Here is a 57671-nt window from a genome sequence, read left to right as displayed (position 1 = left end):
TTTGACGAAAATACCATCGTCATGCACACCAACCGGGGCACCCTGGTGATCCGGGGGGAGAATCTGCACATTGAAAAGCTGAGTCTGGACGGGGGGGACCTGAAGGTGGAGGGGGACGTGGATTCCCTGACCTATGAGGACAGCAGGGACCGGCAGTCGGGCGGCCTCTTTGCCCGGCTCTTCCGCTGAGATGGAGATCTGGGTCTCGGAGCAGGCCCTCTACCTGGGCGGGGCCCTGGTGCTGGGGGCGGCCATTGGGCTGGTGTACGACCTGCTGCGCATTCTGCGGGTCCGCATCCCCCTGCCTCTGGTGGGGGGATGCCTGGACCTGCTGTTCTGGCTGGTGGTGACGGCGGCCATCTTCGTCTACTCCACGGTGGCGGGCCGGGGGGAGGTGCGGCTCTACCTGCTGGCGGCCATCGTGCTGGGGGGCATGGCCTATTTCCGGCTGCTCAGCCGGTGGGCCCTGTGGCTGGGCTACCGGGTGGCCGATCTTTTGGGGGTGGTGTGGCATGTGGTTACACTACCGGTTGTGGTGTTGGGAAAGCTGTGTAAAAAAATCGGAAAATCCGCAAAAAAACGCTTCCATTATGAGCCGAAGTGGTATAAAATAAATCCAATATCCGATGAAACGGAAGATACCCACCGGGCAGACGGGGAAGGAGACACCCATGAAACTCAAGAAAGCATCCCTTCTGACCAAGCTGGTCGTTCTGGCCCTGCTCATCGCCACCGCCACCGGTCTGCTGACCATGCGCAGCCAGCTGCAGGCCGCCCAGGCCGATCTGGCCGACGCCCAGAAGCAGGTGGAGGAGCAGAAGCAGGTCAACGCCGATCTGGCCGACGCCGTGGAAAACAGCGGCGATCCTGACCGGCAGGCCGATCTGGCCCGCGACAAACTGGGCCTGGTGGAGCCGGGTGAGTATGTGTTCCGGTTCACCGATTGAATTTTGAAAGAGAGGATTTTTCAGGCAAATGGAGTTTGGTGTTGGTACGATTGTGGAAGGAAAGGTCACAGGCATCACGAAGTTCGGCGCTTTCGTCTCACTGCCCGAGGGCAAGTCGGGGCTGGTGCATATCTCTGAGATCGCCTATTCCTATGTCAACGATGTAAAGGATCATCTGAAGGAAGGGCAGGAGGTCAAGGTCAAGGTCATCGGCATCGACGAGAACGGCCGTATCAACCTCTCCATCAAGAAGGCTATGGATCCGCCCCCCCGTCCCGCCGGTCACGGCGGTCAGGGTCGGCCCGGCGGTCGGCCCGGCGGCTTCAACGGCGGCTTCCGGGGCAAGCCCGCTCCCGCGGAGCCCACCACCTTTGAGGACCGCCTGAAGCAGTTCATGGCCTCCTCGGACAGCAAGCTCTCCGAGCTGCGCCAGGCCGAGCGCCGCAGCTCCCGTCGGGGCGGCCGGAAGTAATTCCATCCGTACATAACAAAAGACCTGCTGCACCTGCAGCAGGTCTTTTTTGTCATCCTCCCAGCACCTGCCACACCCCCAGGCCCACCAGGATAAGACCGGAGAGGGGGAGGGCGTATTTCCCCAGCAGCCGGCCGGCCACCCGGTCCCCCAGGGCCCGGCCCAGGGGGAGGGCCGCCAGGGTAAGTACGAAATTGGCCAGGGAGGCCAGGCCGGGGCCCACGCCGGAGGCTCCGGCAGCCACCCCTACCCCGGCATTGTTCACCGCCAGGGCAGCGGCCAAAGCCACCCAGCCCAGCAGGTTATTGCCCGCCTGGGGGGCCTCCTCCTGCCGGGCGCCCCCCAGGCTCCGCAGCCAGTCCAGCACGAACCACAGCCCGATACCCGCCAGCACCAGGCCCCCCAGAGCCCCGGCAAAGCTGCTGCCCAGAGAGACCGCCGCCCCCCGGCCCAGCACCAGGGACAGCCAGGTGATAAGGGTGGTCAGCCCGGCGATGACCAGGGTGTGGGCGGGGGAGGGGCGCACCCCCCGCACTGCCCAGCCCATGGCCAGAATGACCGTATCAAAATTACAGGCGGCGGAAAAGAGCAGGGCCGCCGCCAGCATGGAAAACCACTCCATGGGACACCTCCGTTCCGCCCATTCTATTCGGGATACGAATTGGCGGTGCCCGGGGTGGTTTTTTCAGGGCGGCTGTGCTATACTTTGCTGTACTGACGACAGAGAAGGAGAGTCCTATGGACAGTAAGGAAGTATTTTTGCAGATTTTTCGGGAAAACATTCACCGGGAGGGGTCCGACGCCCTGCTGGACTACCTGGAGCACAAGAGCGACTTTTTCACCGCCCCCGCCTCCGCCCGGTTCCACGGCTCCTACCCCGGCGGCCTGTGTGAGCACAGCGTCAACGTCTACCGCTGCCTGGAGGCCTATCTGGAGCGGGAGCGGGTACGGGAGCTGTACGGCCTGGACTATTCCCCTGAGAGCGTGGCTCTGGTGTCCCTCCTCCACGACGTGTGCAAGACGGGGTGCTACAAGGCGGGCACCCGCAATGTGAAGGGCCCTGACGGCAAGTGGCAGACCGTGCCCACCTTCTTCTACGAGGACAGCCTGCCCTACGGCCACGGGGAAAAGAGCGTGTACATCCTCTCCGGATTCCTGCGGCTTACCCGGGAGGAGGCCATGGCCATCCGCTGGCACATGGGCTTCTCCGGCGACGAGGACAAGCGGCTGGTGGGTCAGGCCTTCCAGCAGTATCCCCTGGCCTTTGCCCTCAGCGTGGCCGACATGGAGGCCACTTATTTTCTGGAGAAGGACGAGGCGTAATCATCGTGGCAAAACGAGAAAACGATCTGGGACGGGACCCGGTAGGCAAGCTGCTGCTCCGGCTGGCCCTGCCGTCGGTGACCGCTCAGCTGGTCAACGCTCTGTACAACATTGTGGACCGCATCTACATCGGCCGCATCGAGGGGGTGGGCGATCTGGCCCTCACCGGTCTGGGGGTCTGCTTCCCGGTACTGATGTTTGTCTCCGCCATCTCCGCCCTGGTGGGCATGGGGGGCGGCTCCCGTGCGGTGGTGCGCATGGGGGAGGGCAAGGAGGAGCAGGCCAACGCCATTCTGGGCAACTGTACCGCCCTGCTCATCGCCCTGTCGGTGCTGGTGACCGGCATTTTCCTGGCCATCAAGGAGCCTATGCTCCTCCTCTTCGGTGCCACGGAGAACACCATCGGCTTTGCCAGTGACTACCTGACCATCTACCTGGTGGGCACCATCTTTGTGGAGATCTCCCTGGGGCTCAACTTCTTCATTACCGCCCAGGGCTTCTCCACCATCTCCATGGCCACGGTGCTCATCGGCGCAGTGACCAACATCGTGCTGGACCCCATCTTCATCTTTGGCCTGCACATGGGCGTCAAGGGCGCCGCCCTGGCCACCATCACCGCCCAGGCGGTGTCGGCGGTGTGGGTCCTCCGGTTCCTTACCGGCAAGCGCACCAAGCTGCGCCTCCAGCGGCGCTACTTCCGCATCAATCCCAGGGTGCTGGCCCCGGTGGTGGCACTGGGCGTCTCCCCCTTCATCATGAACGCCACCGAGAGCCTGGTGAACGTGGCCTTCAACGCCTCCCTGAAGGCCTACGGCGGCGACCCCGCCGTGGGTGCCATGACCATCTGCTCCAGTGTGCTGCAGATCTTCTTCCTGCTGCTCCAGGGCATTGCTCAGGGCGCCCAGCCCATCATCGGCTTCAACTACGGCGCCGGGAAGCTGGACCGGGTACGCAAGGCCTACAAGCTGCTGTTCATCAGCGCCTTCTCCTTCAGTTGCACCGCCTGCCTGGCCCTGGAGCTCTTCCCCCATGCCTTCGTGCTCCTCTTCAACGACAAACCGGAGCTGGTAGATCTGGCGGTGTGGGCCCTGCGGATCTATGTGGCAGGCATGTTCATGCTGGGTGTCCAGACCTCCTGCCAGCAGACCTTCGTGGCTCTGGGTCAGGCCAAGATCTCCCTCTTCCTGGCCCTGCTGCGGAAGATCATCCTGCTGCTCCCCCTGATCCTCATCCTGCCCCGGCTGATCCCCGGCCATCAGGTGATGGCGGTCTTCCTGGCCGAGCCGGTGGCCGACGTGCTGGCCGCCCTCACCACCGGGCTCATGTTCCTGTGGCGCTTCCCCCGCATCCTGAAGCGCCGTCAGAAAGAGCTGGAGGGAAAACCCGCATAACCTACAAAAAGGACGTGCTGCAAAAAGCAGCACGTCCTTTTTCTCCTATGATTCGCCTTCTGCGGCCTGAAGCTGGCCCGCCTCCCGCATGGCCCGGCGCAGACGGCTGAGGGTCACCTGGGTCATGCCCAGGAAGGAAGCGATATGCTTGCCGCTGACCTGGTGGCACAGACCGGGATAGGACCGGAGAAACCACTGGTAGCGCTCCATGGCGGTGTACTGATACATGGCCGCCTTGACCTCCCAGTGGCACTTGAGTGCCTCCAGCAGAAAGGCGGTGTACAGACGGTAGAGCTGGGGATATTCCTCCAGCAGCTCCAGCACCGGCCCCATGGGCAGCTCCAGCACCTGGCTGTCCTCCAGGGCCTCGATGCTGATGGTGGCCGGTTCCCCCAGGGCAATGCAGGCGGTGGCCGGCGCCCCGGGCTTGAACGCGAAGCAATCACTGATGTCCCTGCCGCCGGCGTCCAGGAAGTACCCCCGCAGCAGGCCCTGAAGCAGAAAGGTCAGCTTGGAGGGCACTTCCCCCTCCCGGTACAGCAGGTGTCCCTTTTTCACGTGCCGCACCTCTCCCAATTCCGTGAGCCGCCGGATGAGCCGCTCATCCGACAGACCGAACAGGTCTTGGTAGAGCTTTTCCAAACTCATTTCCCATCCCCCCTCCCTGCGGAATATTGGTGGTTTATTTTATCATATTTTCCCTGGTTTCTACATTATCCCAGGTTAATTTCAGGAAAGTTCTCCTTCGAACTATTTTGCCTCAGGGGTTCCCACCACATATCCGGGCCCTTGGGCGCATATACATCCCCCGTGAGAATCAATGCGGGGAGTGTTGCTGTTTGAAAGGGAATATCGAGGAACGCGCCTGCCGGCTGGCGCTTTACATCATAGAGAACCGTGCCACGGTGCGTGCCGCCGCCCGGCAGTTCGGCATCAGCAAATCCACCGTACATATAGACAATACAAAATAGAACGGTTTATCTGGAGTATTTCATAGCGCATACAGTAAACCCCACAACGGCTGCAAATCAAAGCCGTTGTGGGGTTTTCTCCTTAAAACAACAGCCTTCTTGTTCTGTACCCTTGCTCTATTTACTTCGGATATACTCGACATTTACGGGCTTCTCCAAATATAGCTTGCGCAAAATTAAGGATGGGTTTGGCATTACCCACGCCGAAAAGTTTTTGCGCAAAGGAATGGGGCTGAAGCCACAATCTTCAAAGCGTTTCAAATAGACCTTCTGTTCGTCTTTATCCCATTTTGTTTTTGCAAGTGCCTTGTCAACAGAACCATATTTTACAATATTTTTGACAAGCGACTGCATTTCATAGCGTACATAATCTTGATAAGGGCCATGCCAGATGCGCTTCATCAGTTCCGGTTCTCTGATATAACAGGCCGGTGGGAAGTGATCCAAGAATGCATCGCAGAGTAAAATACCTGCGTTATCAATAAAGCAGTTGAGAAGCTCTACATTCACGTCCGTTTGCAGCTTATTTTCAAATTTATGAATCAAGTTTCGCTCCATACGCAGTTCGTAGCGCAAAATACCCTTTGGCAGCTTTTCATAGCTTAACTCCAGGCCCTCTTCGGTGATCTGATATGTCTTGTCATACATGACCAGTTCATAGCTGCCGCAGGCAAAGCGGATGTAGTGCTTGTTATATCGGCGCTCCCTCTCTTTGTCCTTATCGTGGAACAGTTTGCAGAGCAAGTGGGATTGCCCTGTGTGTCCATGCTGGGCAGCCAGTTGGCTCCAGAGGATATCATCGGCGTGCCCCAGATCGCAGACGGACGGAGCGTGTTCTGCCCGCCCAGGATGATCGCCAGGGATGAGCCCTACTGCCTGTTCCTGGACGAGCTCAACGCCTGCTCTCAGGAGGTGCAGAAGGCCTTCTACTCCCTGATCCTGGAGCGCCGGGTGGGGGAGTACCATCTCCCCGAGGGCTCCATCGTGGTGGGAGCGGGCAATCGGGCCCAGGACAACGCCATCACCCGGCCCATGTCCTCCGCCCTGCTCAACCGCATGTTCCATGTGGAGCTGCGGGCGGATGTCCGTCTCTGGCTGGAGTGGGCGGCCCAGAATGGCATCCACCCCTGGATCTACGACTACATCTGCGCCCGGCCGGATCAGCTCTGGAGCCCGGCGCCCAAGACGGAGGAGCCCTTCTCCACGCCCCGGAGCTGGCACATGCTCAGCGACGCCATCTACAGCTATGGGGAGCAGCTCACAGACCGGGAGCTGTCCATCCTGTCCAACGGCTGCCTAACGGCGGCCCACGCCGCCCAGTTCTGCGCCTACGTCCGTCAGGTGAGAGGCCAGTATTCGCTCAGTAAGATTCTCGGTGGGGAGCAGGGCTGGCCGGATAAGCCGGAGGAGCGGGATATCCTCTACTTCCTGGCCCAGAGCCTCCGGGCGCAGCTGTTGAAGGAACTGCCCCGTAACCGCGGGCAGTTGAGCGGGGAGGCCCGGCAGCTGGCTGCCCGGGCCAAGGAGCTGCTGCTGGAGCTGTCCAACATCAGCCTGGAGATCGCCCAGATGGCGGTGACGCCGGAGGGGGAGGAAACCCTGCCCGCATGGTTCCTGGCGGAGGTGGTGCGGGAGCTGCCCGCTTTGGCTAAGAGGCAGGGGTGAGCCATGGCTGAAAAGCAAAATAGGAAGCAGCCGGAACGCCCGGCATACGAGACCGCCTGGGAGAAGATACGGAGTGGGATGCTGAGAGATCTGGCCTGGAGTGTCTACCCGCAGCTTGGAAAACCGGGACAGATGGCGCGGGATGACTGGGCCTGTGTGACCAGCCAGGGGGAGCTTGTCCTGAACTCTGCCCGCTCGGGTACGGTGGGGGAGTGGGAGTACGTGCTCACCCACTGCCTGCTCCACCTGGGGATGGATCACTTCCGGCGGGAGCGGATGGATGACCCCGCCTGGCTGACAGCTTGTGATCTGCTTGTCACCGACTTCCTTCGGAGCAGCCACACCGGCACCCTTCCGCCGGAGTTCCAGCGGACGCCGCCCTTCCCGGCCAGGAGCGAAGAACAGGCATACAGCTACCTGAAAGAGCATCCGGAGCTGCTGGCAGAGTGCGGTTTCAGTACCACGACCCACGGCCGCCCGGACATGGTGTGGACAGGGGAGCTGCCCCATAGGACTTCCTTCCAGAAGCTCTTTGCCCAGTCTCTCCAGAATGCCATCCAGGACGCACTGAGAAGCTCCAGCCGGCTGGGAGAGGGGATGGGCCGTTGGAGGCCGGATTACCTCCAGGCCCGGGATTGGTTCCTGTCCAGCTACCCACTCCTGGGGGCTCTGGCGTCCTCCTTCACCATTGTGGATGATCGGGACACGGTACGTCGTATGGGGATCTCTGTGGCGGCGGTGAACTGTCAGCTCCGGGAGCTCTATCTTAACCCGGATTGCCGCCTGCATCTGGAGGGGTGGAAATTCATCCTGGCCCACGAGTTCCTCCACGCCGCGCTCCGCCACGATGTGCGTTGCCAGGATCGTGACCCCGTTCTGTGGAATGTGGCCTGTGATTTTGTGGTCAACGACTGGCTGCTGGAGATGAACGTGGGCGCTATGCCCGACTTCGCCCTTCACGATCCAGCCTTCCGGGGAATGTCAGTGGAGGGCGTCTATGATCAGGTCTGTCAGGATGTCCGCTTCTACACCGGGCGAGATCCCAAAGACCTGCTCTACGGGGACGAGGCGTGGTGGGACACCTTGGAGGGCAGCGAGGTGGACGAGTATTACCGCTCCGCCATCTATCAAGGCCTGGAGTACCACACCAGACAGGGACGCGGCTTCCTGCCCGCCGGTCTGGTTGAGGAGATCCGCGCCGTCAGCCGACCGCCCATCCCTTGGGATGTGGAGCTGGCTAGGTGGTTCGATGAGCAGTTCGCGCCTATGGAGAAGCACCGGAGTTATGCCCGCCTCAGCCGGAGGCAGAGCGCCACCCCGGACATTCCCCGCCCCGCCTGGAGAACGGAGCCAGATGTGGAGCATCAGCGGATCTTCGGCGTGGTGCTGGACACCTCCGGCTCCATGGACCGGCAGCTGCTGGCCGCCGCCCTGGGTTCCATCGCCAGCTACAGCCAGGCCAGGGATGTCCACCATGTGCGGGTGGTGTTCTGTGACGCCGCCCCGTATGACCAGGGGGTACTGCACCCGGAGGACATCGCCGGGGCGGTACAGGTGCGGGGCCGGGGCGGCACCAAACTCCAGCCGGGCATCGACCTACTGGAACATGACCCCGCCTTTCCCAAAGACGCGCCCCTGCTGATTATCACAGACGGGGCCTGTGACCGGCTCCAGCTCCACGGAAGGGAGCACGCCTATCTGATCCCCTGGGGCAATCGTTTGCCCTTTCCACCCAGAGGGCCGGTATTCAAGCTACGGTAGGTCAGTGCGCTATTTTAACAGGGCGCTGCCACAAGCAGGAAGAAGCTGTGATGGTACACAGGCCGGTAAAAGGAGGCTCTTGGATGCCGGAAGGTCTGACAGCACCTTCACCGGCCCGATCATCGAATCTCTTCTCCTGATCTTGCTGCGGCTGCTGTATCTGGACATCTGGGCCTATGACGGCCAGATCAAACAGTTTGACAAACTATTGATGGAACTGTACCGTACCAGGGAGGAGAAATGTGCCCGACAGCTCTTTCCACTGTTGAACAAACTGGCAGAGCTCCATATCTACTTCCGGCTGCTCCGCCTTGACTGGCGGGCGCGGCTCAAGGAAGCCCGGATGAAGAACTACGAGAATATCCTTGATCTGCTGCCCCACAAGGAGATCATCCACATCCCCAGCAGCATCCACACCATACAGAATCAGGTGCTGGGTTTGATCCAGAAGGCGCTGGACATGGACGGACGCAAGGACTCTTTGGAGAAAAAGCTGGAGGACTACTACGCCCGGGAGGAGCGGGACCCGCTGAAGGTGTTCCGCTTCCACCCCCAGCTCATGGATTTTGAGCGGGTGGAGGGCCATGGCTTTGTGGAGGTTCTGCACCCTAGGAGCATCTACGACCTCATTGACTTCAGCGTGCGGGAATGCGTCAAGCGGGAGATCAAAATGCGGGTGTGTAAGAACTGCGGCCATTGGTTCGCCCTCACTGGGCGGACGAACGCCGAGTACTGTGAGGTGACCCGGGACAGCAAAGGCCGCACCTGCAAGGAGATCGGCGCCATTGCCCCGTGGAACAAAAACAAGAGCTAGGACGAGATCTTCAAGATTTACCGCAGAGAGTACAAAAACGCTTTGCCTGGATCAAGGCAAAGCGGATCGACCCGGCTGTGTTCTACGAGTGGAGCGCTAAGGCTCGGAAGAAGAAGGACGCCTGTGAGCAAGGGGAACTGACCCTGGCGGAGTTCCAGGCGTGGCTGAAGCAGTCGTGAGAAGCAGGGAGCCGGGGCTGACCCAAACGGTCAGCCCCGGGCTCTATTGATTCTATGCGGCGCAATTTTAGAGAGACTTCGCTCTCCTTTCCGGTACTAAAAATAATTCATTGCCCTATGCAGATGGGTATGTTACTATAATGAAATCAAAAGCATCAGACAGTGTCTTTTCCGGAAATCATACACGAGGTGGGTGAAAGGGATGCTCAATATTGCGTCATTGAGGACAACGACCGGGATGCAAAAATACTGGAGCAATGCCTGACACGATATGCCACACAGAACCATCTCCAGTTCCAGGTCGCGCACTTTTCCAGCGCCCTCAAGTTCATCAACGCCTACAAGTCCAACTACGACCTGATCTTCATGGACATTGAGATGCCGCTGATGTCCGGCATGGAGGCGGCGAAGGCCCTCCGGCAGATTGACCGGGGTGTGACTGTGGTTGTCAACTCCTGGGGATACATCCTGGGGGCGCTCCTGTCCTATGTGCCGTTCTGCGTGGCCGTCTATATGCTTTTTGCCCGGAAGATCGGCGCCTTTGACTTCGACTATGAGAAGGGTGAGTTCCACATGCGGGCGGGCCTGCTCAGCGCGGTAATGGTGCGTCTGCGTGGGCATTACACGACTGGTGAAAAGCGGCGCAGATCGCCCTGAGAGTGCTGTTATTGCGAAGAGCTTGTACGCCATCATTTGCTGCCTGCTGTGCCTGACCATGCTGTTTGAGCTCAATCGGCGGGCCAAGCTGACCAAGGAGATGGAGATGGTGCGCATGCTGTGGAAGGAGGACAGCAAGCAGCTGGCCGAGCGGAAGGACACCATCGAGCTGATCAACATGAAGTGCCACGACATCCGGCACAAGCTGGAGGACTACCACCTGTCCCTGACCAACGACGAGGAGAAGGAGATCAAGTCCCTGATCCAGATTTACGACCAGACATACCGGACCGGCAACCAGACCCGGGATGTGCTGGACGGGAAGGCAAAGCAGATCCTGAAGAACTACGCCCTGGGACGGCTCATTGTAGCGGGGGACAACCGATACCTGTCCGGCGACCTGCTGGACTTTCTGGCTTTTCTGGTAGAGGACCGGATTCCGGACACCAAGCGGCAGAAGAACTACTATCTGGCGGCCATGCTGGACCGCTTCCCATCCGGCTCCTTCTACGCCCCTGGTGCCGCCTACGCGCACGGGGATGTGTGCACCCTCCTGCGCAACCCCCATATCGCCCGGAACGAGGAGCTCCAGCTCTCCTTCTTCGACGCCAAAGAGGAGCGCAGGCAGATGCGCCGCCACTACTTTGGACATCTCACCGATGTGGTGATGGTGAGTGCCGACATGCTGGCGGCGGAGCGGCTCGACCGGGCCTGCCCGGAAACGGTGCCGCCCCAGGTGCTCCGCACCCTGGTGGCCTACTACATCGCCAACCGGCCGGAGGACAGTGACTGGGTGGTGCTCCCTGTCATGAACTTCGACTGTTACTTTGGGGACACCAAGTTCGGCCGGAAATACCTGGCCATGCTCCCGGACGAGGTTATCCAGCGGAGCAGCAGCTTCGGCGTCAGCCGCTATCGAGTGCGAGAGGAATATTTGCCCAAATAAGTGACGGGGCTGGCCGTGCGGTCAGCCCCGTACTCTTTGTCAACAGTGTATCAAATGATAATTCAAGCAGGAATGCCTCGGTAGCTTTGCCGCTTCATTGTATCTCAGCAAATTTTTTTGGTATATTGAGGGCACAAGACTGCATAATGGGTGGTGGGCTTCATGCACATTGAGATGACGGAGCAGCAGATGCGTACGCGGGGCGGTTTGATGGATGAGCTGTTGGAAAAGGCCTTTGACGCCGCAGTAATCGTGGATCGGGATGGGCGCTTTGTGTACAACACAAAGGGCTCTCTGGCCCTGCGGGGTTTAGCCCTGGAGGAGATTGCAGGCAAATATTACTGGGAGATCAATCCGGGCGCAAAGTTCCACACCACTCTGGAGAGCGGGCGGGCACAGCTGGGCGTGATCGATGTGGTGGAGGGGCGCAAATGTCTGGTGAACATTTTCCCCATCTGCTGTGACTCTCAGGTAATTGGGGCGCTATCTACTGTCCTGTTCAAAAATCTGACGAACCTGAAACAGATTATTGCCAAGCTGCCAGAGACTCACGGCGCCGAGGTAGATAACTATAATACCGTCTCCCGGCTTGCCACCAGCTACACGTTTGCCGATTACATCGGGGAAAGCCAAGCGGCTAAGGATGTGATTCAGCAGTGCCGGCTGGCCGCCCAATCCATGCGCCCGGTGCTGCTCATCGGGGAGACGGGAACGGGTAAAGAAATCCTGGCTAATGCCATCCATGCGGAGGTGAACCGCCATGTCTGGACCCCCTGCATTAAAATCAACTGCTCTGCCATCCCTGATAATTTGCTGGAATCTGAGCTTTTCGGCCATGAAAAAGGGGCGTTCACAGGGGCTCAGGCCACGAAAATTGGCAAATTTGAGCTGGCCAGTAATGGATCCATACTACTGGACGAAATTGGAGAGATGGATCTGCGGCTACAAAGCAAGCTGCTTCGGGTGCTGGAGGAAAAGGAATTCGAGCGCATCGGCGGAACCAGGCTTGTACCTCTCAAGGCCAGGCTTATATCCTCCACCAACGCCGACTTACGGCAGCTTTGCCGTGAGGGCAAGTTCCGCTCAGATCTCTACTACCGCTTGGCGGCCTTTGAAATCCATGTACCACCCCTCCGAGACCGGGCCACAGACATACCTCTGTTGGTAGAGAATCTAAAGCAGCGTGAGCAACTGGAGTTTACACTGGGGGAGGATGCCCTAAGGGTTCTTATGCAGTACCGCTGGCCGGGGAATGTGCGGGAGCTGCGCAACATCCTCAGCCGCTTGGATATTAAGTACCGCGGCCAGCAGGTCAGTGCCAGTGCCGTGCAGCGGGAACTGGAGCAGTCCATCGACTATGAGCCTCCCGCTGCCCAAACGCCGCAGACGACAATGCCCGGGAAGCAGACAGATGCCTATGCCCGCATGGATGCCTTGCTGGAGCAGAACGGTCACAATGTGGCGAAAACCGCCAGGGAACTGGGGGTGAGCCGTGCTACCATATACAACCGGCTGAAAAAGCGAAAGAACTGTAAAGCGTAAACTTTACATGTATAAAAAGTGTAAAAAAATATACACGACGCCGATCCCTTTTTCGGGAGTCCAGGGTGACAGAAAATCCCTGGGCTCCCGCTTTTTTATAAAGTTATAGGCACAATGCATAATAGAGTGAGGCGCCGATTGTGTAAACAGCCAAACAAATGGGTCAAACCGCAGTTTGGCATACCCTTTGCGTTTATACGGGGCAGCAGACATGAAACACGATGCTTTCCACGTTGAATTTTTGGAGGTGCTGTATGAGCAAAGTCGGAAAATATAGCCGCGGCGTATCAATCATTGGCGTGGGCTGCACGCCGTTTACCAATACGCTGAAAAACCCGGAGACGATGGGGCTGACTGAGTCGGAGCTCTTTGGCTATGCGGCCATCGAGTCCATGGAGGATGCGGGGATCAACCCCGGCATGATCCAGGCCTATTTCCACGGCCAGGGGAATGCCGTCCAATCCTCTGACCACTCCTCAGCCAATGTACAGGTCAATGACTGGTTCGGCACCAGGGGGTTGGGCTCCTATGCCCATTCAGAGGCCTGCTGTACGGGTTACGCCGCCCTGGATCTGGCGGTGCAGGCGGTAGCTTCGGGAAAGTACGACTTTGTGCTGACGGGGGGCGTGGAGATGGGCCTGGACAACTTCGTCCCCGGTATGCCCGCCCACTTCCGCAAACCTTTTACCACCGCTGAGTTTGCCGCCCGCGTGAGCACTGTGTATGACCGGGCCTACACCAGGCACTTCGCCGCCGGCCCGTTTATGCAGTATGACGACTATATCGACCAGTACATCAAGGAGAACGGCCTCACACCGGAGCAGATTGACGAGGTGCTCAACGTGCTGGCGGTCACCTTCCGCCGCAACGCCGCAAACAACCCCTTGGGTTACCGCCGGGAAACCTTTGAGACACTGGCGGAAAAGGCGGGCTTCGATAATGTGCTGGACTACATGAAGTCCCCGGACTATAACCCCATGCTGTCCCAGTATTTGAGAAAGCAGAGCATGGAGGCCCGGGCCGACGGCGCCGCCGCCTGCGTGGTCTGTCCCACGGAGCTGGCCTATCAGTTCAAGCAGACCCCCATCGAGGTCATCGGTGTGGGCAACTGTGTGCTGGATGCCATCCACCCCCATATGGAGACCCGGGCCACTAAGATCGCTGTGGATCAGGCTTACGCCTTCGCTGGGATCACGGCGGAGGACGTTGATCTGCTCCTCTGCCAGGATTTCTTCCTCTCCTCGGCGCTGCTGGGCGCAGAGGTGAGCGGCTATATCCCCGAGGGCCAGGGGTGGAAATACATTCTGGATGGCCGGGTGGAGATTAACGGGGACAAGCCCCTGAATACCAACGGCGGACGCTGCCACTTTGGCCACGCCCATGCCGCCTCCGGCCTTGCGGATGTGTATGAGGCCGTCAAACAGATGCGGGGCCAGGCGGGGACGAACCAGATGAAGAAGATCCCAAAGACTACCATGCTGCGGGGCTTCGGCGGCGGTCAAAACATCTGTGTAGAGATTCTGAGAACAGCGGAGTGAGGGGTGTGCGCCATGAGAAAAATGGAATCGATTGTCAAGCGTTTCTATGATGAACTGGAGGCAGGCAGGATCATGGGCCGTAAATGCCCGAAGTGCGGCTCGGTGGAGTTTCCCCCCAGGATTGCCTGCACTGCCTGCGGCCACTTTGAAATGGAGTGGATCGAGATGAGCGGCAGAGGGCAGGTCACCTCATTCATCGAGCCGTCCGGGATGACCGGCGCCCAAAATGAGGTATTCAAGCCCTATGTGATGGGCAACGTGACCACCGAAGAGGGGGCGGAGCTGTGCGCAATCGTCCGGGGGATCACTCCGGAAATGGCCGATGAGGCCAGGAAGAGTCTGCCCCTCCCTGTGCAAGCATCCATTTTCCCCCGGGATGGCTTCAAGATTGTGGTTTACGACTTGGTAAAGGAGTAAATCAGAGGAAAAGGAGAACAGACCCATGGTTTATAAGACCTTTGACGAACTGATTGCCGCAGCCAAAAGCAAGTATGCCGCCGCCCGCATGGCGGTGGCAGCCGCCGGGGACTCCCACACGATTGAGGCCGTACTAAAGGCCCGGAAGGAGGGGATCTGCACCCCCGTCCTGGTGGGGGACAAGGCCGTCATTGACGAGGCGCTGAAGGAGTTTGGCGCCACTGTCCCCGAGGAGGATATTTACGACGTGCCCGATCTGGCGGAATCCGCCCGCAAGGCGGTCTCCCTGGTCCGGGAGGGAAAGGCCCACTTCCTGATGAAGGGGAAACTGGACACCTCTGTCCTCCTCAAGGCCGTGGTCAACAAGGAGAGCGGCCTGGGCGGCGGCGGCGTTATGAGCCACTTTACCGCCTTTGAGGTGCCCTCCTATCACAAGCTCATTGTCCCCGTGGACGGCGGCATGGTGACCTACCCCACCCTGGAGCAGAAGAAGGCCATCATCGAGAACACGGTGGGCGCCCTGCGGGCCATGGGCTACGACTGCCCCAAGGTGGGGGTGCTGGCCTGCGTGGAGAAGCTCAACCCCAAGATGCCCGAGACCGTGGAGGGCGACGCCCTCAAGCAGATGAACCAGCGGGGGGAGATCACCGGCTGCATCGTGGAGGGCCCAATCTCCTACGACTGTGCCATGAGTAAGGAGATTGCTGACTTCAAGGGCTTCCAGAGCCCCTGTGCCGGCGACTGTGACGTGCTGGTGGCCCCCAACATCCACGCCGGCAACATCATGGGCAAGATGCTCACCGTCACCTGCGGGGCCAAGATGGCCGGGTTTATCGTGGGTGCCAAGTGCCCCATCGTGATGACCAGCCGGGGATCCTCTCCCGAGGAAAAGTATCTGTCCATTGTGATCAGTGCCGTTGCCGCCCAAAAGTAAGAGGAGAATTGGATGGAAAGACTGCTTATTTTGAACCCTGGATCCACCTCCACCAAAATCGCCGTGTTTGATGGGGAGAATCCGATTTTTAACGAATCAATCGTTCACACGTTGGAGGAGCTGGCGCCCTTCGAGCACGTGGCCGACCAGTATAAGTTCCGCCGGGATCTGGTGCTGGAGTGCTTGAAAAAGCACAATATCCCCCTGGACTCCCTCACCGCTATCGTCTCCCGAGGCGGACTGCTGACACCCATTGAGGCTGGTGCCTATGAGGTCAATGACGACATGGTGTGGCAGTTGGAGCACAAACCTCAGAACGAGCACGCTTCCAATGTGGGTGCCATGATCGCCCGCTCCATCAGCCTCCAGCTGGGCATTCCCGCCTATATCTACGACGGTGTTACTGTGGACGAAATGTTGCCTATCAATAGGATCACCGGCCTGCCTGTCCACCGCCGCAAGGGAATGGGGCACAACTTGAACACTCGGGCTGCCGCTATGCGTTACGCGCGGGAGCAGGGTAAAGGTTATCGGGATATCACCGTCATTGTGGCCCATCTGGGAGGTGGTATTACAGTCAACCTACATCAAGATGGAAAAATTGTTGATTGTATCCCCGATGAGGAGGGGCCCTTTTCTCCCGAGCGGTCTGGTGGCCTGCCCATGTTCGACGTTATCGCTGACTGCTTTCAGGATGGGATGACCCAGAAAGCGATGATGAAGATTGTAAAAAGTCGGGGAGGCCTCATAGCCCACCTGGGCACTACAGACAGCCGCGATGTAGAGAAGATGATAGAGCGCGGCGATGAACATGCCAAGCTTGTTTATGATGCTATGATTCTCAACATCGCTAAAAATATCGGCAAGATTGCCCCCGATGTGTGCGGCAAGGTGGACGCCATTTTGCTTACGGGAGGTATTGCATATTCCAAGTATGTTACCAGCCGGATTGAACGATATGTCTCCTTTATTGCCCCTGTAGTGGTTTACGCGGGGGAGGATGAGATGAAATCCCTGGCCCTGGGCGGCCTGCGTGTTCTCCGGGGTGAGGAGCAGGCCAAAATATATGTAAGCCCGGACAAAACTTAACCAGTTTATTGGCGAAGCTTTCGCTTAATAAAAATCATTATTATTAGGAGGAATTACCCATGAGTGAAGTCAAGAAAATCGAGCATCCTTCCGTAAAGTATCTGCGCAAGGAGCATGCCAATTTTGAGATCGTCGGCAGACCTGCTCTGGTACTGAACCACATGCAGCGCGGCCTGGCCGGCGAGGGTATGTTCATCCCCAACTGGGGCCCCCACGCCGCCGACGGCATCAAGGCCTGCGGCATGGTGGACAACTGCCGTAAGCTGGTGGACGCTTTCCACGAGGCTGGCCTGCCCGTCATCTTCTGCAACGCCATCCCCAAGCCCCTGCCCTACATGCCCTCCTATGGCGACCTGCCCAAGGAGCAGAATGCGGCCTTCCCGGATGCCAAAATGTGGAACCCTGTCACCAACGAGTTCACCCGCAAGGGCTGCGAGGTCATGCCTGAGATGGGTTATGACGAGAAGCGGGATTACATTGTCTACAACTGGCACGTGCATCCCTTCACCTGCTCCGGCCTGGATCAGCTCCTGCGTGTGCTGGGCTGCAACACAGTGGTGTTCTGCGGCTTCGCCCAGAACTCCGTGGTCTACACCTCCTGCCTGGTGGCGCAGGACTACTGGCTGAACCCCATCGTCCCCGTGGATGCCTCCTACGTCTGCGTGCAGACCCAGAAAGAGGGCTGGCATGAGAACATCGACGAGGTGGTCACCGAGGCCGTGATCCGTGTGATGCTCCAGGACGTGGCCCGTGCAACCACCACTGACGCTCTGATTGAGAAGGTCAAGAACTTCCAGGATCCCGGAGAGCCGGATCACACCACCTACTACTACGGCGCTTCTGAGAAGGTAGTGCAGCACTAATCCCCGTGGGGGCGGTGCTAAACCGCCCCCATACATTACACCCTGTGATCTCAACAGGGAGGACTGGAGAGTTGGATATGCCTGGTGCTAAAAAAAGCTTTTTGTTCGGATATTCCCAGGTTGTGAACTGGTTCCTTGCGTGGGTGTTCCTTGGGTTTGTAAATTCGTCCGGCTTAAATATCTACCGCAATGCCATCTGTGATTACTATCAGATCAGCCCTGTACCTATTTTGAACGGTTCCACCATCGCTGGTATCATCGGAGCGTTCCTTTTCCTTGCAATCCCTGGAGTCACCCGTAAAATTGGCGCCAAATGGCTGCTGGTTATTTCGGCCATCATCTGCGGCCTGGCCTGGTTGTTGGGCCCTATGTTCAGCGATCCCATCCTGATTGCCGTTTGCGTGGGTATTGTCAATGTAACCTGTAATATGTTTTCCCTGAGCGGAACCATGATTCTGGTCTCCAAGTGGTTTCCCCGGAAGAAGGGCACTGTTATGGGTATCATTACCTCCGGTGGTTTGGGAGCGTCGTTGGTCTTGGTACCGCTATTTAATATTTTTAACAGCAGTTTTGACGTTAAGGCCGCTTCTCTTGTCACTGGTCTGCTATTAGTGGCATACGGCGTCTCCAGCATTTTCTGGCTGCGTGAGACGCCGCAGGAGGTAGGCCTGCTGCCAGACAACAAGCCTGTTGATGCAGAGCTGGAAAAGATCATGGCTACCCAGAAGGGCGGCTGGACCTCCCGAGAGATGCTGCGCTGCAAGAAGTGGTGGCTTGGCTCCCTGGGCTGGAGCGCGACGATGTTTGCCATAATTGGTTTCATCACAATTGCTGTCACTTATATGCTCTCCAGAGGCGTACCCGAGCCCATGGCTATGGCGGCCGTTTCCGCCTGCGGCGTCGTTCAATTCGTTGCCAGCAACATCTCCGGTGTGATTGATCAGAAGATCGGCCCGGTCAAGACAAGTCTGCTGGTCAACGGGTGCCAGATCATCGGATTTTTAATCATTTGCTTCTACGGTGGAGGCAGCAGTGCCATCGTGGTTCTGAGTTACCTGCTGGTTCTGGGCGTCTTTGGCGCCACCAACAACATGTTCAGCTCCCATATCCTGAGCTTGGCAGGGCCGAAGAACTATGTGACTGCCTTTGCCGGCTTCACCTTTATTCACAACTTTACCAAAGCATTTGCCTCCTATGCGTCCTCCTACTCTCTGAGCTCCACCGGCGGATACGAGCTGGCCTATCTGATTTTCCTGGCAGCAATGGTCGTTGGATTGATCTTGATTATTGCTGCAGGGGACAAGCTCGCACCCGAGGCATTGGCGTCCGCTGAAAAATCGGAAGGTTAAACTGCGGCGCCATACCCATTCGCTTCCTCTCTCTCATCATAAGTGGCCCAGTAGCCTGGCATGGGCTACTGGGCCACAGCATAGTTGGAGATTTCCTATCGGATATGACGACATATAAACGCGCTCGGAAAATAAAGAAGACGGTCGATGCCTTGCCACAGGCCGTCTTTTTGGATATCTTGCTACCGGTACAAGAAGTAAGGAGGTCCAGAACGCATGCATCGCATGAAACAAGCGGACAATCGACAAGTGAATCTGACCCAAGGACGTGTTACTTGGGGGCTGGTTCGTTTCTCCATCCCCGTCATCGTGGGCGGCCTGCTCCAGGCGCTGTATGGCATCGTGGATATGTCCGTCGCCGGACAGTACATCGGGGACAACGCTCTGTCCGGCATCACAAACGGTGGGATGATCATGACCCTGCTCACGTTCCTGGCCATGGGCCTCTCCTTTGGGAGCAACACGCTGATTGCCCAGTATTACGGGGCGGGCTGTACAGAGGAGCGGGTGCGGGCCAGCGAAACCACAGTGATCTTGAACCTTGCTGTCGGTTTGCTGCTCTCCCTGGTGCTGGCAGTTCTGGCAAACCCCATCATGCTCTTGCTCCGACCTCCCGCTTTTGCCGAGGCGGTGACCTATTTCCGCATCTGCGCCCTGGGCCTGGTCTTTATCTTTGGTTATAACGGCCTGACCTCCATTATCAAGGCCCTGGGCAACTCTCGGGTGCCTTTACTGTTTATCCTCATGGCAGCCATCACCAATGTGCTGCTGGATCTGCTCTTGGTGGTGGTTTTCCGTATGGGGGTGGAGGGTGTCGCCATCGCCACTGTTTGTGCCCAGGCAGCTTCCTGCCTGGGGGCGTTGGCCTACATTCTGGCCAACCACGACCTGTATGGTGTGAAGATGCATACCATGAAGTTCTCCGCCGAGGATGGACGTGCAATGGTCAAGATTGGTGTCCCATCAGCCCTGCAGTTTGTACTCAACGGTCTCTCTTTCCTGGTGCTAAACAAGCTAATGAACCAGTATGCGGCAGTGGAGATTTCCGCCGCCTATGGCGTCAGTACCAAGCTGAGGGATCTGGGAGTACTGTTTCTCTCCAGCACACAGGGCACCTGTTCGGCCATGGTGGCCCAGTGCCTGGGTTCTGGTCTGGTGGAGCGGGCCAAAAAGGTGGTATATAGCACAGTTGCCTTTGACCTGGCTATCACCGCCTTGGTGTTGTTGCTTTTTGAGACGCAGGCCCCGCTGTTTTGCTCCCTGTTTTCCGGTGAGCCGCAGACCATCCAGCTGGCTGCAGTCATGATCCGCATCGAACTGCTGGGCATGTGGGGGTACTGCTTCTTTACTCCAATACACGGCCTGGCCACCGGCTCCGGACATGCGGGCTTTGTTCTTCTCAACGGCTTTTTGTTCATCTGCCTGGTGCAGATTGTCAGCGGCTTTTTGCTCAACCACTTTGTCGGTTACCAGGGAGTAAATATTAGCTTTATCATTGGGCACGTCGCTCCTATTCCCCATTGCGTTTACTTCCTCTACTCAAAAAAATGGGCCAAAACCCGGTTAGCTGCTCCAACGCAGCTCTCTGAGAGCAGCTAAGCATGACGAATGCCCTAACAAAGGGGAAACCGGAAACATCCATCTGGAAACCTATATGAGCGATATGTTTCATCAGGCTGCAAATCAAATCTCGAGGAGGTAGATCCATGGAGATATCAAACCGATGGAGATTTCTATTTCGTTTTCTACTATATATTGCGGGCTTATTTTTGATCGCATTGGGATCTTGTATCTCGATTAACTCCAATTTGGGCATATCCCCCGTCAGCTCTCTCCCATATGTGATCAGTTTGATCGCCGGCCTCCCCCTGAGCGGCTGTGTCATTGCCATTTACAGCATCTATGTCCTGCTTCAGATCCTCATCCTGCGCAGACAGTTCCGGCTGATCAGTCTGACACAGATCCTGTTCTCGGTTGTGTTCGGATATTTCCTGGATCTGGCCGCGCTGGTCATCGGTGATTTCTCCATTCCCACCTACGCAGGTAAGCTGGTCATGCTGGCCATCAGTATGGTGTTGATCGCCTTGGGCGTACTCATCTACGTCAGCATGGAGCTGATGCCCATGCCCATGGAGGGGCTGGCTCTGGCTGTTGCCAGCAAGTCCGGCGTTCCCTTCCACAACACAAAAATCATGGTGGACTGTGTGGTGGTGGGCTCCGGCATTCTGCTCTCCTTCCTCTGCACCGGCCGTCTGGTGGGTATCCGGGAGGGCACCATCCTCACCGCCATCCTGGTGGGAAAAATTATCGCAGTGCTGCGTAGGCCTCTGGCCCCGCTGCTCCGCCGTATTGCATTCGGTTCGGAGATGGCTCCAGAAGAGACCTTGTAGCGGGAAAGACGTTTTGATAGAAATAACGGGTGTAGGACTGCGGAGAAAGGAGACCGCGTTATGTGTCAGACCTGGGTCAAACTTATTAGCGTTTACGGGCGCAAGGAAGGATTTTCAAGAGAGGAATTTTTCATATACCAGGCAGGGCCGCATATGAGGAAAGCGGGACAGGTTCCTGAATTCTGCGGGCGGATCAAGGACTCCTACCAGAGCGGAATTATACAGCCGGAAGAATGGCCTGTGCTTGCATCCATTAGTAATCTGCCGCGGACAGATCAAAAAGACTCTATTGTGATTCTTGTGACCACTCACAGGAAAATCGTGTCAGTTAAGAGAGATATTTATAATTCAGTATACTAGGTTTCTTGTATTTTTACAAGTCTCAACGGGGCATATTACCCATTATTTTCAAGAGATTGGTTTGCCCTCACCGGGTGGGCAAGCGCCGAGTAATATGAGGTGACTCGGAACCACAAAGACAGCACTTGCAAGGAGATGGGTGTTATCGCCCTCTGGAACAAAAACAAGAGTGAAAATGAGATCTTTAAGGTTTACCGCAGAGAGCACAAAAAATGCTATACCTGACAAAGCGGATCGCCCCGGCGGTGTTCTACGAGTAAGGCAATACTGACCATGAGGTGCGTTTTCAGCTATTGGTATTTGACCAGGAAGGCTGTCAGATCCCTGTGATAATCAACCGATAACGCAGCGGGATATCGAGGCGTCCAATGAGCAGCCACTGTGGCAGGCTTCATGGATCAGGCAATCTCTGTCAGATTGGAACTTTCAGTGATATGCTGCAAGGGCTGGAGATGAATTGATTGCCTTCTCATGTCCCGGATGGGCACTGCCCATCCGGGATTTTTCCCTGCCAGGGCCGCCGCCCCACGCAGTTGGGATTTCTCTGACGCTCATCCACAAAAATGTTGCAAAAAGCGGCAAGTGGAAGTAAACTAGTACTATACTCCAAAGTCGGAATCGTTCCGGGTCTTCGATGCAGGGCTTTTGGAAGGCATGACAAACGGCTGGAAACATACTGGTATCAGATCGGGCGCCCCGGCATCATCGTATGCCGTTTGGCAGTCCGTGATCCGCACACGCCCCTCCCTGCTGCGCAGCCCCGGGCGTTTTTATTTCAAGATTGTATTTACATAATTTGTATTTTGTAGCGGTTCCAACCATTGCAGTTCCTGCGGAGCCACCGGATTGGCATACAACTCCGCAGGCCCGGCAGCGCGGCCGGATCGACGAAGAAGTGAGGAAGCGCCTATGAGAGGGAAAAACTTGGGGACATCGGATAAAGCCCCCAGCCAGGATCTTCTTCTGGAGGATCTGCAGCGGCGTGCGTCCAGAGACGCGCTTTCAGGGCTTTTGAACCGGGCGACCATGGAGCAGTCCATCCAGGAGCGTCTGCAGGCAATGACACCGGAAGAGACCTGCGCGCTGTTCATTGTGGATTTGGACAACTTCAAGCAGATCAACGACACGCTGGGCCACCGGGCAGGCGACCAGGCCATCCGGCAGGCAGGGCGGATCCTCTCCGGCCTTTCCCGGGCAAGCGATATTGTAGGACGCCTGGGCGGGGACGAGTTTGCGGTATTCCTGTGCGGCCAGCTGACCGAGGAGCTGATCCGCACAAAGGCCGCCATGATCTGTGACAAGCTGCATCTGGTTCTGGGCGATCAGAAGATCGTCAATGTAACAGCCAGTGTAGGCGTCCACTTTGCGGGACATGGACAGGAATTTGACAGCCTGTATCAGTCAGCGGATCTGGCCCTCTATAAGGCAAAGAAGGCCGGCAAGCACCAATATTGTCTGAAAAGCCAAGGAAAATATCAGAAGGCGCAGGATGTCCGCCCTGTCAATGCCCTCACGCTCAGCGGCCTGCTGGAAAATATCGACAGCGGCGTGGCGCTGCTGGAGATGGGGGATGCCCCCCGTTTGATTTACGTCAGCCCCAGTTTTTGCCGGATCATCGGCGGCGAACCGGGCACTTATCCACTTCCCAAACCGCTGACGGATCTCATTCACCCGGACGACTATAACTCTCTGATCAAAGCCCTGCGGGAAGGACTGCGGCAGGGGGCGGTGGTAAAGCACACCCACCGCGTCTCAGCGGGGGATGGAAAAGGCTGGCTCTGGTGGCATGTCCGGGCCGCTCAGATCGATTATGACAGCGGCTCCCCGGTCATGCTGGTCACGACCACAGACATCTCCCAGTTCAAGGAAACCCAGCTGCGTCAGGAGGAACAGATCCAGCGGCTTCAGACGGCCTTTGAGCAGACGGCCACGCAGCTCTGGGAGGTGGATGTCTCCCGCAAGGTATTTCGGCGATACCAGCAGGACGGGAAGGAAGATCCCCTCGGCGACGGCTCCCGCCTTTTCCCGGATGATCTGATTGAGGGGGGCTGGATCCATCCCAATTCCGTGGCCCAGTTTCAGGTGTTTGCGCAGGAACTGCTGGGCGGATGCGTTCAGGGCTTCGGCAATTTTGCCGTCCGCCGCCGGAATACCGGCTGCTTCAGCTGGGTCTCGATCTCCTATCGGATGCTGTTCGATGATGTGGGCCGGGCTGTGCGGGCCGTGGGCGTGCTGGAGGACTTGCCCCAGGCCTTCACCGGGGCAGGGGGCTGGTGCCCGGATCAGCAGCAGCTTCCGGAATGCCTGATGGCGGATCTCATGATGCGGATGAGGGCCAACCTGGATCTGGATCAGATCGAGGCACTGTGGCTGGAGGGGGCCGATCTCAGCGGGCAGATGCAGGATACTCCCTGTTCCGAGGCCCTGCGGGCCGAAAAGCAGAACATCTTTTGTAAGGGAGAGCAGCAGGATTTCCTGGACAATTTTGACCGGGACAGGCTGCTGCAGCTCTACCATGCGGGACAGCGCTGGCTCTGTGCGGAATACCGGCGGGCCGACCGGGGCGGCAGTATCCGCTGGATCCGCCATATTCTCTACTTGGCTGAGGAGCCTGTGTCCCACCATGTCTACCTCTTCGTCTACCTGATCCGGCTGGATTCCGCCCGGCACTTCGACCAGGTGATCCGCAGCGGCGCCCGGCGGGATCCGGTCAGCCGGCTGTTCAGGCGGGATACCGTGCAGCAGATGGCGGAAATCCTGTTTTCCCACCGGAAAAACGGCAATCGCGCCGTGGCGGTTCTTCAGATCAGCGGCCTGGAAAAACAGCTTCCTGCCGCAGGTGCCGACCGGACACGCTACAGCATCGCCGCAGGCCTGTCCCTGGTGCTGGGCGGAAGCTGTCTCCTGGGACAGTACACCCCCAACCAGATAATCGCCGTATTCCCCGACGTGGTGGAAAAGGAGGCGCTGCGCCGCCGTCTGGAGGAGGCGGTCGCCGCGCTGCGCCGGATGCTGTCCCCCGACCCGGCCTACAACGGCCTCCGCTTTATCATCGGCATTGACCTGATGCCTGCGGCGACTGCGAATTACCCCTCCATGCTGGCACAGGCCGCCCGGGTATGCGCCTTCTGGTGGAGTGCCGCAACGGACACGGTTGCCTTTGCGCAGGAGCGGGAGGACTGGAACTGGACTCAGCTGCAGTCCGATACCGGCGAGGATCGGATCTCCGTCCACACCTCGGAGATGGACCGTCCGCTGTCGGAGCGGGAAAAGGATGTGGCTCTGGACTGCGTGTCTGCCATGCTGACGGCAAAAACGCTGGACGCCTCCCTCATGGGCGTGCTGCAGACCATCGGTGCCTATTACCGGGCCGACCGGGTCTACACCCTGATGCTGGTAGAGAACCGCCATGCGGTCATCATGACCTTCGAGTGGACGGGCGGCGGGAAGCGCAGCATCCAGCAGGTGGTCTCCGGCATGCAGCTGGAACGGTTCCCCCTGCTGAGGCAGTGCATGGATAAACGGGCGCCCCTCTTCCTCACGCGGACGCTCCCTGTTGAGCCCGGCACGGAGGGAGCGCGGGAGCGGCCCTGGCATTTTACCGTCTTTCCGCTGATCCGGGATACACAACAGGAGGTGCTGGGATTCCTGTGCATTGAAAATGCGCGAAAGCATCCGGCGGACGCGGCGCTGTTCAGTAAGCTGATCCCCTTCATGCTGCAGCAGCGGGAGCGGTTCAGCGGAGAGGAGCGGCCGTCCGCAGCCACTGAGCGGCTGATGGGGCTCCCGGATATGCGTGCCTATATGGAGACCCTCTATGTCCTTAACTCGGAGCACTACAGCTCCATGGGCGCGGTCTCCCTGGATATCCCGGGCCTCTCTGCCGTCAAAAGCCGGCACGGCTTTGAGTATGGGAGCCGGATGCTCTGGTATATTTCCAAAACACTAGCGGAGCTTTTCGGCCCGACGCTGCTGTTTCGCACACGGGAGGCGGAATTTGTCGTCTTCTACCCCAACACCACCCGCGAGGTATTTCTGGGCCGGTGCGGCCGTCTGCGGTCTATCCTTCAGCGCCGTTATCCCAAGCAGGTACGTATTGGACGCGCCTGGGCGGACGGTGTCTTTACCGGGCAGCGTCTGACCCTGGAGGCCAAAAAAGCCATGCGCGTGGAACACGCCGAGCTCACGGCTGAGATCCCGCCCCTGGCTGCTGAAGCGGAGAACCCCTCCACCGTGGACGAGGCAATGCACGATGGCCGCTTCACCGTCTACTTCCAACCCCAGTTCGACATCCGAACCGGCGCGCTTTCCGGTGCGGAGGCCCTGGTGCGCGGGATTGATGAGGACGGAACGCTCATTCCGCCCGCCCAGTTCATTGAATATCTGGAGGAGTCCGGCGTGATCCGGGTGCTGGATCTCTTCGTCCTGGAGCAGAGCCTTGCGCAGGCAGAGCAGTGGCGTGCCGCCGGCCTGGGCACTGTCCCGGTAGCTGTGAACCTCTCCCGGATGACATTGGTACACCCCTCTACGCTGGCGTCTGTGCTGGCGATCCAGAGCCGCTATCCGGCTCTTCCCGCGTCGGCGCTGGAACTGGAAATCACAGAACGGGGCGGCGGGATCGAAACATCCGAGTTCCGGGCGATCGTGGAGCGGTTCCACGCCTGCGGCCTGCGTCTGAGCCTGGACGATTTCGGGTCACAGTACGCCAATCTGCCGCTCTTCACCAATGTGAAGTTTGACACCATCAAGATCGACCGCAGCCTCATTGCAGACGTGGCAGAAAACCCCATCGGGCAGACTCTGGTTCAGGATATTGTTCAGATCTGCAGCACGCATCATATGAACTGTGTGGCAGAGGGTGTGGAGACCCAGGGGCAGCTGGATACCCTGCGGAAGATAGGCTGTCCCTATGCCCAGGGCTACTATTACGATCAGCCTCTGCCGGCAGGCGTATTTGAAGAAAGATATCTTCGCAACAGGGTACCCGCAGAACAGAAGGGCGAAAACGAGGAGGAGCGGAAATGAGCAACACCGGCAAGAATCTGGAAAAGCCAGCGGGCATGAATCCCACACCGGCGCCCCTGGTCATTGGCATCGGCGCATCCGCCGGCGGCCTGGAGGCGCTGCAGCAGTTCTTCAGCTGTATGCCGCCCAACAGCGGGCTGAGCTTTGTGGTGGTACAGCATCTGTCCCCGGACTATAAGAGCCTGATGGCCGACATCCTGAGCAAGCACACCGAGATGCCGGTCTATCAGGCAGAGAACAACATGGTTGTGGAACCGGACAACGTCTACCTGATCCCGCCCAAGAAGTTCATGACCATCAAGGGCGGCAAGCTGGAGCTGACGGACTACGCGCCGGTGACCCTGAACCACCCCATTGACATCTTCTTCTCCTCCCTGGCGGAGGACAAAAAGGAGCACTCCATCGCAGTGGTTCTCTCCGGCACCGGCACCGACGGCACCAACGGCGTCAAGTTCGTAAAGGAACACGGCGGACTTGTCATCGCCCAGGCCCCGGAGAGCGCCAAGTTCGACGGGATGCCCAAGAGCGTCATCAGTACGGGTCTGGCGGACTTTGTCCTCTCCCCGGAGGAGATCGCCGAGGAAATTTTGAATTTTTCCAACACACCAACCCTGTTGCGCCCGCTGCGGAGCGACAGCCTTCTGTCCGAAGAGGAATCCCCCTTCTCCGAGGAGGAGACCCTGTCTCACATCTACACCATTCTGAAAAACGCCAGCGGTATCGACTTTACATACTATAAGCGCTCTACCATCCTCCGGCGCATTGAGCGGCGGATGCTGGTCACCCACACGCCCAGTCTGACGGAGTTTGCCCATCTGCTGGGGGACAACGCTGAAGAGGTTCAGATTCTGGCCAAGGAGATTCTGATCGGGGTGACCAACTTCTTCCGGGAGCCGGCGTTTTTTGAAAAGCTCAAGTACAACGCCATCTACAAGATCGTGGAGCGGGCCAAGGAGGAAGAACCCATCCGCGTCTGGTCCGCCGGCTGCTCCACCGGAGAGGAGGCCTACTCCATCGCCATCCTGTTCCAGGAGGTCATGGAGGAGCTGAACGTCAAGCGGGATGTGAAGATCTTCGCCACGGATGTGGACAGCCGGGCCATCGAGCAGGCAGGCAAGGGGGGCTTTTCGGAAAATATTATCGACGATGTCACCCCCACCCGTCTGGCCAAGTATTTCCTGAAGGTGGGCGACCAGTACCAGATTTCCAAAGAGATCCGGCGGATGATCGTCTTTGCCACCCACAACATGTTCTCTGATCCCCCCTTTGGCAAGCTGGATCTGATCTGCTGCCGGAACGTGATGATCTATTTCCAGCCGGTGATGCGGCGGGGACTGTTCGCCATCTTCCACCAGGCGCTGAAAAACGGCGGCTTCCTGTTCCTGGGCAAGAGTGAGACCGCCGGAGAGTATGTGAATCTCTTTAAGCCTGTATGCAACGCGGAGAAGATCTATGTCCACAAGGCGGAGGGCAAAGTTGAGGATCTGACTCCGCCCGCCTTCAATATCCCCAACGTCCAGGCCATATCCCTGAAGAGCATCCGGGCAGGTATGTCCCAGAGCGAGGAGACCGCGATGGAGAGCCGCTATGTCCGGTTCCTGGAGCGCCATCTGCCTGCTTCGGTGGTTCTCAATGCGGAGAATACGGTTCTCCATTTCTTCGGCAATTACAGCGACTATCTGTCCCTGGCCCCCGGGCGTGCTTCCCTCAATTTCTTCCACATGCTCAGCGAGGATCTGTCCCTGGTGTCGGCTACCGCCATCAGCCGCTGCCGGAACGAACATACCGCTATCACCTATACCGATATCGTGGTCGACTGTCCCTCCGGGCGGAGGGTGATCAGCCTGACGGTGGAACCGGTTCCCGGCGAGACAGACGAGGATGACGGCCTGATTGCCGTTCTCTTCCAGGAGCACTCTGGCGCCGCGGTCGAAGGTAAGGTAGAAAAATTTGATCTGGATGCCACAGCAGCCCGGCGCATCACCGACCTGGAGCGGGAGTTCCAAGAGTCCCAGAACGATCTGCGGGCCACCATCCAGCGGCTGGAGACCGTGAATGGGGAACTGCAGGCCGCCAATGAGGAGCTGCTCACCGCCAACGAGGAACTTCAAAGTTCCACAGAGGAACTGCAGTCCGTCAACGAGGAGCTGTATACCGTCAATACGGAGCACCAGCTGAAGCTGGACGAACTGACCATGATGACCGATGACCTGTCCAACTTCCTGTCCTCCACCATGATCGGCATCCTCTTTGTGGACAGCAACCTGAATATCCGCAAGTTCACGGAGTATGTGGGCCGTGAGTTCAATCTCATGGAGCACGACATTGGGCGGCCCATCCAGATCTTCGCCCACAGCTTTCCCGACGAGGAGATTGAGCAGGACTGCCGCGCTGTCCTGAAGACCCTGACCTCCATCGACCGGGAGATCACTGCCATGAACGGGCGCTTCTACACGCTGCGCATCGCGCCCTACCGCACCACGGAAAACTCCATCCGGGGTCTGGTCATCACCATCATTGACAGCCTGGGCACTGCGCTTCAGCGCAGCGGAAAGGATGCGTAAATGCGCTTTGCCCTGACACGCAAAACCTGTCTGAGCTACGATTCATGGGCCTACTCATCAATGAAACAACCGAGGAGCTCTATCATGTCCGGGGCAGTGATAAGGAAGTAAATAACTATCACAAGGCGGCATAGCTCAGGGAGCCCTTTGTGTTGTATACAAAGCGCCCCTCCCAGTTCACGATCACCGCAGCGTCAAAAGCTTTTTCCAGCAGCTCATCCAGCACCCCGCCCCGTGTACGCATCTGCTGCTCCGTCATCTCAATGTGCATGAAGCCCACCACCCATTATGCAGTCTTGTGCCCTCAGTATACCAAAAAATTTGCTGAGATACAATGAAGCGGCAAAGCTACCGAGGCATTCCTGCTTGAATTATCATTTGATACACTGTTGACAAAGAGTACGGGGCTGACCGTACGGCCAGCCCCGTCACTTATTTGGGCAAATATTCCTCTCGCACTCGATAGCGGCTGACGCCGAAGCTGCTGCTCCGCTGGATGATCTCGTCCGGGAGCATGGCCAGGTATTTCCGGCCGAACTTGGTGTCCCCAAAGTAACAGTCGAAGTTCATGACAGGGAGCACCACCCAGTCACTGTCCTCCGGCCGGTTGGCGATGTAGTAGGCGACCAGGGTGCGGAGCACCTGGGGCGGCACCGTTTCCGGGCAGGCCCGGTCGAGCCGCTCCGCCAGCTCCGCCGGCAGGCCAGCCTCCGTCCGGCGCAGGGGCCCCAGCTCCAGGGCGTCGGCAATCACGTCGTCGAACCGCAGTACCCAGGCACCCTCCGTGGCGGGGGAGAACAGCAGTGTCTGGAACTGCCGGACCTTGTCCCGCCACACCCGGTCAAACTTTTTGTCCAGGTCTTCTGCCGCCTCCGCATAGTTCTTCCGCACCAGGTCGGGATGTTTCTTCGCAAAGCCCATGGCGCTGTGGAAGTGGCGGGCAAACCAGCCCAGCCCCGCCTCGTCCACCAGCTTAGGGAACTCCCCATGGAGCTCAGGGAATTCCGTATGGTACTGCCACTCCTTCCGGCTGTTTGGCTTCTCCGGAATGCTGCACCAGGCACAGAGGCCTCGGCGGGCCTTCTCCAGCCGGCTGCGAGGGTCGCCGGGGAGCTCCGCCCCATCCGGCGCGTGGAACAAAACCCCCCGGGCCAAGATAGTCAGAATCCGGGCCAGACCGCTGAAATCCCGCAGGGCCTCGAAGGTGAACCGCCCCAGCCAGGTTGTGTCCCTCTTGCCCACGGCCTGGTAACAGACTGGCCCCGTATAGTCCAAAAATTCCTGCCACTCATTCAGCATGGCGCACCTCCAGGATATTGGGCTCCAGGGCGTCCAGCAGCAGATCCCACAGCAGATTCCGCTTCCCCAGCGCCGCCACATAACGCACGGCAATGGCCGGCTTCACGATCTGATCCAGTTGCTTCCGGCACCGGGCGGACACCGCCTCCCGCCAGCCCTGGGAGCCGCTTTTTTGCAGATAGGCCCCCATCATATCGGCAAAGGCCGGGGAATCTTCGGGGCGGCTCAGCTGCTTGCGGGCCTGGGCCTCGTGCTCCTCGTTGATGTCGCAAAGGAGGTTCCCCAGCACCCGGCAGCCGCCGCAACGGAAGTCAGAGAACAGGTCAAACAGCGGCTGGAACTCCGGGAGCCAGGCAAGCAGGAACTGCTCCCGGGCCTCCTCACCCAAGAACTGCCACTTCTCCTGCCGCAGGGCCTCCAGTATTTCGGATACCCGTTCCGGTGGCAGCGCACTCAGCTGGGCGTACAGCTCGTCGGTATCCCAGCTGTCCTCCTGACCCCTGGAGAATAAAATCCGCTCCACGTCACTCCTCCTGCGCTTCTGCTTGATCTCTGCCCGGCAGGCCCGGATCCGGGACAGGCAGGACTCGTAGTCCTTCAACAGTGCGGCCACCCGGTTCAGAATGTCCCTGTCCAGCCCTGTCAGGATGGCCAGCACCTCCGTTTCCTCCCGGCAGCGCCGCCGCTCCTCGTCGTCGGAGTTCTCGTTGTAGGCGATGATGCTCCGATCCAGGGCCGCGTTGCAGATCTGTCCCACCCGGGAGGAAAAGGTGCTGCGCACCGTCTCAAACCGGGCCTCCCAGTCGTTGGCGTCCCGGATCAGCGGCTCCGCCGAGGGAATCATCAGCAGGGGGATGTTCTCGTAATTGGTCAGGGACCTGTGCTTCTGATATGGAATGGTGATACTTCCGGCTATGGCAGTCATTCAGAGGCAGACATGGCCCTCTGTAACGCCCTGGCCTTTTGGACAGGATGCAACGCCGGACAGATGGATAGGCTCTTTAGATCGTCCGGCCTTATGAGGGAGAAATGGGACAGGCGGCAGAGCGGCAGCACCTATGGGGCCTTGACCATTGCGGAGGCTATCCGCACTTGCAGCGCCTCCTATAAGCCGCATACATACCCCCTAAAATCACCCGAAAATGTCCTCAAAATGCCCTCAAAATGCCCGCCGGAGCAAGTCAGACCGCCGGATTTTTCGGACGCTGGCAACGCTGAGGCATTTACCCGGAAGTATCGGGACACCCTTCTCTTTTCCGATGCCCTGGGCTGGATGGTGTGGAACAGTCAACGCTGGGAACGCAGCGACCACAAAGCCCTCACCCTGGCAACCGAACTATCCGGGGGAATGCTGGCAGATGCACAGCGGGAGAACCGGGCCGCTCTTGTGGCTATGGCAGAGGCAAAGGCGGCAGAGGCGGAGGGTACAAGCAAGCCGGAGGACATGGAGCGGGCCACCAACCGGGCCGCAAGTGCAAAAGCATACCTCACCCATGCAAAGCAGACCCGCAGCGCCGGACGGCTAAAAAATATGCTGGAGCTGTCAAAACCCGCCTTTGTAGTCAAGGCTGATACCCTGGACGCAAACCCGGCAGACCTGAACACCCCCGCCGGTATCGTTGACCTGAATACCGGGGCACTACGGCCCCATGACCGGGCGGCACGATGCAGCCAGATCACCACCGCCTCCCCCGGAGAACAGGGGGCGCAGATGTGGACGGACTTCCTGGACACCATCACCCGGGGGGACGGCAGCTTGCGGGGATTCCTCCAGCTTGTGGCGGGTATGGCCCTCCACGGCAAAGTCTACCATGAAGGGCTGATTCTGGCCCACGGAGCGGGGCGGAACGGCAAAAGCACCTTCTTTAATGCCCTGGCCGCTGTCCTGGGCGACTATGCCGGGAGTATCGACATCGACACCTTTACCACCGACCGGCAGAACAGAGGCGCAGCCCTGGCGACCCTGCGAGGCAAGCGCCTTGTGATTGCCGGAGAGCTGGAGGAAGGGCGGCGGCTGTCCGTTGCCACGCTGAAAAGGGTATGCTCCACCGACCGGATCACCGCAGAGGAAAAATACCGGATGCCGGAAACCTTCACCCCTTCCCATACCTTGTGCCTGTTCACCAACCACTTGCCCCGTGTGGGCAGCACCGACCCCGGCACCTGGCGGCGGCTGATTGTGGTACCCTTCCGGGCCACCATCCCCACACAGGGGAGCCGGTCAAACTAAACTCTTGCAGGCAAAGATTGAAGCAAATCCCAACCTTGCAGACCTGGAGGCTGTGGCCGCAAGCGTGGCCGCAGATGGAGCCACCAGTGGAGAGGGGGCGGCGGTATGAAAAAACTGATTGTCGCTTTCTGCCTTGTGTTCGCTGTCATGCTGGCTGGATGTGCCGCAACCCCTGAAATACCCACCAGTAGCCCCGTAGAGGCCGCGCAAGCCACGCCGGAGGCTGTGACACTGTTCGACACCGCCACCTTGAAAATCGTCCTGGAGGGCGCAGAAACCACTATAACAGACAAGACCACCGGCACCGAATACGGCTACACCACCACCAGAAAACTCACCACCCAGCAGCCCACGCTGGAGCAGATGCAAGCCCGCTGCATTGCCCGGACTTCCGCCAACACTGACACCGTGAAAATCGAGCTGGCCGGGGCGCTGATCGTGGTGACCGACAAGGCCACGGGACAAGTCTACTATATCGACCCCTAACACACAGGAAACCCCCGACCCCTTCACCGGGCCGGGGGTATTCTTTGTTGTATCAGCTACACAATTTCAGGGGCAGCTCAATCCTTTGCTCAATCCTTTTTGAAAAATAAGAATTTCAGTAAGATTCTATTTTTCGCAAAAAGTTGTAAATATAAAACAAAAAGCACTCAAAACCAACGGTTTCAAGTGCTTAATGTTGGAGCTGCTATCCGGATTTGAACCGGAGACCTCATCCTTACCAATGGTAACTATGAGGTCTTTTTTCTTTCTTTTATCCAAAGAAAGTTCTTAAAACATACTACAAACGCTTATTTTCTTTTCGTATTCTTTCTTGCTTTTCATAGTGTGCTGTAGCTTTAGTAGTCAAATAGTAGTCAGCCCATACTCCTGCCTAGGGTTCCAGCCCTTAATGAAATTAAATGGGAATTGGGTACAGATATCTCTCCGAATAAGTTGACTTTATGGCGGTAGTTTTTCTCGATTACCCGTTTGCCCGTTGCAGGTAGAACTCACTCTCTGCAACTCTGGTCACAAAATCATATTCCAGCTTCGTGGCTTTAGAGGGCACGATGTTATACCGTTTACAAACAGATCGAAAGTAGGCAAGAAATTCACGATCTTCTCTGTTCAGCGGCGCAACCCAGCCGTGAACCGCACCATGCTCCTCCATATTCTGAAGATAAGAACGTCTCTGTTCCAGCATATTTGGATACGCCTCCTTACTGATATTCTGAAATAATACGCTCTGCCGCATCCTCCCATATGATCAGGCGGAACGGGTCATAAGAGCCCAGTGGCATCGCGCCAAACTCCCGTATATAGTATTCCCGCAGCTCAGAGGTTTTTGCCTTGAAAAACAGGACACCTCCAAAACCAGCCTCAACAGATACTGACGCCGCATAGGCAAAGAGAGCTTTAGCAATCCCAATATATTTTTTCTGCCCACCTTTGGTGTGCAGCAGATTCGCATTGCTATGGCCTGCGCTCTCCAGATAGATGATCTCAACGGCCAGTCCCTTTTCATCAAGCTCGTACGACATCAGGCCAAGCAGCTCCGCATTGTCCCTCCGGCGCAGAGCAACCTTGTTGGGCATTTCCCGGGCCGCACGCGAAGTCCACTGTGTCTGCCAATCCATAGTCTGTTTCAGGTCATCAGAGGTTGCTGGAGTAATTGTTGCCGAAATTTTTTCTGAAAGATCAGTATTCCAGACAAACAGGTTCTCTAACAACAGCTCCACCTCTTTTCATCTGCAGTTTATCACAATTTCATGTGGTTAGCAAGTAAAGATCCTTTCAAGCTGTCCATGATCATACACTTAATAATACACATAGCCTCTCTCACCCATTTTCTTTTTCTTTCCCCTCTGATCCCCTCTCTTAAGGCAGTTATCCACATTTTTATAAAATTGAGTGAACCAGCGTAAACTCAAACCAAATACACATATCTTATGGCAGTTTATAAAAAGTGTAGCAGCCAGATATTCCTCTGTTTATCTTGAGAACTGGGTGATACAGTTTTTATAAACTGACGTGGAATATTAAATAGACATAGCCACGCGCGGTATAACCGGAATATCTTGGAATATTCCGGTTATACCGCGCGTGGCTGTTTATCATTCCATTGAGGTATGTTTGCAGTCCAAACCTCATTATCTTTTGATCACCCACCAACAGATCTATAGAACCATTCTGAAAGGAAGTGTTTTCTATGGATCTCAAACAGTCAGTCAAAGAAGCGGCAAATACACTGGGGATCAAGGGCAAGTTGAAGAAAGACCAAGCCAGGGCTATCAACGATGGGTTGGATGGTCATGATCTTCTTGTAATCGCACCCACATCCTTCGGCAAGTCCGCTATCTTCCAGGTGATTGCCCTTATCAAGAGGGGATTGACCATCGTTGTGGTTCCCACATTATCTCTGCTCCATGACCAGGTAGAGCAGCTGCAACAGTCCGATATTTCCGTGGGGTTTTGTTCGTCTGATGTTCTATCGTGGGATGAATCCGACATGCAAAGTGCCCTTGATCAATACGGCTATCTCCTGCTCTATACCACACCGGAATCTCTATGGAAGCTGGAATTGTCGGACATCCCTGTTTCTCTGCTGGTGGTGGATGAGTGCCACTGTGTGACCTCCTGGGGCTATGGATTCCGCAAGGCATATCTGGAAATCGGCGATTTTGTGGATTCCTTATCCCGCCGCCCACAGTTGATTGCACTGACCGCCACTGCTCCCATGGCAGATCGTGAACAGATTAAGCAGCTCCTGCATATGAAACACGTAAAGGAGCACGTGGTCAGCCTCTATCGCCCCAAGCTCACCTTCTCCTCCTATTCCTTTGTCTCGGAGGAGGCACGTCAGAAGAAACTGAAGCACCTGCTCAAGCGGCACATGAAATCCGGTGATGGTTCCTGCATCATCTACTGCAATACCAAAAAGCACGCCGATACCGTTTATGATCTGATCAAGACGTGGTATCCCGACCAAGTTGCCATCTGCCGCTCCAACCTGCCCAATAAAGAGCGTAAACGTAATGAGAAGGCGTTCATGCGTGGAGAGCGCCGCATTATGGTAGCAACCTCGGCTTTCGGCATGGGCATCAATAAATCGGATGTACGCCTAATTATCCACTACAATCTCCCGCTATCCCTCATCGACTACTACCAGCAGGCAGGACGAGCAGGCAGGGATGGAGGCAAGGCCCGTTGTATTCTGCTTTACAACAAGTCCGACTATGATCTGAACCGCTATGTGATTGAACAAAATCAGGAGTTCAGGGCATTGGACTACTTTATTTCTTCAAGCTTGGACTGAGCTTCAGTGAAGCGATCTGCGAAATTTTGAGTTCGGCTAGTTCCTCGCTATGTCAAAGGCTTTCCTCCTCCGAGGATCCTCAAGTAAAGATGATCCTAGGCAATCCTGATCATTTAAAGGCCGATGTGCTGTCCGCCATTGATCGTGGGCTGCGGAACAAACTCATGCTCTTCGCAAGCGACCCACATATCAGTCATTCCTTCCGCGGAACACGGGAGGGAGCCAAATGCTTTACTTGGGATGATCTGGAAGGTACCAATATCTTCTTGCGTATACCGGCAGATAAAGTGGAGCAGTGGGGCGGGGCAATTAATCTGATGCTAACTCAGCTTCTCCACTATCTGGAACGGCGCCCTGAAGCATACAGCCCTATGGCAGAGCAAGTGCCGCAAGCGTTGCTTCTTTTAGATGAATTTGCACGCTTTGGAAAGCTGAATATGCTCCCGGCAGCAATGGCAACCCTGCGGAGCAAAAAAGTAAATATTTGTATTTTCATTCAGAGCATCGCCCAAATTGATGCCATCTATGGTGTCTCAGAGAGGCGGATCATACTTGACAATTGCCAGTATCAGGCTATTTTGCGGGCCAATGATCCGGAAACACAAGAATTTATTTGTAAGCTAATTGGAACCCGTATCCAACAGCATTACGGCATCAGCTATCAGCTAGATGATTCTATGAAAAATATTATCGGGTACGGTGTGCAGGTCAATGAAGTAAGAGACTGGATGGTCTGTCCACACGAACTTGCCACCCTGGAAGAGGTTCTGCTGCTGACTCCACACGGCTTCCTGCGAGTGCAGAAATATCCCAAAAATGAGAGTATCCGTCCAAAGCAACTTCCAAACAAGCTGTCAGGCAGCTCTATATGTAGCAACGAAGGAGCAAAGATTCTTATGACTGAAGAGCGCACAAAGAACGCCAGCGAGCGAGCTCAAGCTGCGGAACATCAGCGTCGAACTGCCCAAAAACAGGCCAACGATAATAAGCGCAGACAGGAGGATCGCCTTAAGTATATCCTTGGCGGCTTGGTCTTGAAATACTTCCCGGAACTGAGCGAAATCGTTCCAGGGCGAACACAGGCCGAAACGAAGGAGCAATTCCAACATATAGAAGTCCTCTTGTCCTACCTTTCAAACAGGCGTGATCTAGTTCAGCAGCTTCAAGCTGATGCCAGCAGCAGTGCTACATCTATCTCCCAGGGCATCGATGTGTAAGTGGACAGGCAGAAAAAATCAAGAGGAAGGATTGGTATCCATGGCTAACTACCACCTTGAGGTGCAAGTCATTAGCCGCGGCAAGGGCCGCTCTGTTACTCGTCTGGCAAACTATATCAGCGGTAAACGACTGCACGACCCCTATCAGGGTACAACCTACTACAAGCAGCGACAGGATGTACTATATTACAATATCTTCCAGCCCACAAATGCACCGCCTGCATTCCACGACCTCCAGTCTCTCTGTAATGCCATTGAAGGGGCAGAGCGCCGCTATGATGCCAGAACCGCAAGGGAGTTCAAGGGTTCACTCCCAAATGAACTCCCCCAGCAGGAGTTGATTCAGATCACCAGTGAATTCATAGAGGCAAACTTCTTAGATCAGGGGCTGTGTGCAATCGCTGCAATACACGAAGGACGCAACAATCAGGATCCTTCAAGGAATAATCCCCACGTTCATATCATCGTTCCCACCCGTACTGTAGAGCCCAGTGGGTTCAGCAAAAAGAAGGATCGTGAACGCGACAAGAGGAAACACATCTCCATTTGGAGGGCACATTGGGCCCTCGTGCAGAACCGAGCTTATGAGCGCAATGACTTGAGTATCCGGGTCAGCCACGAAAGTCTTCTGGTACAGGGCTGTTATGGCCGCGAGCCAGTCAACCACCTCTCGTTAGTAGATTGGCAAAAGGAACAGCGAGGAGAAGTCACACCTGCCGGAGTACGCAGGCGCGCTTTGGCGGCCAGGAACCAAGAGTATGCGCGACAGCTTCAGATGGAGCAAGAGCTTGCCCCTATGTTAAGACGATGAATCTGCTATGTACTCAGCATAGCAGATGTTTGATAAAAAAGATAGGATATTTTTTACAACCGCTTACATATAATAGGCCACAAGGAGGTGAGCTACTGTTGTGAAAAAGCGCAAGCTTACTTATCGGTTTCATGACCCAAATCCAGCGGTAGCCACCGCTGGCTACATATTAAATATCCTGATAGAGGCCAATCAAAATAAGGTGCAGCAGGCTATACAGGCTGCTGCAGATATGGCGAATGCTACCGGAAAAGGGGAGAATAAGGGGTGTCCTGCATAAGTGGGACACCCCTTATTCTATTGAAATCTTAAACTACACATGATAATATACAGACATAATCGAACTGTTTTATCGTGACTGAGAGGTTTTGCTATGAACATCGCTGCTTACTGCCGCGTTTCTACCGACAAGGAAGATCAACTCAACAGCCTGGAAGCGCAGAAAGAGTTCTTTTCCGAATATACCAAACGCACTGGAGATAATCTTGTGCGCCTCTATGCCGACGAGGGTATTTCCGGGACAAAAATAAAGAACCGCAAGGAGTTCCTGCGGATGATGGCGGATGCAGAGCATGGGCTTTTTGAGATGGTGGTAGTCAAAGACATTTCACGCTTTGCTAGAAATACCGTTGACCTCTTACAAAATGTTCGTAAATTAAAGGCACTAGGAATTGAAACGCAGTTCCTGACCGCCAACATGACCAGCATGGGCAACAGCGAATTTGTGCTGACCATCTTCGGGGCTCTGGCCCAGGAGGAGAGCGCCAACACCTCCAAGCGCGTGAAATTCGGCAAGAAGATGAACGCGGAAAAAGGCCGCGTCCCCAACATTGTCTACGGGTACGATAAGACCATTGGTGACTACTTCAATCTTGCTATCAATGAGAAAGAGGCTGCGGTGATCCGCCAAATTTACCAGTGGTACCTCAAAGATGGCTACGGTGCAGCTAAAATCTCTATCCTGCTCAACGAGCGGGGGTTGCGTACCAAGAGAAATTGCCAATGGAGCCAGGCTGGCGTCTGCCGTATCCTGACCAATGAACTCTATACGGGGAAGATCATCAACGGCAAACAGGAGGTCACTGACTTTTTGACCGGCCAACGGGCAGACAAGGATGTCTCGGAATGGATGGTCGTAGAACGTCCGGAACTGTGTATTATTGACCCCGAGTCCTTTGAACAGGCGCAACGTATGATGGAGGAGCGAGGACGTCAGTTCAAAGTGGAAAAAATGAGACAAAGTAATAAGTATCTGTTCTCCACTCTGATTCGATGTAAAGAATGCGGTTGGTCCTTCCGGCGGACTGTCCGCACTTACAAGAATACCTACGTCCGCTGGGTCTGCTCCGGCCACAACGGCAAAGGGGCGGACAACTGCCCCAACGCTGTGACGGTAGACGAGGAGGAACTCATTGAGGTTTTGCAGGAATACTTCGCCGGGCTGCTGAAAGCAAAGAAGAATGTCATCCGCTATGTGGTAGGGGAATTCCAGCGGGTCTACAGGGCAAAGGATGAAAACCTGAACTATGAAAAGGAACTGACTTCCCAGCTTGCCAAGCTGCAAAAGACCCGGCAGAAATATATGGATATGTACGCCGATGACCTTATTAGCCGGGAGGAACTCAACGACAAGATCGGTGGAATGCGCAAAGAGATCGAGCGGCTGGAAAACGAGCTGAAAATGGTGTCTTACCACCTCACCAAGGGGGAGCAGCTGGAAACCATCCTGCACCAGACCTTCCAGGAGATCGAGGACATTGCCGATGTACGGCAGATGACCAATGCCCAGCTGAAGCGGATCATTCAGAAGATCGAGGTGGACAAGGACGGGAATGTGGATATCTATCTGCGCCTGTTCGGTGATTTGGGCTTGGATGGAACCGTTCTAATTCGTCACGACGAAACATAAGGACCTGTCCGAGCGTCTGCCCGCCTTCAACCGGCCCCTCTACCTCCAGGTAAAGGGGGTGCTGGAGGAAAACAAGGCGGAGCGCCATATCCGGGGGGGCATCGCCACCCGGCGTAAGTATAAGGGGGTATGAAGAGGAGCTGTGCGGTCATGGCCGCACAGCTCCTTTTTAGGACGAGATACTTTGGAAAATATACTCTCTTGTTTTGGCGCAGTTTTCGTCAAACAGCTCCCTATACTGGTCATAGCTTTCGTATCGGCCTCGCTGAGGAATGGGGAGGGGGACCAGAGCCAGCTGATCGGGCAAGCGCTCACAGAGGGAATATGCACGGATTTCCCCGCTCTCCTCACGCAGCGGGAAGATCACGCCCCCTCTGGACGCGCCGAAGATATGCAGATAGCTGATGACCTGGTACAGGTCGTCCCTTACCCGGTTCCAATCGGGGGTTTCGAGGTAAAGCTCCTCCCAGCCTACCTTGTACTTGGCGTCCAGCACTACCGTCTCCGGACCCTTTTTCAGCAAAAAGTCCGGCCTGGCAGTATATTCCCACTTTCCCAGTCCATTTTTCAGCAGTTTGACTTTATGCTGAGCGGTGGCGGTCCATCCCTCATTTGAACACAGCACCGCCTTTTGCAGGAAGAGCTCCCACATCCAGTCCATGGGGAAGACCAGCCCCGCCATCTGATGGGTGTCCTTTTGAAAGGCCTCCAGCCCCATCCGGCGCACAATGAGCAGGGCGGTCTGCCGTAGGGGCTCATACTGGCTGTACACCGTGTGGGTCACCCGCCGGGAGGCCTGCTGCAAAACGGTCTGGACCGATGGCTGCCCAAAGGCCGAAATGGAGTAGCGCAGCTGCTGCAGCGCAATGCGCAGGTCCCCGTGGATAGCCGCCTGCTCCTCCACCACCCGGCGCACCATTTCGCCCCTGTGCAGCAGACAGTCCCAGGCCAGCAGGATGATCCGGTTCACCGGGTTGTCCAGGGTATACTCACGGGCGTCATAGGCGCATTTCCCGTTGTTGAGCATCCCGTTAAGCCGGATGTGCCGGGCAATGTCCAGCCGCCCCTTGGGGGAGGCGTCATTGTAGTGGAAGGTGCGGTACTGGCGGTACAGTCCCCGGACAAAGGCCGCCTTCAGCTGCTCGATAAAGAGCAGCGCCAGCAGCAGATCCCAGTTCATACCGGCGTCCGCGCCTGTCTTCTGGTCCGGAAATGCCTTCAGCGGGATATCCAGGGCCCTGGACAACACATAGGTGAGAAAAAAGCCTCCGCCGTCCTGGTCAAACCGGGAGCCGATCTGGATCTCCCGGCCCTGATAGGACAGAAAACCCACATATTTTTTGGTGTAGTAACCACCGTTGAAGGAGCCAAAGAGCACAGGCCGCTTTTCCTCCTCCGCCGCCCAGGGGGAGAGCACGGAAATCCGTCCGTCGTCCAGCTCCGCCTGGAGCTGCCGGCACAGATCGCGCACCTCCGGCTCGGAGACAGGGGAGTAGTCAAACAAGCGCACCGGTCCCGCGCCTGCGGTACCGCCGCTCATGCCTCTCCGCCCCCAGCCGGCTGGCCGTTGGCCTGGCCCTTGGAGGACGGCGGAAACCAGGCAGCCTTCAGATGCTCCAGGTGATTCTTCAGCTGCCCGTCACCCCGCAGATACTCCTTCAGCAGGGACTCCACCCGGTAGGTCCACACCCATTGCAGCACCTCGTCCAGGGACCCCTTGGCCGACTCCGGCAGGTCGCTGAACTGGCCCTGGCTGATGTCGTAGCCGCTGTTGAGATAAGTAACTTCCCTCTTCATGGCGTCGTTAAATGCTATGATCCACCCGGACAGATCCTCGATATAGTCTCTGTCCTCAAAAAACTTTTTGGTCCGGAATACGGTGGTAAGCAGGGTTTCATCCACCCGTACTTCCTCCCATACAAAGCGGCGGCGCAGGGCGAAGTCCATGCTCTCCACTGAGCGGTCAATGTCGTTCATGGTGCCGATGATGACCACATTGGGGGGGATAAAAAAGCCATCTTCGAAGACGTCTTTCCCCTCAATACCGTAGGTAGGCAGGTTGTGGTACTGAGTGTAGATGGTCGTACCACGCTTGTCTTTCTCCATGCAGAACATCAGCTCGCCGAACACCTTGGACAGGTCGGCCCGGTTGATCTCGTCGATGAGGAAGAAGTAGAGGGGCCAGTCCTCCTGATCCATTTCATCGTTGTTCTCCGCCACCATGCGGCAGAAGGCCTTGAAGGTACCGTCCATTTTTTCAAACCGCATACTGTTGTTCCTGCCGTCGTCCTTGCCGTCGTCCTTGTCCGAGATCGGGCGCAGGCCCTCCACAAAGTCGGTATAGTCGTAGGAGGGGTGGAACTGCACCATTTTGATGCGCTCTTTGAGGGCGGCGGCAATCTCCTCCTCCAGGCTGTCTGCCTCCATACCTAGAGCAATAAATCGATCCTCTACCTGCTCTCGCACAAACTGCCGGGCCACCCGGTTGGACATATAGGTCTTGCCTGTGCCCGGCGCACCGGTAAGAATGATCTGGTACTGGCCGTTCTGAATCAGGTCAATGAGACGCTCTTCCGTATTGGTTGTGCTACCGGTGGTCGTATTCATCTCATCCTCTCCCTTATCATCAAGCCCAATTAACTGAGCTATTTTTTGGATATATTCCATTTGTTTTTGATCCTGTGTGCGAGGTAATATCTCATACAGCTGCTTTAGCGTCATCTCGCCAGAGACATCATGTGCCTTCAGATAAGAAGTCGCTATATTTTTGCTGCCAAACAGTTTTTTAAGAGATTGGTTGTAGTTTCCGCTTTCTTTGGCCCATCTTGCCCCAGCATAATTTTCTTGTGCCGACTCATCGGCGTAGCAGCAGCAATAAACAATGATATCAATGGACGACTTCCTTCCGCTGGGATCGTCTTTCTTTGAGGGATCATGATGGATTCCATTCGCATAGGCAAACTGCTGGGCATTTTGTGCGTCTGACAAGTAAAGATCGATATCCTTTACCTTCACCTGACTGATCTGCCTTGGGCAGTTCTCCATTCCAGGAAATTTCAGTGGTTCAAATACAGTGTTTATTGTACTCACCTCATTATCTCCTTTATAACAAACCCCCGGCGGGCCGTGTCCGCCGGGGGTTCGTTGTCTGTTCTTTGATTACTTGGCGTAATCCACCACTTTGGTCTCCCGGATCATGTTCACCTTGATCTGGCCGGGGTACTCCAGCTCTTCCTCGATCTTCTTGGCGATGTCCCGGGCCAGCAGCACCATCTGGTCCTCGCTGACCTTGTCGGGGGCCACCATGATGCGGACCTCCCGGCCCGCCTGGATGGCGTAGGACTTCTCCACACCGGGGAAGGAGGAGGTGACCTCCTCCAGCTTCTCCAGACGCTTGATGTAGTTCTCCAGGTTCTCCCGCCGGGCGCCGGGCCGGGCGGCAGAGACGGCGTCGGCCGCCTGCACCAGGCAGGCCACCACCGTCTTGGGCTCCACATCGTTGTGGTGGGCCTCGATGGCGTGGATCACATTCTCGCTCTCCCGGTACTTCCGGGCCAGCTCCACGCCGATCTGGACGTGGGAGCCCTCCACCTCGTGGTCAATGGCCTTGCCCAGGTCGTGGAGCAGGCCGGCCCGCTTGGCCTCGGTGATGTCGGCGCCGATCTCGGCGGCCAGCAGGCCCGCCAGGTGGGACACCTCGATGGAGTGGTTGAGCACGTTCTGGCCGTAGCTGGTGCGGTAGCGCATCCGGCCCAGCAGCTTGATAAGCTCGGGGTGCAGGCCGTGGACGTTGGTCTCGAAGACGGCGCGCTCGCCCTCGGCCTTGATGGTGGCGTCCACCTCCCGCTTGGCCTTCTCCACCATCTCCTCGATGCGGGTGGGGTGGATACGGCCGTCCTGGATCAGCTTCTCCAGGGCCAGCCGGGCGATCTCCCGGCGGACGGGGTCGAAGCAGGAGACGGTGATCACCTCGGGGGTGTCGTCGATGTTGAGATCCACGCCGGTCAGGGTCTCCAGGGTGCGGATGTTGCGGCCCTCGCGGCCGATGATGCGGCCCTTCATCTCGTCGTTGGGCAGGGGTACCACAGAGACGGTGGCTTCCGCCACATGGTCCGCGGCGCAGCGCTGAATGGCCAGGGACAGGATCTCCTTGGCCCGCTGGTCGGCTTCTTCCTTGAACTGGGCCTCGATCTCCCGCACCTTCATGGCAGACTCGTGGGTCACTTCGTCAGCCAGCTGGCTGATCAGGTAGTCCTTGGCCTCCTCGGCGGTAAAGCCGGAGATGCGCTCCAGCACCTCCATCTGGGTCTTTTTGACGGTGGCCACCTCTTCCCGGGCCGCTTCCAGCTCGGTCAGCTTGCGCTGCAGGGTGTCCTCCTTCTTCTCAATGTTCTCGGTCTTGCGGTCCAGGTTCTCTTCCTTCTGCTGGAGCCGCCGCTCCTGCTTCTGCAGGTCGGCCCGGCGCTCCTTGACCTCACGCTCGTACTCGTTGCGGGCCTGGAGGATCTCCTCCTTGGCCTCCACCAGGGCCTCGCGCTTCTTGCTCTCAGCGCTCTTGATGGATTCGTTGATGATGCGCTTGGCCTCCTCCTCCGCGCTGGAGATCTCCTTTTCGGCTACCTTCCGGCGGTACTGGATGCCAAGGGCAAAAAACAGCACAGCCGCAACCACGAAGGCGATGACGGCTGCTAATATCACTTGCCACATGAGTCGGGTCTACACCTCCATCTGTTTGGATTTTTTCGTTCAATCGTTTTGTTCAAATTTCCATATGGGCAGAGGGGCCGGATTTGTCCGACCCGCACAAAAATTTGAAGAGCGTACCCCTTGCCCTTCAAAATATGCACCGAAACTATTTTAAGGCTGCAAGCCCCTTCTGTCAAGGAAATTCGTCTCCGGAAGAATCCTTCCCCGCCATATTTCCCGGGAAAAAGGGCGGACGCGCCGCAAAATGCAGCGCGTCCTTCAAAATGGCCGGAGGTGGCCGCCGGGGGCGGGGGGCTCCTCCCGCTGAAACTCCGTCATGGTGCCCCAGTACCGCTTGGGCATGTGGGTCATGCGGCATTTGGGGTTATAGCGGCCCTCGATGGATATGGTATCGTAAAACCGTCGCCACAGCTCCCGGTAGTCCAGCTCGCCCTGTGCCGGCCTGCCCAGGGAAAACTCCTCCAGGGGGACGATGGCCCACTGGCCCTTCTGGCAGAAGAGGGCCTCGTGATGGGTGCGGTCGTAGAGGATCAGGGTCTCCCCGGGGTAGCGGGCGGCAAAGTGGGGCCGCAGCAGGGGGAGCACCCGGTTTTTGGGCGCAATCTCCCCGGCCAGGGCCCCGCCCTGGTCGGAAAAGCGGGTAAAGCCTTTCAAAAGGTGGGCCTCCCGGGTCAGATGCTGGACCGCCTTGCCCAGCACGGCCACCCGGGGATCGGTCAAATCCCGCACCACCGCCGGCCCCCGCTCATACCCCAGCTTGAGAAAGTCCCACAGGCAGAGCTCCCGCTGGGGCAGGCAGGTGAGAAAGCCGTAGGTCACCAGCCGCTTGCCCTGGGAGCCCAGCTTTTTGTCCAGAGATCGGTACACCCGGCGGGCCTTCTGCTGGTCGGTATCCACCGTCCGCTGGGGCCACAGGGCGGCCTGGTCCTCCTCCGGGCCAAGGAAGCAGGCGGGCTCCTCCTTGTTGGCGTAGGCGGTAAAGACGCAGGTGAGAAAACCGGCAAAGCTGCCGTCATAGGAATAGGAAAACCTGGGCCAGTCCATGGGGACCTCCTTTCCAGGGGACTCAACCTTCAAAATAACGATAACTGCTCCGGCTCATAGCCCGCCAGGGCGGGCTTCTCCAGGGCCACCAGGTGGCGGAGCACCCCGTCTGGGCTCACCCGCAGGCCCTCCAGCATCTTGCCCCCGCAGGTGATGAAATACTGGGCCCGTTTCAGCACCACCCCCAACGTCTTCAAGCCGGAGAAGGTGAGGGGCCCCACCCGCCGGGCGGTGAGGATGCGCCGGGCGGACACCACCCCGATGCCGGGCACCCGCAGCAGGGTCTCGTAGTCGGCCCGGTTCACCTCCACCGGAAACTGCTCCATGTGCCCCAGGGCCCAGGCGCACTTGGGGTCCACCCGGGTATCGAAATTGGGGGAGGAATCGTCCAGCAGCTCCTCCGCCCGGAAGTGGTAGAACCGCAGCAGCCAGTCGGCCTGGTACAGCCGGTGCTCCCGCAGCAGAGGGGGCTGAAAGTCCCGCCGGGCAGGGAGGAGGGGGCTGTCGGCCACCGGCATATAGGCGGAGAAAAACACCCGCTTCAGCTTGTATTGGTCATATAACGCCTGAGTCAGGGTCAAAATGTGCTTGTCGCTCTCGGGGGTGGCCCCGATGATCATCTGGGTGGACTGGCCCGCGGGGGCAAACCGGGGGGCGTGCCTGTACTTCACCAGCTCCCCCTTGGAGTGGGTGATGCCGTCCCGGATCTGGGCCATGGGGGAGAGGATGGCCTTTTTCTCCTTATCGGGGCATAATTTATGCAGGCTCCCCTCGCTGGGCAGCTCGATATTGACGGACAGACGGTCGGCCAGCAGCCCCAGCCGCCGGGTGAGGGCGGGATCGGCCCCCGGGATGGCCTTGGCATGGATATAGCCGTGAAAGCCGTACTCCTGCCGCAGGAGAGTGAGGGCGGCTATCATCTCCTCGGTGGTGCGGTCGGGGCTCACCCATACCGCCGAAGAGAGAAACAGACCCTCAATATAGTTGCGCCGGTAAAAGCCCATGGTGAGCTCGGCCAGCTCCCGGGGGGTGAAGGCCGTCCTGGGCAGGTCGTTGGACCGGCGGTTGACGCAGTAGGCGCAGTCGTAGATACAGCGGTTGGTGTAGAGCACCTTCAGCAGGGAGATGCACCGGCCGTCGGCGGAGAAGGAGTGGCAGCACCCGGCGGCCATGGTGCTCCCCATACCCTTGCCGCCCCGCCGGTCCACACCGCTGGAGGTGCAGGCGGCGTCATACTTGGCCCCGTCGGCCAGAATGGTCAGCTTGTCCATCAGCTCCACCGTGCTCCCCCCTTTGGCCCCATTATAACTCGAACAAACGTACCAGTCAAGAGGGGGCTTCTGGAACTTCCGTTCCCCCCAACCGGCCTGCAATCTACATTGCTTTTTCCTATTACAAGGTGTATAATTGAATAGATTAACCTTTAATAGGACAAAACCATTCATGTTTATCCGCTGTTAAGGAGGATCATTTATGAACTATACCTTTGCACAGTATCAGGAGAGCGCCGACTACATCCGCAGCAAGATCGGCGCCTTTGCCCCCAAGGTGGCCATGATCCTGGGCTCCGGCCTGGGCTACATGGGTGATATTGTGGAGAACGCCATCGCCGTGCCCTACGGGGAGATCCCCCACTTCAAGGCCTCCACCGCCCCCGGCCACAAGGGCCGGCTGGTGTTCGGCACCCTGGAGGGCCAGAGCGTGGCCGTCATGCAGGGCCGGATGCACCACTATGAGGGCTACTCCTATGAGGAGGTGGCCTACGCCGTCCGGGTGCTGCGGCTGCTGGGCTGCGACACCCTCATCGTCACCAACGCCGCCGGCTGCGTCAACATGAACTGGAAGGCCGGTGACCTGATGCTCATCACCGACCACATCAAGCTCTTCATGGAGTCCCCCCTGCGGGGCGAGAACCTGCCCGAGTTCGGCGTCCGCTTCCCCGACGCCTCCCATCTGTACACCCCCGCCCTCCAGGAACTGGCCCGCAAGACCGCCAAGGAGCTGCGCATCCCCCTGAAGGAGGGTGTGTATATGTACTTCCCCGGCCCCCAGTACGAGACTCCCGCCGAGGTGCGCTTCGCCCGCATCGCCGGGGCGGACGCGGTGGGCATGTCCACCGCCCCCGAGGTCATCACCGCCGGCCACTGCGGCATGCAGGTGCTGGGCTTCACCCTGCTGAGCAACATGGCCGCCGGTATTTTGAACCAGCCCCTCTCCGAGCAGGAGGTGCTGGATGCCGCCGAGGCCTGCAAGGACAAGTTCTCCAGACTGGTGCTGGCCTGCCTGAAGCAGATCGGGTAAGAGAAACGGGCCATCCAAACCTTCTTACAACAATTAAAGGAGACAAGAGATATGTCCATTCTCATTCACAACTGCACCGCCGTGCTGATGGACGAGGCAGGCACCGTGATGCCGGGCGCCTATGTGGTGGTGGAGGGGACCAAGATCCGCTCGGTGGGCACCGAGCGGCCCTGGGGCCCCTTTGACCAGGAGATCGACGGCCACGGCAACGTGCTGATGCCCGGCTTTGTCAACGCCCACACCCATGTGCCCATGACCGCCATGCGGGGCTACGGCGACGGCAACAACCTCCAGGACTGGCTGAACAACTACATCTTCCCGGTGGAGGCCCGCTGGGACGACCGGGCCGTCCGGGCCTGCACCGCCCTGGGCCTGGCGGAGATGATCTCCTCCGGCGTTACCTCCATTGCCGACATGTATATGCACACCGACATCATCGCCCAGGAGGTGGCCTCCGCCGGCATCAGCGCCAACCTGTGCTGCGGCGGCGTGCTCTTTGGAGACACCTTCGATCCCGCCACCCACGGCGACTGCGTGGCCCAGCGGGAGCTCACCGAGAAGTGGCACAACTACAACGACGGCCAGATCCGCATCGACGCCTCCATCCACGGGGAGTACACCTCCCGGAAGGAGCTGTGGCAGTGGATGGCCGACTATGCCCGGGAGCACAATCTGGGCATGCACGTCCACATCTCCGAGACAAAGGCGGAGCATGAGGCCTGCATCGCCCGCCACGGCAAGACCCCCATCCAGACCCTCAACGACTACGGCGTGTGGGATGGCCGGGCCATTGCCGCCCACTGCGTGTGGACCACCCCGGAGGACTGGGCCATTATGGCCGAGAAGGGGATCTCCGCCATCCACAACCCCATCTCCAACCTGAAGCTGGGCAGCGGCATCGCCCCCATCCCCGCCATGAAGAAGGCGGGGGTCAACGTGTGCCTGGGCACCGACGGCGTGTCCTCCAACAACTGCACCGACCTGTTCAGCGATCTGAAGTTTGCCGCCATTCTCCATAACGGCGCCAACTGCGACCCCCTGGCCCTGCTGCCTCTGGACGCTCTGAAAATGGCCACCCGGGACGGCGGCATCGCCCTGGGCCGTCAGACCGGCGTGATCCAGGGTGGCTATGATGCCGACCTGATCCTGGTGGACTTCTCCCATCTCAACCTCACCCCCTGCCACAGCGTGATCTCCAACCTGGCCTACGCCGCCCACGGCTCCGACGTGGTGATGAATATGGCCCGGGGCAAGGTCATATACAAGGATGGGGAGTTTTTCACCATCGACCTGGAACGGGTACGCCGGGAAGTCGCGGACTACGCCCTGCCCCTGCTGTTCCAGAAAAACTAAGGGGGACTACCGTTGTCAAACCAGCAGAAAAAAAATACCTTTTATGGGGCCGCGGCTTTTTTGGCCATGACCACCATCATCGTCAAGGTCATCGGCGCCATCTACAAGATCCCGCTGACCGCCCTGCTGTCCGACGAGGCCTACGGCGACTTCAACGGGGCCTATAACATCTATACCTTCTTCCTTACTATCTCCACGGCGGGTCTGCCTGTGGCCCTGTCCAAGACGGTGAGCGAATGCAACACTCTGGGCCGCCAGAACCAGAAGGCCCGGGTCTTCCGGGTTGCCTTCTTTGCCTTTTTGTTTATGGGCGTGCTCAGCTTTGTGTGCATGTCGTTGTTCTCTCCCATCGTGGCCAAGTATGTGCTGCAGAATGAGAAGGCCGTCTTCGCCGTGCTGGCCCTGTCCCCGGCGGTGCTGTGTACCTGCCTGTGCTCCGCCTTCCGGGGCTACGCCCAGGGCCACATGAACATGGTGCCCACCGGCATTTCCCAGGTCATCGAGGCCCTGTGCAAGCTCTTCCTGGGCCTGGTTCTGGCCTTCCTCATCCTCAATTCCGCCATTCCCGACGAGGACCTGAAAAACCGTCTGTCCGCCTCCGGCGCTCTGCTGGGCGTGTCCATCGGCTCCATTCTGTCGGTGATCTTCCTGGCCATCAACCACATCCGCACCAACAAGCGGGATTACAAGCCCACCTCCGACAGGCCCGATCGGTCGGGGGAGATCCTGTCCCGGCTGCTCAAGCTGGCCATCCCCATCACCCTCAGCTCCTGCACCCTGTCCATCGTCAATATTATTGACACCAACCTGGTGCAGAGCCAGCTGCAGAGTGTGTTCACCGCCATTCAGGACGGGCTCACCGGCATCAACAACAGCGTGCTGGACATCTTCCCCAAGGCAGTGGAAATCTTCCAGGACAACCTGGCTGCTTTCCAGGCGGAGGTGCTGGTCAATCCTGACACCAAGCTCAACCCCATTCTGGACTCCGCCCGGGGACTGTACGGCATCTACGGCAAGACCATGAGCATCTACAACCTGCCCTTTAACCTCATGGTTCCCCTGACCGCCTGCATCGTGCCCGGCGTGTCCGCCTGCATCGCCCGGCGGGACGGTCTGGGCGCCCAGCGCACCACCGAGTCCGCCATGCGGGTATCCGCCCTCATCGCCCTGCCCTGCGGCTTCGGCCTGTTCGCCCTGGGCACCCCCATCATCCAGCTGCTCACCGTGGGCAACGTGGATGAGAGCATCGCCGGACCCCTGCTGTCCATCCTGGGCATCGCCTCCCTCTTTGTGTGCATCCAGGTGGTGGCTTCCGCCATCCTCCAGGCCAACGGTATTATCAACCTGCCCATCATCACCATGGTCATCGGCGGCATAGCCAAGGTCATCGTCAGCTATACCCTGGTGGGCAACCCCAAGTTTATGATCTACGGCGCCCCCATCGGCACCCTGACCTGCTTTGTGGTAGTGTCGGTACTCAACCTGCTCATCATCAAGCGGATGGTGCCCCATCCTCCCCGGCTCACCGTGGTGTTCTTCAAGCCCCTCATTGCCTCCCTCATCATGGCGGCGGCAGCCTGGGGCTGCCAGGGTCTGCTGGCCAAGGTCTTCCATGGCTCCTTCCTGATGAACGCCGTGGCTACCGCCGGCGGCATCCTGGCCGGCGTGGTGGTCTACGTCATCCTCATCGTGGCTCTGCGGGTGCTGTCCAGGGAGGACCTGGAGATGATGCCCAAGGGTGACAAAATTGCGAAACTCTTGCGCGTTCGCTGAGTTTTTTGGAAAAAGAGGTTGCAGGAGGCCTTGAAATATGGTAGATTTTCAATATAAGGATTCCTATGACGTCCGGGACCTGGAGGAGATCGTACGCATCCTCCGCGCCCCCGGCGGCTGCCCCTGGGACGCGGAGCAGACCCATGAGTCTATCCGCCGCAACTTCCTGGAGGAGGCCTATGAGGCCGTGGAGGCCATCGACGAGCGCAGCCCCGACCACCTGAAGGAGGAGCTGGGGGACGTGCTGCTGCAGGTGCTCTTCCACGCCCGCATGGAGCAGGAGGCCGGCCGGTTCGATCTGGACGACGTGGCCGACGGCGTATGCAAAAAGCTCATCTACCGCCACCCCCATGTGTTTGGGGACGTGAGCGTATCGGGCACCGGTGAGGTGCTCACCAACTGGGAGGAGCTCAAGCGCAAGGAAAAGGGCCAGGCCACCAACACCGACGCCCTGGACGCCGTGGCCCGCTCTCTGCCCGCCCTGTGGCGGGCAGAGAAGGTGCAGAAGAAGGCCAAAAAGGCGGGCTTCGACTGGCCGGATATCTCCGGCGCACTGGACAAGCTGTCCGAGGAGCTGGGCGAGCTGAAGGACGCCGTGGCCCAGGGTACCAACGTGGAGGAGGAGCTGGGGGACCTGCTCTTCTCCGCCGTCAATGTCTCCCGCTTCCTGAAGGTGGACCCGGAGGTGGCGCTGGGCAAGGCCACCGACAAGTTCATCGACCGGTTCCGCAAGGTGGAGGCCCAGGCCGCCGCCCAGAATCAGTCCATGGAGGGCATGACTCTGGAAGAACTGGACAAGCTATGGGAGCACGCCAAGGAAACTTAAAGGCGGTACGCCTTAAGTAATAACAAGTACTACAGAGCAAACAGGAGGAAAGCAGCAACATGAACAAGGCTGAACTGATCAACGCGGCCGCCGAGAAGGCCGGCCTGTCCAAGAAGGATACCGAGACCGCTCTCAACGCCGCCATCGAAGTCATTTCCCAGTGCCTGGCCGAGGGCGACAAGGTCCAGCTGGTAGGCTTTGGCGCCTTTGAGGTGAAGTGCCGTGCCGAGCGCACCGGCCGTAACCCCAAGACCAAGGAGAGCATCAAGATCCCCGCCTCCAAGGTGCCCGTGTTCAAGCCCGGCAAGGCCCTGAAGGACGCTGTGGCTCAGTAATTGACCCATAAAAAATGCCCGTCCGGAAGGACGGGCATTTTTGTAATATTTCCTTTAGATATAACAAGGAGGATTCATTATGCGCCTGGATAAATGGCTGAAAGTCTCCCGGCTCATCAAGCGCCGGACGGTAGCCAACGAGGCCTGCGACAACCAGCGGGTGACCGCCAACGGCCGGCCGGTGAAGGCCAGCTACGACGTGAAGGTGGGTGACGTGCTGGAGCTGCGCTTCGGCGAGCGCACCGTAAAGGTGGAGGTACTGTCGGTGGCCGAGCACGTGGGCAAGGCCGACGCCCCCGCCCTGTACAAGGAGCTGCTCAGCTGAGGGGCTCCTCCAGCAGCCCCGCCAGCAACAGGGCGTAATCCGCCAGTCCCGCCAGGGGCGCCCGCTCGTCCACCGAGTGGGCGTCCAGAATATCCGGCCCCGTGGAGGCCATCACCAGCCCCGGGGCCTTGGCCCGGAACACCGAGGGCTCCAGCCCCACATGGACCATATTGATCTCCAGCCCCCGCCCGGTCTGGGCCCGGTATACCCGGTCCAGCGCCAGGGCCAGGGGGTTGTTTTTGTCCCCCGGCCAGCCGGGGTAGCCGGTGACGGTGAGGGCGAAGCCCGCCCCCTCCGCCAGGGTCCGGTTGTCTGCCGCCATGGCCCCCTCGTCCTCCTCCCGGGCGGCCCGGAGGAAGAGGCGGACGGCAAAGCAGTCCCCCTCACGACGGGCCACGCCCAGGTTGGCCGAGGCCCCCACCACACCGGGGAACTGGGGGTCCATGGCATACACCCCGTGGCGGAGGGCGGTGAGCAGGTCCAGCACCTCCCGGCGGAAGTGAGCCGTCCATACCGTCTCCGGGCGATCGGCAGGGGACAGGTCCAGCTTCAGGTTGGGGTCGGTGGTCCGGTAGGGGAGAAGGGCCTGCTCCAGCTCACTCAGGTCGGGCTTCCGGCCCATCACCACCGCCTCCGCCGCCGCGGGAATGGCGTTGAAGGCGGAGCCGCCGGAAAAATCGGCCACCGCCAGGGTGGGCTGGTTTTTCAGCCAGGCGGCCAGTACCTTTATGGGGTTGATCCGTCCCAGGTGGATGTCATCCCCCGAGTGGCCGCCGGTGCCGCCGGTGAGGGAGATGTTCCAGGCCTCAACCTCCGGAGCGGGGCAGGTATCCAGGGGACGGGTCCAGCACTCCCGCCGTCCTCCGGCGGAGCCCACGATGGCCCGGCCCAGGTGGAAGCCGTCGGTATTCAGCAGCCAGGCCGCCCCCGCCAGCCAGGCCGGGTCCACCACCTTGGCCCCCTCCAGGCCCATTTCCTCCCCCACGGTGAAGATCAGCCGCAGGGGGCCGTGGCTCACCCCTCTCTCCAGCACCCACAGGGCGGCGGCGTTGCCCAGGTTGTTGTCCGCCCCCAGGGAGGAGCGGCGGTCGGTACACAGAAATCCGTCCTGTTCCAGCACGGTCACCGGGTCGATGAGAGGATCAAAGCCGCTGCCGGGGGCCACGGCACACACCATGTCCATATGGCCCTGGAGGATGAGCAGGGGCTCCCCCTCCCGGCCGGGGGTGGCGGGGCAGTCCGCCATCACATTGCCCGCCTCATCCCGGACAGGGGAGAGGCCCAGGCCTCGAAGGAACTCCATATAGTCCTCTCCCACCTGCTCCTCGTGATAGGAGGGGTGGGGATGGCGGGACAGGGTGCGGAAGGTAGTAACCACCCCGGCGGTAATGTCCGCCCGGGAACCAAGACGTTCTGATACTGTCATATGCGTTCTCCCTTTTGATCTGGCGTTTTTTTCATTGTACCACATTCCCGGAACCCGGGCATCTTTTCCTTGACAAAATTTCCTGTGCCGGTATAATAGTGCATTAAGGTGTCAAGACACCTGTTATGACTTTAATAACAGAGGAAACGGTTATGGGACAGTTATCGACATTTCTCAAGCGGAAAAACATTGTGATATCCGCCAAGCGGTACGGGGTGGACGCCCTGGGGGCCATGGCTCAGGGTCTGTTCTGCTCCCTGCTCATCGGCACCATTCTGGACACCCTGGGGGACCAGCTGGGGCTGGCCTTCCTGGTGGAGGTGGGGGGCTACTGCTCCGCCATGAGCGGGGCGGCCATGGCGGTGGCCATCGGCTTCGCCCTCCAGGCGCCCCCCCTGGTGCTCTTCTCCCTGGCTACGGTGGGCTACGCCGCCAATGCTCTGGGCTCCACCACCCTCAGCGGTACCAGCGGCGCCGGCGGGCCTTTGGCGGTGCTCTTCATCGCCGTCATCGCCGCTGAGCTGGGCAAGGCGGTGTCCAAGGAGACCAAAATTGACATCCTGGTCACCCCCCTGGTGACCATTCTGGCGGGTGTGGGGCTGTCCGCCCTGTGGGCACCCGCCATCGGCACGGCGGCCTCCGCTGTGGGGGACTTTGTGAAGTGGGCCACCGTCCTCCAGCCCTTCTGGATGGGCATGCTGGTGTCGGTGGTCATCGGCATTGCCCTCACCCTGCCCATCTCGTCGGCGGCCATCTGCGCCGCCATCGGCCTCACCGGTCTGGCGGGGGGAGCCGCCGTGGCGGGCTGCTGCGCCAACATGGTGGGCTTCGCCGTGCTCTCCTTCCGGGAAAACAAGTGGGGCGGGCTGGTGAGCCAGGGTCTGGGCACCTCCATGCTCCAGATGGGCAACATCGTGAAGAACCCCAGGATCTGGCTGCCTGCCATCCTCACCTCCGCCATTACCGGGCCCATGGCCACCTGCCTGTTCGGCCTGCAAATGAACGACCCCGCCTCCGGCGTGGCCTCGGGCATGGGCACCTGCGGCATGGTGGGCCCCATCGGGGTGTACACCGGCTGGGTCAACGACGTGGCCACCGGAGCCAAAGCCGCCATTACCGCCTTTGACTGGGTGGGGCTGGTGCTCATCTGCTTTGTGCTCCCGGCGGTGCTCACCTGGCTGTTCGGCCTGTTCTTCCGGAAAATCGGATGGATCAAAGAGGGAGATTTGACGCTGGATTGACCGGCAACCATATATAGCAACCCGGCGCGGCCAATGGCCGCGCCGGGTTTTTTGACAGATTGAGCCCTTCTGTGTTGTTATAAGGGTGAAAGGAGGGAGGGCCATGGAGGAACAGCGGGCCAGGGAGCTGGTGGACCGCTACGCCGACGCCATCATCCGCCTGGGCTACACCTGGCTGGGAGACCTGGACGACGCCAAGGACATCTGCCAGGAGGTGCTGCTCAAGCTGCTGACCGACGGGCGCACCTTAAGCGGCTGGACCATGACCCTCACCGACTGCATGGCCGACGACTACACCATCTACCTGGGGGTCACCCTCACCGCCCCGGAGGGGACGGTGCTGGACTGGGCGGACGGGTATCACTTTGAGGAATGGGGTTCTCCCACCTTCCCGGACCTGGATATGGGCGGCTCGGGAGGCTATGAGCAGCTGGAGGATCACGACCCTACGGACAACCAGCTGAGTTTTATCTTTACTGCTTATTATATCTCAGAAGGGCAATCCTTCAATGGCAGCACCATGGAGATCACCTTGGGGAAGCTCTACCACAATACCGTTTGGAATGAGACGGAGAAGGAGTGGGAGCGATCCTATGACTGTGGCGCGACCTGGACCTTCCGCACCACACTGAACTACCCGGACCACACCATTCGGCTGGAGCCCGATCTGCCTGTCCACACCCTGGACGTGGACGCCACCATGACAGAAGTAGTTGTGTCTCCCCTCAGTGTGTATGTGTGCATTGAGGGGGAGGCCCTTAAGGGCCACCACAGCTGGGTGCCCAAAGACGAGGCCGGTAATCCGGCCTGCATTGATGGTCAGGAAATCACCCTCTACACCAAGGACGGCACCGCCATTCCTATGATGGACGACCAGGCCTGTAGCGGGTGCAGCGGCGGCACCGACCCCTCGGAGGACGGCTGGATTCATCTGGTCCGCCGTCCAGACACCCCCCTGGACGTGGAAAACCTGGCCTCCATCTCGGTCTGCGGGGTGGAGATCCCCCTGACCTGATCCCCGCTGAAATACAAAAAGCGCGCCTTTCGGCGCGCTTTTTGCTTATCCGCGGCAATTACCGCACATAATAGACGTAGCTCTCCTTGCGGGGGGCGGGAGCGGGCTTGTCGCCCTCCCAGTAGCCCAGCACGCAGTGGCCCACGCCCTCGTACTCCCCGTGGACCCCCCACTTTTCCAGCAGGGCCTTGCCCTCGGCGGACTCAAACTCCTCCCTGGCCCGGTGGATCCAGCAGGAGCCCAGACCGGCGGCCTCGGCGGCGTTGAGCAGGTTGTCCATGACGCAGCTGCCGTCATACACCCGGTTGGCGTTGTCCACAGGCGCCAGCACCACCAGCACCGTGGGGGCGCCGTAGAAGGGGTCGGCCTCCGGCTTGCCCATGATGGCGGCATTCATCTTGCGCAGGGTATCCACCGTCTCCTTGTCCTGCACGGCCACAATGATGGGGGACTGACGGCCGCCGGCAGTGGGGGCGTAGACGCCCGCCTTGAGCACAGCCTGCAGCTCCTCCTCGGTGATCTGCTCCGGCTTGTAGGCCCGGCAGCTGCGGCGCTCCTCCAGCATCTTCAGCGCTTCCTGATTCATACTTCCAACTTCCTTTCCGCCTTACAGGCACGTTCTCATTCCAGTATACCCGTTTCCCGCTCCGGCGTAAAGCAGGCGTTTTTCACAGATTTTCCGGCCGCCCCCCGGGCCCTTCGTTTTTCGGCTGACAAGCGATTTCAGGTATGATATAATAAGCGCAAATGCCGCAGATATGCGGCTGTGCACTTCATGCACCTGCCCTTTGCACTGCAAAGGGCAGATTGCGCTTGTTACACTATGACAAAGCCGGCAGAGCCGGCTTCCGCCGGATATCCGGCGGACAAGCGGTTTTACCGCTTGTTGTTATAATATAATGCTGCATAGGGCAATCTGAGGAGAGGAGCGGCACGGCATGAAGATGAAAGTGATTGGATACCTGGCGCTGATCCTGGCGATCACCGGGGTGGTACTGCTCCTGATCGCCCTGCGGGGCTGAGCGCCCGATGTGAAAGATTGTGAGGTCCTTCTGTTTGAACTATGAAAAACGGACGCTCCCCAACGGGGTGCGTATCCTGACGGAAGAGGTGCCCGGCGTGCGGTCCGCCTGCCTGGGCATCTGGGTGGGCACCGGCTCCCGCCACGAGGCGGCCGGTGAAAACGGCGCCGCCCACTTTATTGAGCACATGCTCTTCAAGGGCACCGCCACCCGCACCGCCGCCCAGCTGGCGGAGGAGATGGACGCCATCGGCGGGCAGGTCAACGCCTTCACCACCAAGGAGTGCACCTGCTTCCACGCCCGGGTGCTGGACACCCACCTGCCCAGAGCAACCGACAT

At 58.4% G+C, this 57671-nt stretch carries 54 protein-coding genes and 2 pseudogenes (2 of these 56 only partly in view); 41 read left to right on the top strand and 15 right to left on the bottom strand.

Translation table 11 applies throughout. The annotated features are described in order from the left end of the window. From yabP to B5G34_RS05890, 3 genes are all read left to right on the top strand, one after another. Nucleotides 1-189, top strand: the 3' portion of a protein-coding gene (gene yabP, locus B5G34_RS05905; RefSeq protein ID WP_087335149.1) for a sporulation protein YabP. The gene continues 102 nt to the left of window position 1, outside the view; only the last 189 of its 291 coding nucleotides appear in the window; its start codon lies beyond the left edge, outside the window; it ends in the stop codon at nucleotides 187-189. Between the two features lie 482 nt (nucleotides 190-671). After that, a complete protein-coding gene (locus B5G34_RS05895; protein WP_087335146.1) occupies nucleotides 672-947 on the top strand; it encodes a septum formation initiator family protein in 276 nt (91 codons plus the stop codon). Between the two features lie 28 nt (nucleotides 948-975). Further along, on the top strand, nucleotides 976-1419 hold the full coding sequence (locus B5G34_RS05890) for a S1 RNA-binding domain-containing protein (protein ID WP_087335144.1): 444 nt from the start codon (nucleotides 976-978) through the stop codon (nucleotides 1417-1419). A gap of 52 nt (nucleotides 1420-1471) precedes the next feature. Here B5G34_RS05890 and B5G34_RS05885 read toward each other — a convergent pair whose 3' ends face one another. Beyond that, nucleotides 1472-2041, bottom strand: a complete 570-nt coding sequence (locus tag B5G34_RS05885) for a sporulation protein (protein ID WP_087335142.1) — start codon at nucleotides 2039-2041, stop codon at nucleotides 1472-1474. A gap of 116 nt (nucleotides 2042-2157) precedes the next feature. Between B5G34_RS05885 and B5G34_RS05880 the strand changes: the two genes are divergently transcribed. Both B5G34_RS05880 and B5G34_RS05875 read left to right on the top strand, forming a co-directional pair. After that, a complete protein-coding gene (locus tag B5G34_RS05880) occupies nucleotides 2158-2742 on the top strand; it encodes a hydrolase (protein ID WP_087335141.1) in 585 nt (194 codons plus the stop codon). A 5-nt stretch (nucleotides 2743-2747) separates the two neighbouring features. Beyond that, nucleotides 2748-4133 (top strand): MATE family efflux transporter, encoded by a 1386-nt coding sequence (locus tag B5G34_RS05875; protein ID WP_204245914.1) that lies wholly within the window; start codon nucleotides 2748-2750, stop codon nucleotides 4131-4133. A gap of 45 nt (nucleotides 4134-4178) precedes the next feature. Here the strand turns inward: B5G34_RS05875 and B5G34_RS05870 are convergent, their stop codons facing one another. Continuing rightward, entirely contained in the window at nucleotides 4179-4781 is a 603-nt protein-coding gene (locus tag B5G34_RS05870) for a Crp/Fnr family transcriptional regulator (protein WP_087335139.1), read from the bottom strand. 191 nt (nucleotides 4782-4972) lie between these two features. Between B5G34_RS05870 and B5G34_RS05865 the strand changes: the two are divergent. After that, nucleotides 4973-5101: pseudogene (locus B5G34_RS05865) on the top strand (sporulation transcriptional regulator SpoIIID); the annotation flags it as partial. Between the two features lie 120 nt (nucleotides 5102-5221). On the opposite strand, the gene B5G34_RS05860 reads toward B5G34_RS05865, so the two are convergent. Then, a complete protein-coding gene (locus B5G34_RS05860) occupies nucleotides 5222-5848 on the bottom strand; it encodes a hypothetical protein (RefSeq protein WP_140397208.1) in 627 nt (208 codons plus the stop codon). 21 nt (nucleotides 5849-5869) lie between these two features. Here B5G34_RS05860 and B5G34_RS05855 point away from each other — a divergent pair, with 21 nt between their 5' ends. The 18 genes from B5G34_RS05855 to B5G34_RS05775 all read left to right on the top strand — a co-directional run bounded on the left by B5G34_RS05855 (nucleotide 5870) and on the right by B5G34_RS05775 (nucleotide 29197). Continuing rightward, nucleotides 5870-6769 carry a MoxR family ATPase gene (locus tag B5G34_RS05855; RefSeq protein ID WP_162609433.1) on the top strand — a complete coding sequence of 300 codons (900 nt, stop codon included), beginning with the start codon at nucleotides 5870-5872 and terminating at the stop codon, nucleotides 6767-6769. Between the two features lie 3 nt (nucleotides 6770-6772). Next, the gene (locus tag B5G34_RS05850; protein WP_087335130.1) at nucleotides 6773-8530 is read left to right on the top strand and encodes a VWA-like domain-containing protein; all 1758 of its coding nucleotides are present in this window, start codon (nucleotides 6773-6775) and stop codon (nucleotides 8528-8530) included. A 79-nt stretch (nucleotides 8531-8609) separates the two neighbouring features. Beyond that, nucleotides 8610-9344 carry a DUF6076 domain-containing protein gene (locus tag B5G34_RS05845; RefSeq protein ID WP_242956871.1) on the top strand — a complete coding sequence of 245 codons (735 nt, stop codon included), beginning with the start codon at nucleotides 8610-8612 and terminating at the stop codon, nucleotides 9342-9344. Continuing rightward, complete coding sequence (locus B5G34_RS19090; RefSeq protein WP_242956869.1) at nucleotides 9323-9523, top strand: hypothetical protein; 201 nt, start codon at nucleotides 9323-9325, stop codon at nucleotides 9521-9523. Before B5G34_RS05845 ends, B5G34_RS19090 begins: the two co-directional genes overlap by 22 nt. Before the next feature lie 189 nt (nucleotides 9524-9712). Further along, nucleotides 9713-10180, top strand: a complete 468-nt coding sequence (locus B5G34_RS05840) for a response regulator (protein WP_162609430.1) — start codon at nucleotides 9713-9715, stop codon at nucleotides 10178-10180. Nucleotides 10181-10202: 22 nt separating this feature from the next. Further along, nucleotides 10203-11126: a hypothetical protein gene (locus tag B5G34_RS05835; RefSeq protein ID WP_087335127.1), complete on the top strand. Its 924-nt coding sequence runs from the start codon at nucleotides 10203-10205 to the stop codon at nucleotides 11124-11126. 162 nt (nucleotides 11127-11288) lie between these two features. Continuing rightward, nucleotides 11289-12668 (top strand): sigma 54-interacting transcriptional regulator, encoded by a 1380-nt coding sequence (locus B5G34_RS05830; RefSeq protein WP_087335125.1) that lies wholly within the window; start codon nucleotides 11289-11291, stop codon nucleotides 12666-12668. 254 nt (nucleotides 12669-12922) lie between these two features. Further along, nucleotides 12923-14206: a thiolase family protein gene (locus B5G34_RS05825; RefSeq protein ID WP_087335124.1), complete on the top strand. Its 1284-nt coding sequence runs from the start codon at nucleotides 12923-12925 to the stop codon at nucleotides 14204-14206. A 12-nt stretch (nucleotides 14207-14218) separates the two neighbouring features. Next, nucleotides 14219-14623: a zinc ribbon domain-containing protein gene (locus tag B5G34_RS05820; RefSeq protein ID WP_087335122.1), complete on the top strand. Its 405-nt coding sequence runs from the start codon at nucleotides 14219-14221 to the stop codon at nucleotides 14621-14623. 25 nt (nucleotides 14624-14648) lie between these two features. Next, a complete protein-coding gene (locus tag B5G34_RS05815) occupies nucleotides 14649-15557 on the top strand; it encodes a phosphate acyltransferase (RefSeq protein ID WP_087335120.1) in 909 nt (302 codons plus the stop codon). 12 nt (nucleotides 15558-15569) lie between these two features. Continuing rightward, nucleotides 15570-16646, top strand: coding sequence for a butyrate kinase (gene buk / locus B5G34_RS05810; protein WP_087335119.1), 1077 nt, complete (start codon nucleotides 15570-15572; stop codon nucleotides 16644-16646). Nucleotides 16647-16705: 59 nt separating this feature from the next. Continuing rightward, complete coding sequence (locus tag B5G34_RS05805; RefSeq protein ID WP_087335117.1) at nucleotides 16706-17509, top strand: isochorismatase family protein; 804 nt, start codon at nucleotides 16706-16708, stop codon at nucleotides 17507-17509. 77 nt (nucleotides 17510-17586) lie between these two features. Further along, nucleotides 17587-18858 carry an MFS transporter gene (locus tag B5G34_RS05800; RefSeq protein ID WP_087335114.1) on the top strand — a complete coding sequence of 424 codons (1272 nt, stop codon included), beginning with the start codon at nucleotides 17587-17589 and terminating at the stop codon, nucleotides 18856-18858. Nucleotides 18859-19074: 216 nt separating this feature from the next. Beyond that, complete coding sequence (locus tag B5G34_RS05795) at nucleotides 19075-20457, top strand: MATE family efflux transporter (protein ID WP_087335112.1); 1383 nt, start codon at nucleotides 19075-19077, stop codon at nucleotides 20455-20457. A gap of 107 nt (nucleotides 20458-20564) precedes the next feature. Beyond that, nucleotides 20565-21248 (top strand): DUF6198 family protein, encoded by a 684-nt coding sequence (locus B5G34_RS05790; RefSeq protein ID WP_242956867.1) that lies wholly within the window; start codon nucleotides 20565-20567, stop codon nucleotides 21246-21248. Between the two features lie 60 nt (nucleotides 21249-21308). After that, on the top strand, nucleotides 21309-21608 hold the full coding sequence (locus tag B5G34_RS05785; protein WP_087335109.1) for a hypothetical protein: 300 nt from the start codon (nucleotides 21309-21311) through the stop codon (nucleotides 21606-21608). Between the two features lie 909 nt (nucleotides 21609-22517). Further along, nucleotides 22518-26633: an EAL domain-containing protein gene (locus tag B5G34_RS05780; RefSeq protein ID WP_087335107.1), complete on the top strand. Its 4116-nt coding sequence runs from the start codon at nucleotides 22518-22520 to the stop codon at nucleotides 26631-26633. After that, nucleotides 26630-29197: a chemotaxis protein CheB gene (locus B5G34_RS05775; RefSeq protein ID WP_087335105.1), complete on the top strand. Its 2568-nt coding sequence runs from the start codon at nucleotides 26630-26632 to the stop codon at nucleotides 29195-29197. Before B5G34_RS05780 ends, B5G34_RS05775 begins: the two co-directional genes overlap by 4 nt. A gap of 118 nt (nucleotides 29198-29315) precedes the next feature. Here B5G34_RS05775 and B5G34_RS18715 read toward each other — a convergent pair whose 3' ends face one another. From B5G34_RS18715 to B5G34_RS18405, 3 genes are all read right to left on the bottom strand, one after another. After that, nucleotides 29316-29468, bottom strand: a complete 153-nt coding sequence (locus tag B5G34_RS18715; RefSeq protein WP_162609429.1) for a hypothetical protein — start codon at nucleotides 29466-29468, stop codon at nucleotides 29316-29318. Between the two features lie 161 nt (nucleotides 29469-29629). Further along, nucleotides 29630-30496, bottom strand: a complete 867-nt coding sequence (locus B5G34_RS05770; RefSeq protein ID WP_087335104.1) for a hypothetical protein — start codon at nucleotides 30494-30496, stop codon at nucleotides 29630-29632. Continuing rightward, complete coding sequence (locus B5G34_RS18405) at nucleotides 30486-31421, bottom strand: hypothetical protein (protein WP_140397204.1); 936 nt, start codon at nucleotides 31419-31421, stop codon at nucleotides 30486-30488. Before B5G34_RS18405 ends, B5G34_RS05770 begins: the two co-directional genes overlap by 11 nt. Nucleotides 31422-31649: 228 nt before the next feature. Between B5G34_RS18405 and B5G34_RS05760 the strand changes: the two genes are divergently transcribed. Both B5G34_RS05760 and B5G34_RS05755 read left to right on the top strand, forming a co-directional pair. Further along, entirely contained in the window at nucleotides 31650-32726 is a 1077-nt protein-coding gene (locus tag B5G34_RS05760) for a phage/plasmid primase, P4 family (RefSeq protein ID WP_162609428.1), read from the top strand. Between the two features lie 105 nt (nucleotides 32727-32831). After that, nucleotides 32832-33212, top strand: a complete 381-nt coding sequence (locus B5G34_RS05755) for a hypothetical protein (protein ID WP_087335098.1) — start codon at nucleotides 32832-32834, stop codon at nucleotides 33210-33212. Nucleotides 33213-33693: 481 nt separating this feature from the next. On the opposite strand, the gene B5G34_RS05750 is transcribed toward B5G34_RS05755, so the two are convergent. Together B5G34_RS05750 and B5G34_RS05745 are read right to left on the bottom strand one after the other, a co-directional pair. Beyond that, nucleotides 33694-33915, bottom strand: a complete 222-nt coding sequence (locus B5G34_RS05750; RefSeq protein ID WP_087335096.1) for a hypothetical protein — start codon at nucleotides 33913-33915, stop codon at nucleotides 33694-33696. 16 nt (nucleotides 33916-33931) lie between these two features. Next, nucleotides 33932-34441 (bottom strand): hypothetical protein, encoded by a 510-nt coding sequence (locus B5G34_RS05745; RefSeq protein ID WP_087335095.1) that lies wholly within the window; start codon nucleotides 34439-34441, stop codon nucleotides 33932-33934. A gap of 479 nt (nucleotides 34442-34920) precedes the next feature. Between B5G34_RS05745 and B5G34_RS05740 the strand changes: the two genes are divergently transcribed. From B5G34_RS05740 to B5G34_RS05715, 6 genes and pseudogenes are all read left to right on the top strand, one after another. Then, nucleotides 34921-36027: a RecQ family ATP-dependent DNA helicase gene (locus B5G34_RS05740; RefSeq protein ID WP_087335093.1), complete on the top strand. Its 1107-nt coding sequence runs from the start codon at nucleotides 34921-34923 to the stop codon at nucleotides 36025-36027. An 89-nt stretch (nucleotides 36028-36116) separates the two neighbouring features. After that, a complete protein-coding gene (locus B5G34_RS05735; protein ID WP_087335092.1) occupies nucleotides 36117-37244 on the top strand; it encodes a type IV secretory system conjugative DNA transfer family protein in 1128 nt (375 codons plus the stop codon). A 40-nt stretch (nucleotides 37245-37284) separates the two neighbouring features. After that, the gene (locus B5G34_RS05730) at nucleotides 37285-38055 is read left to right on the top strand and encodes a MobA/MobL family protein (protein WP_162609427.1); all 771 of its coding nucleotides are present in this window, start codon (nucleotides 37285-37287) and stop codon (nucleotides 38053-38055) included. Between the two features lie 100 nt (nucleotides 38056-38155). Next, nucleotides 38156-38335, top strand: coding sequence for a hypothetical protein (locus B5G34_RS05725; protein WP_087335088.1), 180 nt, complete (start codon nucleotides 38156-38158; stop codon nucleotides 38333-38335). A gap of 93 nt (nucleotides 38336-38428) precedes the next feature. After that, nucleotides 38429-39964, top strand: a complete 1536-nt coding sequence (locus tag B5G34_RS05720; RefSeq protein WP_087335086.1) for a recombinase family protein — start codon at nucleotides 38429-38431, stop codon at nucleotides 39962-39964. Beyond that, nucleotides 39951-40097, top strand: a pseudogene (locus B5G34_RS05715) (sporulation transcriptional regulator SpoIIID); the annotation flags it as partial. The gene B5G34_RS05720 and the pseudogene B5G34_RS05715, both read left to right, overlap by 14 nt. Nucleotides 40098-40133: 36 nt before the next feature. Here the strand turns inward: B5G34_RS05715 and B5G34_RS05710 are convergent. From B5G34_RS05710 to B5G34_RS05690, 5 genes are all read right to left on the bottom strand, one after another. Then, complete coding sequence (locus tag B5G34_RS05710; protein WP_087335084.1) at nucleotides 40134-41504, bottom strand: hypothetical protein; 1371 nt, start codon at nucleotides 41502-41504, stop codon at nucleotides 40134-40136. Further along, nucleotides 41501-42571, bottom strand: coding sequence for an AAA family ATPase (locus B5G34_RS05705; RefSeq protein WP_162609426.1), 1071 nt, complete (start codon nucleotides 42569-42571; stop codon nucleotides 41501-41503). The genes B5G34_RS05710 and B5G34_RS05705 overlap by 4 nt, the downstream gene beginning before the upstream one ends. A gap of 552 nt (nucleotides 42572-43123) precedes the next feature. Then, nucleotides 43124-44671, bottom strand: coding sequence for a ribonuclease Y (gene rny, locus B5G34_RS05700; RefSeq protein WP_087335080.1), 1548 nt, complete (start codon nucleotides 44669-44671; stop codon nucleotides 43124-43126). A gap of 258 nt (nucleotides 44672-44929) precedes the next feature. Next, entirely contained in the window at nucleotides 44930-45715 is a 786-nt protein-coding gene (locus B5G34_RS05695; RefSeq protein ID WP_087335078.1) for a TIGR03915 family putative DNA repair protein, read from the bottom strand. Between the two features lie 29 nt (nucleotides 45716-45744). After that, on the bottom strand, nucleotides 45745-46995 hold the full coding sequence (locus B5G34_RS05690; protein WP_087335077.1) for a putative DNA modification/repair radical SAM protein: 1251 nt from the start codon (nucleotides 46993-46995) through the stop codon (nucleotides 45745-45747). 193 nt (nucleotides 46996-47188) lie between these two features. Between B5G34_RS05690 and B5G34_RS05685 the strand changes: the two genes are divergently transcribed. The 6 genes from B5G34_RS05685 to B5G34_RS05660 all read left to right on the top strand — a co-directional run bounded on the left by B5G34_RS05685 (nucleotide 47189) and on the right by B5G34_RS05660 (nucleotide 52628). Then, entirely contained in the window at nucleotides 47189-48016 is an 828-nt protein-coding gene (locus tag B5G34_RS05685; protein WP_087335075.1) for a purine-nucleoside phosphorylase, read from the top strand. A gap of 51 nt (nucleotides 48017-48067) precedes the next feature. Next, the gene (locus B5G34_RS05680) at nucleotides 48068-49369 is read left to right on the top strand and encodes an amidohydrolase (protein ID WP_087335073.1); all 1302 of its coding nucleotides are present in this window, start codon (nucleotides 48068-48070) and stop codon (nucleotides 49367-49369) included. 12 nt (nucleotides 49370-49381) lie between these two features. Continuing rightward, the gene (locus B5G34_RS05675) at nucleotides 49382-51142 is read left to right on the top strand and encodes a polysaccharide biosynthesis protein (RefSeq protein WP_242956866.1); all 1761 of its coding nucleotides are present in this window, start codon (nucleotides 49382-49384) and stop codon (nucleotides 51140-51142) included. A 37-nt stretch (nucleotides 51143-51179) separates the two neighbouring features. Further along, entirely contained in the window at nucleotides 51180-51968 is a 789-nt protein-coding gene (mazG, locus tag B5G34_RS05670) for a nucleoside triphosphate pyrophosphohydrolase (protein WP_087335071.1), read from the top strand. A 59-nt stretch (nucleotides 51969-52027) separates the two neighbouring features. Then, complete coding sequence (locus tag B5G34_RS05665; protein WP_087335068.1) at nucleotides 52028-52303, top strand: HU family DNA-binding protein; 276 nt, start codon at nucleotides 52028-52030, stop codon at nucleotides 52301-52303. A gap of 79 nt (nucleotides 52304-52382) precedes the next feature. Then, nucleotides 52383-52628, top strand: a complete 246-nt coding sequence (locus B5G34_RS05660) for an RNA-binding S4 domain-containing protein (protein ID WP_087267740.1) — start codon at nucleotides 52383-52385, stop codon at nucleotides 52626-52628. Here B5G34_RS05660 and B5G34_RS05655 read toward each other — a convergent pair. Further along, a complete protein-coding gene (locus B5G34_RS05655; RefSeq protein ID WP_162609425.1) occupies nucleotides 52621-54054 on the bottom strand; it encodes a M20/M25/M40 family metallo-hydrolase in 1434 nt (477 codons plus the stop codon). The genes B5G34_RS05660 and B5G34_RS05655 overlap by 8 nt on opposite strands. A gap of 152 nt (nucleotides 54055-54206) precedes the next feature. On the opposite strand from B5G34_RS05655, the gene B5G34_RS05650 reads away from it, so the two are divergent. Both B5G34_RS05650 and B5G34_RS18890 read left to right on the top strand, forming a co-directional pair. Then, on the top strand, nucleotides 54207-55295 hold the full coding sequence (locus B5G34_RS05650; RefSeq protein WP_087335064.1) for a PTS sugar transporter subunit IIC: 1089 nt from the start codon (nucleotides 54207-54209) through the stop codon (nucleotides 55293-55295). A gap of 103 nt (nucleotides 55296-55398) precedes the next feature. Then, a complete protein-coding gene (locus tag B5G34_RS18890; protein ID WP_204245913.1) occupies nucleotides 55399-56310 on the top strand; it encodes a hypothetical protein in 912 nt (303 codons plus the stop codon). A 58-nt stretch (nucleotides 56311-56368) separates the two neighbouring features. Here B5G34_RS18890 and B5G34_RS05640 read toward each other — a convergent pair whose 3' ends face one another. Then, nucleotides 56369-56896 (bottom strand): nitroreductase, encoded by a 528-nt coding sequence (locus B5G34_RS05640; RefSeq protein WP_087335063.1) that lies wholly within the window; start codon nucleotides 56894-56896, stop codon nucleotides 56369-56371. 470 nt (nucleotides 56897-57366) lie between these two features. On the opposite strand from B5G34_RS05640, the gene B5G34_RS05635 reads away from it, so the two are divergent. Continuing rightward, on the top strand, nucleotides 57367-57671 hold the beginning of the coding sequence (locus tag B5G34_RS05635) for a pitrilysin family protein (protein ID WP_087335061.1). 946 nt of this gene lie beyond the right edge of the window; only the first 305 of its 1251 coding nucleotides appear in the window; its start codon is at nucleotides 57367-57369; the stop codon falls past the right edge of the window.

The organism is Flavonifractor sp. An82 (assembly GCF_002159265.1).
Taxonomy (GTDB): Bacteria; Bacillota; Clostridia; order Oscillospirales; family Oscillospiraceae; genus Flavonifractor.
The sequence above is the reverse complement of the archived record's forward strand: the minus strand, read 5'-3'. Positions and strand labels throughout refer to the sequence as shown.

Coding starts and splice junctions, on each gene's coding strand:
- B5G34_RS05895 (WP_087335146.1), top strand. CDS start 672: ATGAAACTCAAGAAAGCATCCCTTCTGACCAAGCTGGTCGTTCTGGCC.
- B5G34_RS05890 (WP_087335144.1), top strand. CDS start 976: ATGGAGTTTGGTGTTGGTACGATTGTGGAAGGAAAGGTCACAGGCATC.
- B5G34_RS05885 (WP_087335142.1), bottom strand. CDS start 2,041: ATGGAGTGGTTTTCCATGCTGGCGGCGGCCCTGCTCTTTTCCGCCGCC.
- B5G34_RS05880 (WP_087335141.1), top strand. CDS start 2,158: ATGGACAGTAAGGAAGTATTTTTGCAGATTTTTCGGGAAAACATTCAC.
- B5G34_RS05870 (WP_087335139.1), bottom strand. CDS start 4,781: ATGAGTTTGGAAAAGCTCTACCAAGACCTGTTCGGTCTGTCGGATGAG.
- B5G34_RS05855 (WP_162609433.1), top strand. CDS start 5,870: ATGCTGGGCAGCCAGTTGGCTCCAGAGGATATCATCGGCGTGCCCCAG.
- B5G34_RS05850 (WP_087335130.1), top strand. CDS start 6,773: ATGGCTGAAAAGCAAAATAGGAAGCAGCCGGAACGCCCGGCATACGAG.
- B5G34_RS05830 (WP_087335125.1), top strand. CDS start 11,289: ATGCACATTGAGATGACGGAGCAGCAGATGCGTACGCGGGGCGGTTTG.
- B5G34_RS05825 (WP_087335124.1), top strand. CDS start 12,923: ATGAGCAAAGTCGGAAAATATAGCCGCGGCGTATCAATCATTGGCGTG.
- B5G34_RS05820 (WP_087335122.1), top strand. CDS start 14,219: ATGAGAAAAATGGAATCGATTGTCAAGCGTTTCTATGATGAACTGGAG.
- B5G34_RS05815 (WP_087335120.1), top strand. CDS start 14,649: ATGGTTTATAAGACCTTTGACGAACTGATTGCCGCAGCCAAAAGCAAG.
- buk (WP_087335119.1), top strand. CDS start 15,570: ATGGAAAGACTGCTTATTTTGAACCCTGGATCCACCTCCACCAAAATC.
- B5G34_RS05805 (WP_087335117.1), top strand. CDS start 16,706: ATGAGTGAAGTCAAGAAAATCGAGCATCCTTCCGTAAAGTATCTGCGC.
- B5G34_RS05800 (WP_087335114.1), top strand. CDS start 17,587: ATGCCTGGTGCTAAAAAAAGCTTTTTGTTCGGATATTCCCAGGTTGTG.
- B5G34_RS05795 (WP_087335112.1), top strand. CDS start 19,075: ATGCATCGCATGAAACAAGCGGACAATCGACAAGTGAATCTGACCCAA.
- B5G34_RS05790 (WP_242956867.1), top strand. CDS start 20,565: ATGGAGATATCAAACCGATGGAGATTTCTATTTCGTTTTCTACTATAT.
- B5G34_RS05785 (WP_087335109.1), top strand. CDS start 21,309: ATGTGTCAGACCTGGGTCAAACTTATTAGCGTTTACGGGCGCAAGGAA.
- B5G34_RS05780 (WP_087335107.1), top strand. CDS start 22,518: ATGAGAGGGAAAAACTTGGGGACATCGGATAAAGCCCCCAGCCAGGAT.
- B5G34_RS05775 (WP_087335105.1), top strand. CDS start 26,630: ATGAGCAACACCGGCAAGAATCTGGAAAAGCCAGCGGGCATGAATCCC.
- B5G34_RS18715 (WP_162609429.1), bottom strand. CDS start 29,468: ATGCACATTGAGATGACGGAGCAGCAGATGCGTACACGGGGCGGGGTG.
- B5G34_RS05770 (WP_087335104.1), bottom strand. CDS start 30,496: ATGCTGAATGAGTGGCAGGAATTTTTGGACTATACGGGGCCAGTCTGT.
- B5G34_RS18405 (WP_140397204.1), bottom strand. CDS start 31,421: ATGACTGCCATAGCCGGAAGTATCACCATTCCATATCAGAAGCACAGG.
- B5G34_RS05760 (WP_162609428.1), top strand. CDS start 31,650: ATGCCCTCAAAATGCCCGCCGGAGCAAGTCAGACCGCCGGATTTTTCG.
- B5G34_RS05755 (WP_087335098.1), top strand. CDS start 32,832: ATGAAAAAACTGATTGTCGCTTTCTGCCTTGTGTTCGCTGTCATGCTG.
- B5G34_RS05750 (WP_087335096.1), bottom strand. CDS start 33,915: ATGCTGGAACAGAGACGTTCTTATCTTCAGAATATGGAGGAGCATGGT.
- B5G34_RS05740 (WP_087335093.1), top strand. CDS start 34,921: ATGGATCTCAAACAGTCAGTCAAAGAAGCGGCAAATACACTGGGGATC.
- B5G34_RS05735 (WP_087335092.1), top strand. CDS start 36,117: ATGATCCTAGGCAATCCTGATCATTTAAAGGCCGATGTGCTGTCCGCC.
- B5G34_RS05730 (WP_162609427.1), top strand. CDS start 37,285: ATGGCTAACTACCACCTTGAGGTGCAAGTCATTAGCCGCGGCAAGGGC.
- B5G34_RS05720 (WP_087335086.1), top strand. CDS start 38,429: ATGAACATCGCTGCTTACTGCCGCGTTTCTACCGACAAGGAAGATCAA.
- B5G34_RS05710 (WP_087335084.1), bottom strand. CDS start 41,504: ATGAGCGGCGGTACCGCAGGCGCGGGACCGGTGCGCTTGTTTGACTAC.
- B5G34_RS05705 (WP_162609426.1), bottom strand. CDS start 42,571: ATGAATACGACCACCGGTAGCACAACCAATACGGAAGAGCGTCTCATT.
- rny (WP_087335080.1), bottom strand. CDS start 44,671: ATGTGGCAAGTGATATTAGCAGCCGTCATCGCCTTCGTGGTTGCGGCT.
- B5G34_RS05695 (WP_087335078.1), bottom strand. CDS start 45,715: ATGGACTGGCCCAGGTTTTCCTATTCCTATGACGGCAGCTTTGCCGGT.
- B5G34_RS05685 (WP_087335075.1), top strand. CDS start 47,189: ATGAACTATACCTTTGCACAGTATCAGGAGAGCGCCGACTACATCCGC.
- B5G34_RS05680 (WP_087335073.1), top strand. CDS start 48,068: ATGTCCATTCTCATTCACAACTGCACCGCCGTGCTGATGGACGAGGCA.
- mazG (WP_087335071.1), top strand. CDS start 51,180: ATGGTAGATTTTCAATATAAGGATTCCTATGACGTCCGGGACCTGGAG.
- B5G34_RS05665 (WP_087335068.1), top strand. CDS start 52,028: ATGAACAAGGCTGAACTGATCAACGCGGCCGCCGAGAAGGCCGGCCTG.
- B5G34_RS05660 (WP_087267740.1), top strand. CDS start 52,383: ATGCGCCTGGATAAATGGCTGAAAGTCTCCCGGCTCATCAAGCGCCGG.
- B5G34_RS05655 (WP_162609425.1), bottom strand. CDS start 54,054: ATGACAGTATCAGAACGTCTTGGTTCCCGGGCGGACATTACCGCCGGG.
- B5G34_RS05650 (WP_087335064.1), top strand. CDS start 54,207: ATGGGACAGTTATCGACATTTCTCAAGCGGAAAAACATTGTGATATCC.
- B5G34_RS18890 (WP_204245913.1), top strand. CDS start 55,399: ATGGAGGAACAGCGGGCCAGGGAGCTGGTGGACCGCTACGCCGACGCC.
- B5G34_RS05640 (WP_087335063.1), bottom strand. CDS start 56,896: ATGAATCAGGAAGCGCTGAAGATGCTGGAGGAGCGCCGCAGCTGCCGG.